The 56,724-nt window shown below is 65.2% G+C and carries 52 protein-coding genes (1 of these 52 only partly in view); 24 read left to right on the top strand and 28 right to left on the bottom strand.

Translation table 11 applies throughout. The features are described from left to right. The 3 genes from ACWIVK_RS06705 to ACWIVK_RS06695 form a co-directional block, all read right to left on the bottom strand. Window positions 1-1,331, bottom strand: partial view of an AAA family ATPase gene (locus ACWIVK_RS06705; RefSeq protein WP_448575857.1) — the 5' portion only. The gene continues 568 nt to the left of window position 1, outside the view; 1,331 of the gene's 1,899 nt are visible here — the first part of the coding sequence; it begins with the start codon at window positions 1,329-1,331; its stop codon lies beyond the left edge, outside the window. 12 nt (window positions 1,332-1,343) lie between these two features. Continuing rightward, complete coding sequence (locus tag ACWIVK_RS06700; protein ID WP_448575855.1) at window positions 1,344-1,964, bottom strand: hypothetical protein; 621 nt, start codon at window positions 1,962-1,964, stop codon at window positions 1,344-1,346. A gap of 341 nt (window positions 1,965-2,305) precedes the next feature. Beyond that, window positions 2,306-3,715 carry an NAD(P)/FAD-dependent oxidoreductase gene (locus ACWIVK_RS06695; protein WP_448575853.1) on the bottom strand — a complete coding sequence of 470 codons (1,410 nt, stop codon included), beginning with the start codon at window positions 3,713-3,715 and terminating at the stop codon, window positions 2,306-2,308. A gap of 1,412 nt (window positions 3,716-5,127) precedes the next feature. Here ACWIVK_RS06695 and ACWIVK_RS06690 point away from each other — a divergent pair. Then, window positions 5,128-5,673 carry a hypothetical protein gene (locus tag ACWIVK_RS06690; RefSeq protein WP_448575851.1) on the top strand — a complete coding sequence of 182 codons (546 nt, stop codon included), beginning with the start codon at window positions 5,128-5,130 and terminating at the stop codon, window positions 5,671-5,673. Between the two features lie 30 nt (window positions 5,674-5,703). Here ACWIVK_RS06690 and ACWIVK_RS06685 read toward each other — a convergent pair whose 3' ends face one another. Beyond that, complete coding sequence (locus ACWIVK_RS06685) at window positions 5,704-6,921, bottom strand: aminotransferase-like domain-containing protein (RefSeq protein WP_448575849.1); 1,218 nt, start codon at window positions 6,919-6,921, stop codon at window positions 5,704-5,706. A 110-nt stretch (window positions 6,922-7,031) separates the two neighbouring features. Between ACWIVK_RS06685 and ACWIVK_RS06680 the strand changes: the two genes are divergently transcribed. Further along, complete coding sequence (locus tag ACWIVK_RS06680; protein ID WP_448575848.1) at window positions 7,032-7,919, top strand: hypothetical protein; 888 nt, start codon at window positions 7,032-7,034, stop codon at window positions 7,917-7,919. Here ACWIVK_RS06680 and ACWIVK_RS06675 read toward each other — a convergent pair. Beyond that, entirely contained in the window at window positions 7,863-9,122 is a 1,260-nt protein-coding gene (locus ACWIVK_RS06675; RefSeq protein ID WP_448575846.1) for an MFS transporter, read from the bottom strand. The genes ACWIVK_RS06680 and ACWIVK_RS06675 overlap by 57 nt on opposite strands. A gap of 527 nt (window positions 9,123-9,649) precedes the next feature. On the opposite strand from ACWIVK_RS06675, the gene ACWIVK_RS06670 reads away from it, so the two are divergent. Beyond that, a complete protein-coding gene (locus ACWIVK_RS06670) occupies window positions 9,650-10,510 on the top strand; it encodes a polysaccharide deacetylase family protein (protein ID WP_448575844.1) in 861 nt (286 codons plus the stop codon). 4 nt (window positions 10,511-10,514) lie between these two features. Here ACWIVK_RS06670 and cofH read toward each other — a convergent pair whose 3' ends face one another. Next, window positions 10,515-11,840, bottom strand: coding sequence for a 5-amino-6-(D-ribitylamino)uracil--L-tyrosine 4-hydroxyphenyl transferase CofH (gene cofH / locus ACWIVK_RS06665; RefSeq protein WP_448575842.1), 1,326 nt, complete (start codon window positions 11,838-11,840; stop codon window positions 10,515-10,517). Continuing rightward, window positions 11,840-13,051, bottom strand: coding sequence for a 7,8-didemethyl-8-hydroxy-5-deazariboflavin synthase CofG (cofG, locus tag ACWIVK_RS06660; RefSeq protein WP_448575840.1), 1,212 nt, complete (start codon window positions 13,049-13,051; stop codon window positions 11,840-11,842). The genes cofH and cofG overlap by 1 nt, the downstream gene beginning before the upstream one ends. Window positions 13,052-13,317: 266 nt before the next feature. Here cofG and ACWIVK_RS06655 point away from each other — a divergent pair, with 266 nt between their 5' ends. After that, window positions 13,318-14,661, top strand: a complete 1,344-nt coding sequence (locus ACWIVK_RS06655; RefSeq protein ID WP_448575839.1) for a DUF2851 family protein — start codon at window positions 13,318-13,320, stop codon at window positions 14,659-14,661. Window positions 14,662-15,652: 991 nt separating this feature from the next. Next, entirely contained in the window at window positions 15,653-16,168 is a 516-nt protein-coding gene (locus ACWIVK_RS06650; RefSeq protein ID WP_448575838.1) for a hypothetical protein, read from the top strand. Here the strand turns inward: ACWIVK_RS06650 and ACWIVK_RS06645 are convergent. Continuing rightward, entirely contained in the window at window positions 16,160-16,915 is a 756-nt protein-coding gene (locus ACWIVK_RS06645) for a M55 family metallopeptidase (protein ID WP_448575837.1), read from the bottom strand. The two genes, ACWIVK_RS06650 and ACWIVK_RS06645, sit on opposite strands and share 9 nt — an antisense overlap. Window positions 16,916-17,083: 168 nt before the next feature. After that, window positions 17,084-18,334, bottom strand: a complete 1,251-nt coding sequence (locus tag ACWIVK_RS06640) for an ABC transporter substrate-binding protein (protein WP_448575836.1) — start codon at window positions 18,332-18,334, stop codon at window positions 17,084-17,086. A gap of 861 nt (window positions 18,335-19,195) precedes the next feature. On the opposite strand from ACWIVK_RS06640, the gene pepF reads away from it, so the two are divergent. Further along, complete coding sequence (gene pepF / locus ACWIVK_RS06635) at window positions 19,196-21,019, top strand: oligoendopeptidase F (RefSeq protein ID WP_448575835.1); 1,824 nt, start codon at window positions 19,196-19,198, stop codon at window positions 21,017-21,019. Window positions 21,020-21,100: 81 nt separating this feature from the next. On the opposite strand, the gene ubiE is transcribed toward pepF, so the two are convergent. Together ubiE and ACWIVK_RS06625 are read right to left on the bottom strand one after the other, a co-directional pair. Next, window positions 21,101-21,874 (bottom strand): bifunctional demethylmenaquinone methyltransferase/2-methoxy-6-polyprenyl-1,4-benzoquinol methylase UbiE, encoded by a 774-nt coding sequence (ubiE, locus tag ACWIVK_RS06630; RefSeq protein ID WP_448575834.1) that lies wholly within the window; start codon window positions 21,872-21,874, stop codon window positions 21,101-21,103. Between the two features lie 25 nt (window positions 21,875-21,899). Further along, entirely contained in the window at window positions 21,900-22,490 is a 591-nt protein-coding gene (locus ACWIVK_RS06625) for a YbhB/YbcL family Raf kinase inhibitor-like protein (protein ID WP_448575832.1), read from the bottom strand. A gap of 211 nt (window positions 22,491-22,701) precedes the next feature. Between ACWIVK_RS06625 and ACWIVK_RS06620 the strand changes: the two genes are divergently transcribed. Beyond that, window positions 22,702-23,340, top strand: a complete 639-nt coding sequence (locus tag ACWIVK_RS06620; RefSeq protein WP_448575899.1) for a pyridoxamine 5'-phosphate oxidase family protein — start codon at window positions 22,702-22,704, stop codon at window positions 23,338-23,340. A gap of 25 nt (window positions 23,341-23,365) precedes the next feature. Here ACWIVK_RS06620 and ACWIVK_RS06615 read toward each other — a convergent pair whose 3' ends face one another. Next, window positions 23,366-23,770, bottom strand: coding sequence for a DUF2203 family protein (locus ACWIVK_RS06615; RefSeq protein WP_448575831.1), 405 nt, complete (start codon window positions 23,768-23,770; stop codon window positions 23,366-23,368). A gap of 182 nt (window positions 23,771-23,952) precedes the next feature. On the opposite strand from ACWIVK_RS06615, the gene ACWIVK_RS06610 reads away from it, so the two are divergent. Both ACWIVK_RS06610 and gmd read left to right on the top strand, forming a co-directional pair. Continuing rightward, window positions 23,953-24,873, top strand: a complete 921-nt coding sequence (locus ACWIVK_RS06610) for a DMT family transporter (RefSeq protein ID WP_448575830.1) — start codon at window positions 23,953-23,955, stop codon at window positions 24,871-24,873. 86 nt (window positions 24,874-24,959) lie between these two features. Continuing rightward, window positions 24,960-25,976 carry a GDP-mannose 4,6-dehydratase gene (gene gmd, locus ACWIVK_RS06605; RefSeq protein WP_448575829.1) on the top strand — a complete coding sequence of 339 codons (1,017 nt, stop codon included), beginning with the start codon at window positions 24,960-24,962 and terminating at the stop codon, window positions 25,974-25,976. A gap of 866 nt (window positions 25,977-26,842) precedes the next feature. On the opposite strand, the gene ACWIVK_RS06600 is transcribed toward gmd, so the two are convergent. From ACWIVK_RS06600 to ACWIVK_RS06590, 3 genes are all read right to left on the bottom strand, one after another. Next, a complete protein-coding gene (locus ACWIVK_RS06600; protein ID WP_448575827.1) occupies window positions 26,843-28,315 on the bottom strand; it encodes an aldehyde dehydrogenase family protein in 1,473 nt (490 codons plus the stop codon). Further along, on the bottom strand, window positions 28,312-29,775 hold the full coding sequence (locus ACWIVK_RS06595; protein ID WP_448575826.1) for an AI-2E family transporter: 1,464 nt from the start codon (window positions 29,773-29,775) through the stop codon (window positions 28,312-28,314). The genes ACWIVK_RS06600 and ACWIVK_RS06595 overlap by 4 nt, the downstream gene beginning before the upstream one ends. Window positions 29,776-29,923: 148 nt before the next feature. After that, window positions 29,924-31,261 carry an MFS transporter gene (locus tag ACWIVK_RS06590; RefSeq protein ID WP_448575825.1) on the bottom strand — a complete coding sequence of 446 codons (1,338 nt, stop codon included), beginning with the start codon at window positions 31,259-31,261 and terminating at the stop codon, window positions 29,924-29,926. A gap of 255 nt (window positions 31,262-31,516) precedes the next feature. On the opposite strand from ACWIVK_RS06590, the gene pdxH reads away from it, so the two are divergent. The 4 genes from pdxH to ACWIVK_RS06570 all read left to right on the top strand — a co-directional run bounded on the left by pdxH (window position 31,517) and on the right by ACWIVK_RS06570 (window position 35,557). Continuing rightward, window positions 31,517-32,164 carry a pyridoxamine 5'-phosphate oxidase gene (gene pdxH, locus ACWIVK_RS06585; RefSeq protein ID WP_448575824.1) on the top strand — a complete coding sequence of 216 codons (648 nt, stop codon included), beginning with the start codon at window positions 31,517-31,519 and terminating at the stop codon, window positions 32,162-32,164. A gap of 9 nt (window positions 32,165-32,173) precedes the next feature. Continuing rightward, the gene (locus ACWIVK_RS06580) at window positions 32,174-32,593 is read left to right on the top strand and encodes an HIT family protein (protein ID WP_448575823.1); all 420 of its coding nucleotides are present in this window, start codon (window positions 32,174-32,176) and stop codon (window positions 32,591-32,593) included. A 392-nt stretch (window positions 32,594-32,985) separates the two neighbouring features. Next, the gene (locus ACWIVK_RS06575) at window positions 32,986-33,555 is read left to right on the top strand and encodes a cysteine hydrolase family protein (protein ID WP_448575821.1); all 570 of its coding nucleotides are present in this window, start codon (window positions 32,986-32,988) and stop codon (window positions 33,553-33,555) included. A gap of 640 nt (window positions 33,556-34,195) precedes the next feature. Further along, entirely contained in the window at window positions 34,196-35,557 is a 1,362-nt protein-coding gene (locus ACWIVK_RS06570; protein WP_448575820.1) for a serine hydrolase domain-containing protein, read from the top strand. 123 nt (window positions 35,558-35,680) lie between these two features. Here ACWIVK_RS06570 and ACWIVK_RS06565 read toward each other — a convergent pair whose 3' ends face one another. The 6 genes from ACWIVK_RS06565 to ACWIVK_RS06540 form a co-directional block, all read right to left on the bottom strand. Further along, complete coding sequence (locus ACWIVK_RS06565; RefSeq protein WP_448575818.1) at window positions 35,681-36,460, bottom strand: SDR family NAD(P)-dependent oxidoreductase; 780 nt, start codon at window positions 36,458-36,460, stop codon at window positions 35,681-35,683. 425 nt (window positions 36,461-36,885) lie between these two features. Then, window positions 36,886-37,761, bottom strand: coding sequence for an NAD(P)-dependent oxidoreductase (locus ACWIVK_RS06560; RefSeq protein ID WP_448575817.1), 876 nt, complete (start codon window positions 37,759-37,761; stop codon window positions 36,886-36,888). A gap of 153 nt (window positions 37,762-37,914) precedes the next feature. Next, entirely contained in the window at window positions 37,915-38,547 is a 633-nt protein-coding gene (locus tag ACWIVK_RS06555; RefSeq protein ID WP_448575816.1) for a nitroreductase family protein, read from the bottom strand. Window positions 38,548-38,892: 345 nt separating this feature from the next. Further along, window positions 38,893-40,410 (bottom strand): YifB family Mg chelatase-like AAA ATPase, encoded by a 1,518-nt coding sequence (locus ACWIVK_RS06550; protein WP_448575814.1) that lies wholly within the window; start codon window positions 40,408-40,410, stop codon window positions 38,893-38,895. 39 nt (window positions 40,411-40,449) lie between these two features. Beyond that, entirely contained in the window at window positions 40,450-40,824 is a 375-nt protein-coding gene (locus ACWIVK_RS06545) for a nucleotidyltransferase domain-containing protein (RefSeq protein ID WP_448575813.1), read from the bottom strand. Next, a complete protein-coding gene (locus tag ACWIVK_RS06540) occupies window positions 40,790-41,191 on the bottom strand; it encodes a HEPN domain-containing protein (RefSeq protein ID WP_448575811.1) in 402 nt (133 codons plus the stop codon). Before ACWIVK_RS06540 ends, ACWIVK_RS06545 begins: the two co-directional genes overlap by 35 nt. A 396-nt stretch (window positions 41,192-41,587) precedes the next feature. Here ACWIVK_RS06540 and ACWIVK_RS06535 point away from each other — a divergent pair, with 396 nt between their 5' ends. The 6 genes from ACWIVK_RS06535 to ACWIVK_RS06510 all read left to right on the top strand — a co-directional run bounded on the left by ACWIVK_RS06535 (window position 41,588) and on the right by ACWIVK_RS06510 (window position 48,401). After that, on the top strand, window positions 41,588-42,037 hold the full coding sequence (locus ACWIVK_RS06535) for an Hsp20/alpha crystallin family protein (RefSeq protein WP_448575810.1): 450 nt from the start codon (window positions 41,588-41,590) through the stop codon (window positions 42,035-42,037). A 31-nt stretch (window positions 42,038-42,068) separates the two neighbouring features. Next, window positions 42,069-42,740, top strand: a complete 672-nt coding sequence (locus ACWIVK_RS06530; protein WP_448575808.1) for a BON domain-containing protein — start codon at window positions 42,069-42,071, stop codon at window positions 42,738-42,740. A 649-nt stretch (window positions 42,741-43,389) separates the two neighbouring features. Then, window positions 43,390-44,730 (top strand): BMP family ABC transporter substrate-binding protein, encoded by a 1,341-nt coding sequence (locus ACWIVK_RS06525; protein WP_448575806.1) that lies wholly within the window; start codon window positions 43,390-43,392, stop codon window positions 44,728-44,730. A 110-nt stretch (window positions 44,731-44,840) separates the two neighbouring features. Further along, complete coding sequence (locus tag ACWIVK_RS06520) at window positions 44,841-46,376, top strand: ABC transporter ATP-binding protein (protein WP_448575805.1); 1,536 nt, start codon at window positions 44,841-44,843, stop codon at window positions 46,374-46,376. Then, window positions 46,373-47,545 carry an ABC transporter permease gene (locus ACWIVK_RS06515; protein WP_448575804.1) on the top strand — a complete coding sequence of 391 codons (1,173 nt, stop codon included), beginning with the start codon at window positions 46,373-46,375 and terminating at the stop codon, window positions 47,543-47,545. The genes ACWIVK_RS06520 and ACWIVK_RS06515 overlap by 4 nt, the downstream gene beginning before the upstream one ends. Next, window positions 47,523-48,401 (top strand): ABC transporter permease, encoded by an 879-nt coding sequence (locus ACWIVK_RS06510; RefSeq protein ID WP_448575803.1) that lies wholly within the window; start codon window positions 47,523-47,525, stop codon window positions 48,399-48,401. Before ACWIVK_RS06515 ends, ACWIVK_RS06510 begins: the two co-directional genes overlap by 23 nt. A 121-nt stretch (window positions 48,402-48,522) precedes the next feature. Here ACWIVK_RS06510 and ACWIVK_RS06505 read toward each other — a convergent pair whose 3' ends face one another. From ACWIVK_RS06505 to ACWIVK_RS06475, 7 genes are read right to left on the bottom strand one after another with little or no spacing between them, the layout of a single operon-like run. Beyond that, on the bottom strand, window positions 48,523-49,203 hold the full coding sequence (locus ACWIVK_RS06505) for a flagellar biosynthetic protein FliO (RefSeq protein ID WP_448575801.1): 681 nt from the start codon (window positions 49,201-49,203) through the stop codon (window positions 48,523-48,525). Continuing rightward, the gene (gene fliN / locus ACWIVK_RS06500; protein ID WP_448575800.1) at window positions 49,200-49,586 is read right to left on the bottom strand and encodes a flagellar motor switch protein FliN; all 387 of its coding nucleotides are present in this window, start codon (window positions 49,584-49,586) and stop codon (window positions 49,200-49,202) included. The genes ACWIVK_RS06505 and fliN overlap by 4 nt, the downstream gene beginning before the upstream one ends. After that, window positions 49,562-50,566: a flagellar motor switch protein FliM gene (locus tag ACWIVK_RS06495; RefSeq protein ID WP_448575798.1), complete on the bottom strand. Its 1,005-nt coding sequence runs from the start codon at window positions 50,564-50,566 to the stop codon at window positions 49,562-49,564. Before ACWIVK_RS06495 ends, fliN begins: the two co-directional genes overlap by 25 nt. Window positions 50,567-50,576: 10 nt before the next feature. Then, on the bottom strand, window positions 50,577-51,119 hold the full coding sequence (locus tag ACWIVK_RS06490; RefSeq protein ID WP_448575797.1) for a flagellar basal body-associated FliL family protein: 543 nt from the start codon (window positions 51,117-51,119) through the stop codon (window positions 50,577-50,579). Between the two features lie 15 nt (window positions 51,120-51,134). Beyond that, window positions 51,135-51,848 (bottom strand): flagellar motor protein MotB, encoded by a 714-nt coding sequence (locus tag ACWIVK_RS06485; protein ID WP_448575795.1) that lies wholly within the window; start codon window positions 51,846-51,848, stop codon window positions 51,135-51,137. A 6-nt stretch (window positions 51,849-51,854) separates the two neighbouring features. Further along, window positions 51,855-52,658, bottom strand: coding sequence for a flagellar motor protein (locus ACWIVK_RS06480; RefSeq protein WP_448575793.1), 804 nt, complete (start codon window positions 52,656-52,658; stop codon window positions 51,855-51,857). Between the two features lie 21 nt (window positions 52,659-52,679). After that, the gene (locus tag ACWIVK_RS06475) at window positions 52,680-52,910 is read right to left on the bottom strand and encodes a flagellar FlbD family protein (RefSeq protein ID WP_448575791.1); all 231 of its coding nucleotides are present in this window, start codon (window positions 52,908-52,910) and stop codon (window positions 52,680-52,682) included. Window positions 52,911-53,249: 339 nt separating this feature from the next. Here ACWIVK_RS06475 and fliP point away from each other — a divergent pair, with 339 nt between their 5' ends. From fliP to ACWIVK_RS06450, 5 genes are all read left to right on the top strand, one after another. Continuing rightward, the gene (fliP, locus tag ACWIVK_RS06470) at window positions 53,250-53,969 is read left to right on the top strand and encodes a flagellar type III secretion system pore protein FliP (protein WP_448575898.1); all 720 of its coding nucleotides are present in this window, start codon (window positions 53,250-53,252) and stop codon (window positions 53,967-53,969) included. Window positions 53,970-53,979: 10 nt separating this feature from the next. Next, entirely contained in the window at window positions 53,980-54,249 is a 270-nt protein-coding gene (gene fliQ, locus ACWIVK_RS06465; protein WP_012642525.1) for a flagellar biosynthesis protein FliQ, read from the top strand. A 9-nt stretch (window positions 54,250-54,258) separates the two neighbouring features. Then, window positions 54,259-55,041 carry a flagellar biosynthetic protein FliR gene (gene fliR / locus ACWIVK_RS06460; protein WP_448575789.1) on the top strand — a complete coding sequence of 261 codons (783 nt, stop codon included), beginning with the start codon at window positions 54,259-54,261 and terminating at the stop codon, window positions 55,039-55,041. A 3-nt stretch (window positions 55,042-55,044) separates the two neighbouring features. Then, window positions 55,045-56,136, top strand: coding sequence for a flagellar biosynthesis protein FlhB (gene flhB / locus ACWIVK_RS06455; RefSeq protein WP_448575788.1), 1,092 nt, complete (start codon window positions 55,045-55,047; stop codon window positions 56,134-56,136). Window positions 56,137-56,155: 19 nt separating this feature from the next. Continuing rightward, on the top strand, window positions 56,156-56,724 hold a 569-nt coding region (locus tag ACWIVK_RS06450; protein ID WP_448575787.1), incomplete at its 3' end, for an FHIPEP family type III secretion protein.

Below are 56,724 nucleotides of genomic sequence, written 5' to 3'. Positions count from 1 at the left end.
GTAGGCTTCGTCGCCGAGAAACCCAGAGCCTCACCGCGCCGGATGATCGAGACCTTGACCACTCGCTCCTTCGGCTGCAGCAGGAATTGCGCGAGCGCATGTCCCGCCTCGTGGTACGCGATGCGACGCCGCTCCTCGAGCGACATCGTCCGGATCGGCTGCCGCAACCCCAGCTCGTGCGTCTCCCGCGCTGCCGTGAAGTCCTCGTACGTGATGTAGTTGCGCCCCTCGAAGTGAGCATGGATCACTGCTTCGTTGATCACGTAGCGAATCGCGGCCGGTGTATAGCCGATCGTGTCGTGCACCATGTAATCGATCGGGATATTCGGATCGTGCTTGACCTTGCTGAGATAATATTCGATGATCTCGCGCCGACCTTCGGCACTGGGCAGATCGACGACGATCTTTCGATCGAAGCGCCCCGGTCGCAACAACGCAGGGTCGAGTGCATCGGGCAAATTGGTCGCCGCGATCGTCAGCACCGGCGGAAGTTCGGCCTTCCCTCGTCGCAAACCCAGCAAGCGGAGGAGGCGCCCGATCAGCGTGACTTCCTGCGGCGGTGGATCGAGCTGCAGGAGCAGCTCGTTCAGCATCGCGTTGCCGCCCCACCCGAAGAGCGGCCCCAAGAAGCCTTGTCCAGCATAGCGCCCACCGCGCGCTTGGCCGATCGCGTCGATTTCGTCGATGAAGAGAATGCAGGCACCGTACTTCTTGGCCAGCTTGCGCGCCTTGCGATAGAGCATCATGATCCGCAGATTGCTCACGCCGAAGAACATGTTCTGGAATGAGGGAGCACTCGCGTAGCCGAACGGCACGTTCGCTTCCGTCGAGATGCACTGAGCGAGATACGACTTTCCCGTACCGGGAGGACCCACCAGCAAGAGCCCGCGGATCGCCTCGCCCCCCATCTCTTTGAACTCTTTGATCCCCTTGAGCAAGGTCACGATCCGGCGCGCACTCTCCAGCACCTCGGGATTTCCCTTGTAGTCGGCAAAGCTCACGCCGGTCTCGCCCGGCTTGATCCAATAAGTCCGGCCTCGTCCGAGGAACCAGAAGATCGCGGCGAACTGAACGATCACGAAGACGATCGCGAAGGCGATCTGCAGCAGTGCGAAGAGAACCGTCAGGACGACCGGTCCCCAGGTTGCCCGCGCTGGCCAAGCCCAGGTATAGAAGGCATAACCGAGAGCAGCCAGCGTGAGCATGCCGCGAAAGTGGGAGCGGACGAGCTCAGCGATCCCAACGATCACGTCATCGATCTGCTGTTCGAGCTCGTCCCAGTACCGACGTCGCTCACGCGGCTTGGGAATGGTCTGCGTTTGTCCTGTCATGAGCTACCACCCTCACTGGAGTTGCGGCGTGTCGACAGTGAAGATGAGACCATCGGCGCTGACCCAAAAGATCTGGTAGACCATACCGCGCCGGTCGTTCGCATTCCGCACTTCGGTCACGTAAAAATAGTAAGCTTGCCCATCGGGTAACTTGTAGCCTCCCACGTACGTGCTCTCACCGAAGCGGAATCCCTGCTGTTGCAGGAGTTGCACCGATTGCCGAAAAGTCGCCAGACTCTCGCCGCTGGCCAAGCGGCGCGCTTTCGATTCCGGACTCAGGGTCTGCCACATCCGCTCGGCGTCGAAGTTGCGCTGTGCCTCGAGATAGGCTCGCACACTGGCCGGTGGCGCGATGAGCGGCGCGGCTTGCACCGGCGGTTCTCCCGACTGACTTCTCGACTCGGGTACCAGCGCGCGATAGGCATAGTACCCTCCTAACGCGATGAGCAGGGTAACGAGAAGATGACGCCAAGCGAGCCGGATCACCCGGATCGTCACCCAGAGCGACTTGCGGAGAATAACCCGCACCAATTGTGCCAGCGCGAGCAGTGGCCAGAAGAGGACACGGAACCGGCGTCCACGCGCGGGGCCAGGAAGCTGTGGAACGGTCGGAACCGGAGCCGTCGCTGCCATCGCTGGAATCGTTTCCTCGTCACTCGAGCAGAACAGCGCCTGTCGAGAGTGTAGCACCAGCGGCTGAACGCGGACAGCACGAAAGAAGAGTCACATACAGGAACCCGACTCAGGGGAAACGAGCCAGATGCACATCGCGAACTTCCCCACTCACTGAGAGGCACGCGGGGATCGCCGTGCGTCAGCGAGCACCGAGCGAGGTACGACCGAGTTCGCTCACCGGTGTACCCACCCCGACGATGCGATGGGCAGGCCTCTCTTCCGACCAGCCGCATCGCATACCGGATCGAGCGCGGGCTTCCGCGCCTCCGGAAAGCGGGAAACAGCACTTGCCATCCGCCTCAGTGGGCTGCCAGTCGCTCGACCAAGCTGCGCCCAGTCGGTGCCTTGCCGGTCGCCTCCGCGATCCGGTCCAGTCGCTCATAGCCGACCTGCACGAAGCGTACGCCGAGCCAGCGCAGCGGTTCCGGTTCCCACTCCTTCAGGCGGTGGCTGGTCATCGGCAACCGCGTCAGCTCGCTCTCCTGCCCGGTGATGAGGTCGGCCAGGATGCGGCCAGCCAAGTTCGCAGTCGCCACCCCTTGTCCGGTGTAGCCACAAGCCAGTGCGATACCGCTGCGCGGATCGTAGCGCATGGTCGGCATCCAATCGCGCGGCACCCCGAGCGGTCCACCCCACGCATGGGTGAAGCGAACACCGTGGAGGCGGAGCGCTGGGAACCACTCGTAGCACATCTGTCGCAACATCTCGTGGGTCGGACCATGCCGATCGTAGGCATCGGCGATGCGCGAGCCGAAACGATAGGGTGCGCCGCGCCCACCGAACAGGATGCGGCCGTCCGCTGTCCGCTGCAGGTAATCGACGGTGAGCCGCTGCGATGACAGCAGTTCGCGGTTCTCCCAGCCGATTTCCTGCCACACCTCGTCCGGAACGGGCTCGGTGAGCACGATCAGCGAGTAGATCGGAATCAGCGCGCGATGCAAGGGAGCAAGCTGCGAGAGATACGCTTCGCCAGCCAAGACGAGCACGCGCGCCCTGACTTCCCCTCGCGGTGTGCGGAAGTAGGGAGAACTCCCTCCTCGGAAATCGACGACCGGCGTCTCCTCGAAGATCACGGCACCACGCCGCTCCACCGCGCGGGCCAAGCCACGCACCAGTCGACCCGGGTGGATGACCGCTCCATGCGCCGAGTACAACCCAGCCATCACATCGGTTGCCCGGACACGCTGACGAACCGCCTCAGCTGACAGCCACTCAGCATAATCGGTGATACCGAGACGCTCCAGCGTGCGTGCCGTTTCCTCCAGCGCTGGCACTTGATGCGCCCCGCGTGCCAGCCGGAGGACGCCACCCCGGTGCCAATGCGCGTCGATTCCTTCGGCCTCGAGGACACGCTCGACTTCGTCGACCGTCGCACGCATGGCGTAGTGAATCGCACGCGCCGTCTCCGCACCATAGCGCCCAGCCAACTCGCCGAGGGAAACAGGAAAGCCCGGATAAAGCCATCCCCCGTTACGTCCTGAGGCGCCGAAGCCGGCGATCCGCTGCTCCAGGATAGCGACGTTCAAGCTCGGCTCACGCTGGAGCAGGTAATACGCCGTCCACAAGCCTGTAAAGCCAGCACCGAGAATGGCGACATCGGCTTCGTAGGTCCCCTCGAGAGCGGGCCGCGGCGACAAGTCGTCACCGCAGGTTTCCAACCAGAAGCTGTACTGACTATAGACGCGTCCCGCTTCGAGTGTCGCAGCCATCGTTCGTCCTCCCCTACCGTGAGCAGTATGACCCAGCACGAAGCGTGGTACAAACTCGAGACTGCCATCAGCTGCACTACCAGCCGGTCACGCACGGAAACCTCGAGACGAGTCTCAGCCTGCCCCGTGAGGAGTGGTCCACTCGGCCACCATCAGCACCCCGCCGTATCCAGCTGGTGCAACCTCCGGCGCCACCGCTTTCCAGTAACTCATTCCGGCATGACGGATGCAACGACGCTGGGTGCACGAGATCCAGGAGCTGGAGACCTTGGCGCGCCACTCCCGCGCACGCCATCCGAACCGCTTCCCCACACTCCCTGTCGCGAGCAGTGCCGGCTCCACTGGTGTCCGGCCGCGCGAGGCTGTCTCCCCATCGCACCGCCGCCGTCATCCGATCGCTTCCCTCATTACTGCTTGCACCGCTTACGTACGCTCCACATCCTATCGAGTCCAGCAGTCCGCCGACAGGAGCCGACCTCGCGCCATGCCGCCCTGCCCCTAGGCTACTCGCTGCGCTGATGCGACAGCACGGATACTGCTCTGAGCCAAGTCACGGCAGAAACGCCCTACTCGCCAGTAGCGGGAAAGACTGCGGTACCACACTCGAGCTGAGCCCGCGGCCCGAGCACAGACCCCCACGAGCCTCCCGTGCCGAAAACGGCTCTCGTCACTCCGTCCTCTCCGCGGGTCGCTCGATTGTCGTTGGCGGTTCGACTGCTTCCCTGCCACGAGCCCCAGGCAGACGACCGCTCACGTGGGAACGCTTGCCACCCGACTCGGCTCTCCCGCCCCCGTTTCGTCCTGCCCAACTAGGCCAGGAGCACTACGTCCTCGAGCCCCCGGTTACCCCTCCACAGTGCGGACGCCTGGATGGCAGCAGCACTGGAACCCGGACGCCTGTGAGGCAACAGGTCAAGAAGCAGAGGTCAGGCGAGCAGGCCCTCCACGTCCGCGGATCGCACCATCTGGTCCAACATTCACCGAACTGGTCTCCGGTGCCTGCAAGGACAATGCCGCAGCAGGTGCGCAGCGAGCAAAGACGCGCCCCTCGCCCAACCGGGTGAGTTTCCAGGGTATTGAGAAGACCTCGTTCGCCTGCTCCTGCAGAAACAGCGTCGCAGCGCGAGGCTGACACCCGCGCACGAGGGCAGCGGGCGCGACCGCATCCGCGAGCTCGTCGGCGACGAACTGATCGGCGAATCGCACCGCGGTGCCGATGAGCGACCTCCGCTGAGAGGCAGGTCCATTTCTTCGGACAGGTTCGTTCTCCACCCCGGCCAGGACGCACCGCGTTTCTCGTTCTCCTCACCGAGACTCGTGCGGTGATTCCGCTCCCCAGTAGGCAGGTGGCAATCGCTTCTAGTTGTCCCGTACACTCGCCATGCGCGTCGGCAGAGCGCAGGAGGCTGACGATGACGACTGACGAGTCCGGAACGATCGATCGAGCGTTTCTCCAAGCAGTACGCAAAGCGGCGGGCTTCCGCGCCTCGCCACGCCAGATCATGCCCGTCGTTCGCGCGCTCGCTGCCCGGCAGCGGCCAGTCACACCGGAAGTGGTGGCACGCCTGCTCGACGAAATCGAACAGGGCGAACGATCAGCCCGCCAGCGACGCAACGCTGAACTCTGGCGAGAACTGGGGACCTATCTGGCACTGGAAGGGAAACCAGCCCACCCTGAAGCACAGCGCGCTCTGCTCGGCCGAATCCGCCGCATCCTCGGCGAGCGTCATTCCGACCGAGTTCTCTTGGAGATCGCAGTCGCACTCGGAGCTACTGGGCACCCGGTCGAGGCCCGCACGGTTGCGGACGCGGTACGGTGGTTGGAGAGCAAGCTCGGACCCACGCTCACCGCCGAGACGATCGAGCCGTACCTCGCGCAGGCCGTCGCCGCAGTCTCCACGGCGCCTTCGACCGCCGGGCAATCGCATCGACGATCTCCCCGCCGCCGAGCCTCCTGATACCCCACCGCAGATTGCCGTGCTGAAGCACTAGCGGGCAGCCGCGAGCTCCCCAGCCAGCGCCTCGCGCACGACAGCGGCCATCCGGGCGATCCCCTCGTCGATCTGCTCGAGCGTCACTGCACTGAACGAGAGTCGCAGGTGCTGATCCCCGCTCCCGTCACCATAGAAGGCCGGCCCGGGAATGAAATCGACCCGTCGCTCGCGACAGGCCGAAAGGAGCGCGGTCGCGCTCAAGCCTTCCGGTAGAGTGAGCCAGATGAAGAAACCGCCGTTCGGCCGCGTCCAGCGTACCCCTTCCGGCATCTCCCGCTCCAGGGCTGCCAGCATGCGCTCGCACTTTTGTTTGTACAGCCGACGCAACTCGGCAACGTGCGCGTGGTAGCGTCCGGTGCGGAGGTACCAGTCAGCCAGCGCGGCCGTGAAGCTGTTCCGGAGTGCATCGATCCGCGCTCGGGCGAGTGTCGCCACGATCGGCGCCGGACCGACCACGTACCCCAAGCGGAGTCCAGCCGCGATCGTCTTGGAGAGCGTCCCGCAGTACAACACATTCCCTGGTTCGGCCAGGCTGTATATTGTCGGTGGGTACTCTCCGCGGAAGCGAAGCTCGTAATAGGCGTCGTCTTCGATGATCAGCAAACCCCGCTCGTCGGCCAGGCGAGCCAAAGCCTGGCGGCGCTCGAGCGAGGTTTCCACACCAGCCGGATTCTGGAAAGTCGGCAGCGTGTAGAGAAACTTGGGACGCCGCCCCTCGCGCTCCAGTCGATCGAGTGCAGCAGCGACACCTTCCGGATCGATACCGTGTTCATCGATCGGAATGCCGACCAATTCCGCCCCGGCCAGCTTGAACATGCTGGTGGCCCCCATCCACGCCGGGGCATCGATCAGCACCACGTCGCCGGGATCGAGCAGCGCGTCGCAAATGATACCCAGGCCGTTGCTGGAGCCGAGCGTGACGAGGATCTGGTCCGGCGCGACCTGCATGCCCTGATCGCGAGCGAGCTTCTCGGCGAGTGCCTCGTTCAGCTCGTCCGGGCGGATCAGGTTCTGATAGCCGAGCGCGTCCCGGCGCTGGTTCTCGGCCAGAAACTCCGCTGCGAGGGCCATGTCCTCGAGCGGAAGCGTCTCCCAGTCGGGATCGCCGTATACGAACGAGATCATCCCTTCCGGGGGTACCCGCGGTGGTCGCTCGGCTGCCGCAGCGATCCGCCCTCTCCTCGACCACCTCGCCTGCCAGCGCTCGTCCATCGCAACGGCTCCTTCCTTGCACGTGGTATGCTGCGCGGCAGTGCGCCGCTGTCTCAGTATAGTGGAGCGCGGCGGCAGTTCGCGAGACGGTGAGAAGCGAGGAGGAGTCGATGAGCGTGGTGGCCGATCCCGAACTGGTGATGACCATGCACCGGGCGATCGCACACTATCGTGACCTGCACCCCCGCGCCATTCCGGTCGATCACCCTGATCTTCCGGAACTCGCCACGCCCGATCGGCTGGCCTATGCCGTTGCCTGGATTCTGGCCGCTGCGATCGTTGGTAGTCGCTACCGTGCCTCGGCTATCGACGTCTTACCGGTCTACCATCCGGAACACGGTTGGGACCGCTTCCTCGTCACGCGCCGCGTGAGCTGCAAGCTCTGCGCTGATGAACCAGCAGACAGCCAAGGGACGTTGTGGCTCGGCAAGGAGGGCTCACCCATCTATACCGTCGGCCGCAGCCTCGAACTCGCGCTCGGCTCGCTCTGCCGCGAAGACCCAGCCGATGCGATCCGGCGCCTGCTGTTCGCTGTGCCCGCCCCACGACTCCGGCAAGGAGACCACTCTTCCTGTCCGCACGTCTGGGCCGAACGGTATCCCACCATCTACCGGGTCACTGCCGGGCTGATTGCGGACTATCCCGGCCTGATCGCTGCACGCGAGATCTTCGTCGATGAGCAACCGATCGACGGAACCTATCATCCGCTGTATACGGCCAGTGGAGCCCGCCTCTCCGGCTGGACCTATGACTATGTCCAGTATCTGGCCGGAGAACGGATCGTCTTCCTCCGGATCGACGGGCGACTCGTCACCTTCGAGGTCGAGCCAGGCATCTGGCGGACCGAGGAAGTTCCTGCTCGAGATGACTCGGAACTGCGCAGCTATCTCGAGGAACGCTTGGGACTCGGGACACCCGGACAACCGATCGTGACGCTTCCCTCAGGGGAGGCGGAGGAGCGCCGGGACACGCCAAGCGACGAGCAGGGCGAGGAGTGAACTGGCGACCGCACCGGCGAGCACCGCGGCCGGCACACCGATGGCGTCACCGAGTGCTCCCATCGGGAGCGCACCGAGGGGCATGAAACCCCAGGTGATCATATAGAGCCCCATCACGCGTCCCCGCACCTCGTCATCGATGGCGAGGTGCAGGAGGGCGTTGTTGAGCGCCATGTAACTCGCCCCGAGAAAGCCACCAGCGAAGAGGCAGGCGAGCACGAGCGGCAACCAGCGCGTCATGGTGAAGGTCGCGATGACGCCACCGTAGATCACGATGACTGCCACCATCAGGAGGCCACGGTAGCGGGCTCGCTGCAGCCCCGCGACGAAGAGCGAACCGGTCAAGGCGCCCGCTCCACCGACGGTGTAGAGCAGACCGAGCCCGCTCGGCCCGAGGTGAAAGACATCGCGCGCGAAGACAGGCAGCAATTGCAGATAGGGAAACACCAGAAGGGTGGGCACGCTGGCCAACAGCAAAAGGGCGAGGACGACCGGCGCCCGGCGAACGTAGCTCAGTCCCTCCAGCAGTGTCCGCAGGAAGGAACCGCTGACCGGGCGCGCCGGAGGCGTCACCGGGAGACGCGCCGTATTGAGTAAGGCGAGCACGAGACAACCGGCCTGGACGAGGAGCGTGCCCCCGACCCCGAGCATCGCCACCAGTGGACCAGCGAGCGACGGCCCGACGATGCGCGTCGTATTCATTCCCGCCGAGAGCAGTGCTACGGCGTTGGGGATGCTGGCACGGGGGACATAGCAGGGAAGCGCAGCCTGACGCGTCGCGTTGTTGGCTGCCAAGAGAGCGCCGTTGAGGACGGTCGCGATCAGGAGCGCGAGTGGGGTGGCCTGGCCGGTCAGAACGAGAAAGGCCAGTACGGAACTGACCGTGAGGGCTCCGGTTTGGCAGGCGAGGAGGATCAGTCGGCGATCGAGACGTTCAGCCAGCGTACCAGCTGGTGCAGCGACGAGCAGGAACGGGAGACCACCAGCGAAACCGAGCAGCCCCACCCACAATGCCGAGTCGGTGAGCTCGAGCATGAGCCATCCGCTCGCGACTTGCAGCATCCACTGTGCGATCTGGGTGAGGAGACTCGATGTCCAGAGTAGCCGATAGTCACGGTAACGGAGGAGCGAGTCGAGCAGACGAGCCGCACCATCGACCACCCGGCGCGGTTCGATCGTCGTGGAGGCTCCCCGGTCAGCCATCCGACCCCCTGCCGAACCATACTCCCGAGGCTGAACGACAGCAAGCTGTCCATGCTGCTCCCCGTACCCGCGTCGGGCGAGCGACTCCTCCCGAAACGCGGCCGCGATGGTGCGGGGCGAGAGGCGACTTACCTGGAGCATGTCGGTACTCGAGGATTCGCCGCGCGGTTCGACAGCCGTACACCCAACAGGTTCCCCTCCAAGGAGAACGAGCAGCAAAGGAGAGAGAGGCACGGTGCGTTCGCCAGCGGCCGTGCCACGGTGGAGCGCTGCCTCAGCTGCTCAGCGAGGGCAGAGAGCTGCCTTGACGAGCGAGTGATGGACGGTTCGCGGCCAGTCCGATCGTCCGCGGGAGCAGGCAATGCTCGTCGTTCTCATCGTGGTAGTGGGCAGCAGGGCGAAGAAGCGTGTGGACGACGAGCATCCTACTCGTCCGGGGTCACCGGTCAGTGTCCACCCTGGTGGACTATGCGCCGGTCTCGACAGGGAGTACCATAGCCACATCGCAGGCTGAGGAGGGAGGGGCGATGGGACGCTGGAAAGATGGCGCACAGTGTGCGGTGATGTTGACCTTCGATCTCGACGCGGAGACATTGTGGCTGGCTGGCTCGCTCGAGCGTCGCGAGCGGATCGGGTTACTCTCGCAAGGGACCTACGGTGCACGCGTCGGTGTTCCGCTGATTCTGCACACCTTACGCCGCTACGAACTCAAGGCGACCTTCTTCGTCCCCGGCTGGGTGGCCGAGCATCACCCAGATGTCGTTGCTGCGATCGTGGATCAAGGGCACGAGATCGGTCACCATGGCTATCTTCACGAGTCGGTCACGGAGCTTTCCAGCGAAGAAGAGCGAGCGGTACTGGAACGAGGAATCGAAGCGCTCCGCCGGGTCACTGGGATCGTCCCGCGCGGTTACCGCTCGCCCTCCTGGGAACTCACGACCCGCACGCTCCAACTTCTCGAGGAATACGGTTTCCGATACTCATCGAACCTGATGAGTCATTTCCTACCCTGGCAGCACCCAGACACACGACTGATCGAGTTACCGGTGCAGTGGCTCCTGGACGATGCCCCGTTCTTCTTGTTCCGCCCCGGACCGGGCTCGCGTCCTATCCAGCCGGCCCAGGTTGCCTTCCAGGCGTGGGCAGAAGAGTTCCAGGGCATCCATCGCTTCGGCGGGCTGTTCAATCTCACCATGCATCCCCAGCTGATCGGACGTCCTGGGCGGATCCTGATGCTCGAGCGCTTGCTCGAGCACCTCCTGTCCTATCCACGCGTCTGGTTCGCCACGGGGCAAGAGGTCGCCGAGTACTGGGCAGCTCACGTCGCGGCCAACCCGGAGGAGTGGCGACAAGGATTGGTGTACGACCCGCTCCGTCACCGCTCCTAGCCGATTACCGCTTTTCGGCTCCCGCTTCCGCACGGGCGGGAATGGAATCGAGCACGATCCGGTAGTGCTTGCGGAAGGCAAAGCGCTCGTCCTGGATGAGTTGGAAATAGGAGCCGAACCGCTCCGGATGCTCCGCTGCGGCATCCAACGGGTGCGGCGGATCCTCCTCGGTCAGCGGTGTGCGGAGTTCGTACAGCGTCGTTCGTTCGGCAGGGATCCGACCTGCCTCGCGGATCCAGCGACGCAGCTCCCGAGGAGGCACCAACTGGCCATAGGTGGCCCCGGCTGCCGTGGAAATACTCTCGTTGATCAGTGTCCCGCCGAGATCGTTCGCACCAGCGTTCAGACACCACTGGGCCAGCTTGGGCCCTTCTTTGACCCACGACACCTGGATGTTCCGGATGTACGGGTGAAGCATGATCCGAGCGATGGCATGCATCTTGACCACGTCCTCGCCGGTCGCGCCGGGTCGAAGATCGGGAAGCAGACGCTTGCGATACATCGGCGCTTCGCTGTGGACCAGGCTGAGCGGCACGAACTCGGTGAACCCGCCGGTCTCCTTTTGGATGCTTCGGATGAGAGCCAGGTGAGCAGCCCGCTGGCGATCGGTTTCCACGTGTCCGTACATGATCGTCGCGGTAGTCGGGATGCCGAGGCGATGTGCCGTGGTGATCACCTCCACCCACTGCGCGGTCGTGATGCGTCCCGGCGAAATCCGTTGGCGCACAGTATCGTCGAGGATCTCGGCCGACGTACCAGGCAGGGAACCGACACCGGCTGCCTTGAGCCGGAGGAGATACTCCTCGATAGAGGTCCGGGCGCGCACGGCGCCATAGACGACTTCCTCCGGGGAGAAACCGTGAATGTGGATCTCGGGCAGCTCGGCCTTGATCGCTCGACAGATGGTAGGGTAGAGATCGGGATCCATCTTGGGCGGTAGTCCGGCCTGGATGCAGACCTCGGTGGCACCGAGTTCCCAGGCTTCACGCGCTCGCCGAACGATCTCCTCGAGTGGCAGGAAGTAGCCCTGTTCTTCCCGATGGCCGCGGGAAAAAGCGCAGAAACCGCAGCGTTTGATACAGACATTGGTGAAATTGATGTTCCGGTTGACGACATAGGTGACGACGTCGCCGACTGCACGTCGTCGGAGCTCGTCGGCCACCAGCGTGACGAGAAACAGATCCCGGCCGTGCGTCGCGAAGAGTCGCTCTCCCTCCTCGACCGTCAGCTCATGTCCGGACAGCGCGCGATCGAGGATGCGAGCCACCTCGGGCGAGGCGAGTGCGAGCTGGCGTTCCAGGAGTTCACGCAAAGCAAGGGTCTCGTGCATCACCACAACTCCTTTTCCCGGGGAACCAGTCCACCTGGGTCGACGAGCGCCGCGACCCGGCTGCGGACCGCGGGATCGAGGAATTCCTGACCGCGCCGGATGAATTCCGGATAGACGGCCAGGCGCTCGCGCAACTGGAACCCGCTGGCCTCGGTACGGGCCTTGAGTTCGCGCAGATGCGGCCAAGCGCGCTCCGGATTGATGTAGTCGCGCGTCACCGGTGAGATACCACCCCAGTCGTCGAGCCCAGCCAGCAGATAGGCCTCGTAGCCATCGGGCATCAGGTTGGGCGGCGCCTGTACTGCCGTCGTGGTTCCGAGGACCAAGCGCGCGACCGCGAGTGTCCGCAGCATGTCCAGCAAAGTCGGTTCCGGCCAATCCCGCATCCGGATGTCCGGCTTGCGACGGAAGTTCTGCACGATCACTTCCTGAATGTGGCCATAACGATCCTGCAGCTTCCGGATCGCGTAGAGGGCCTCGACGCGTTCCTCCAGTGTCTCGCCGATCCCGATGAGGATACCGGTCGTGAAGGGAACCCGGAGGCGACCGGCTGCTTCCAGTGTGGCCAACCGCACCGCCGGTACCTTATCCGGACACCCGCGGTGCGGGCCTCCCCGCTCCAGGAGGCGCTCGCTCGTCGACTCGAGCATCAGCCCCATACTGGCCGTTACCGGGCGGAGCAGCGCGAGATCCTCCTCGCTCATCACACCGGGGTTCGCATGGGGCAGCAGGCCCGTCTGCTCGAGAACCAGCGCACACATGTCACGGAGATACTCGACCGTCCGGGAATAGCCGCGCGCGGCCAGCCACTGTCGATAGGAGGCATAGCGGAGTTCCGGCTTGTCACCCAGGCTGAAGAGCGCCTCTTTGCATCCGGCCGCTCGGCCAGCCTCAGCGACAGCGAGGACTTCTTCCGGCGTCATCGTGTGGGCACGCGGATCGCTCGGTCGGCGCACGAACGTACAATAGGCACACTGATCACGACATAAATTCGTGAGCGGAAGGAAAACCTTGCGTGAGTAGGTAATCGTCCGACCGGATCGGCGCTCACGCACCAGCGAGGCTGCTTCGAGAAGGAGCAGCAACAACGGTGCTTCGGCTGCGATGAGGCGACGAGCCGCAGCTGGATCCAGGCACCCAGTATCGACCGCGTCGGCGATGGCGCGCTCGATAGCCGGATCGACCGCGTTCGCCGACCGGAAGCAGATCACCACGCGTCTCGCCCCCTCTCTGCGCGCCCGCAGGCGCTGACAGTATGGCGCAGCCTTCCCCTGGATGCCAGTCCTCCCGGCGCACTCGCACTGCTTTCAGACGACTTTGCCCATGCCGAAGCTCGATCGATCAGCCCGACCGACCCGATAGACCAGCCAGCTCGACCCGATCACGACGGTACCACACGTTCCCTCGGAGTCGCTCTCGAGCCTAGCGCCAAAAGCGAACATCCGGTATGCTGCAGGCATCATCCGGAGGGGACGGCATGCAGCTCGACGAACTCCTCCTGGCCGAAATCTGGCAGGCCCAGTGGCTGAGTGGGGTCCTCACGACGACCGAGAATCGAACGGTCACGGCAATCTATCGCGGGATCTGGACGCATCGCCGCGGTCCGGATTTCGCCGGCGCGCTGCTCGACATCGGGGGAAAGTTGCACCAGGGTGATATCGAGCTCCATCTGCATGCCTCCGACTGGTATACCCACGGCCACCAGGACGACCCCGCATACGAGACGGTCGTCCTCCACGTCGTCTGGGAGGATGACCTGGGCGAACCGGTCCGCCGTCGCGATGGCCAGCGCGTGCCCACGCTGGTCTTGCGCGACAGTCTAGCTGGTCCACTCGAGCACTTTCCCCGGCAGCAGGTTCGCCCGCTCGGCGCGCTCGGTTTCGCGTACTGTGCACCGCACCTCGCGGTCGGCGCACCGGACCAACTCCATCGGCTTTTCGAGGAAGCGGGCGATCGGCGACTGCGGGAAAAGGTCGCTCGTGTGCAGGCGCGCTTGGCTGGTGAGCCCCCGGCCCAAACGCTCTACTGGATGCTCGCCGATGCACTCGGCTACCACCGCAACCGGGAAGGGATGCGCCTCGTCGCCGAAGCGGTCCCGCTCGCCGAACTCGAAGCACGCCTGCTCCGTCTCTCGCCTGAGGATCGTTTCCCGACCGCTGCGGGGCTGCTCCTCGGTACGGCAGGCTTCCTGCCTGTCTCGGACCACGAGCGCCACCTCAGCGGGCTTCGCTCCGACGACTGGTGCCGGATCGAACGAGCCTGGCAGGCGACGAGTCCGGTCGCTCTCCGCTCCACCTGGCGACTCGACGGCGTTCGGCCGGCCAATCATCCGCTTCGGCGCCTCCTCAGCCTGGCCGGGCTGGTCGCGGCGAGTGCCGAAGGGATCCTCGGCACCTGCCTCACTCGTGTCCAGAGCGAGCGGGCACGAGGTCACCTGCTGGAGTGGCTGACCGGCGGCCCGGTACCGCTCGGACGCGATCGGGCGCACGAGATCATCGTGAACGTGGTGGTTCCCTTCACGCTGGCCTACGCGGAGTGGACAGAAGATGTGGCGCTGGCGGAGCGGGCTGCCCAGCTGTGGGCTGAGCTTCCGGCAGGCCGCGGCAACGCTCTGGTCGCGGCAACGTTGGAGCAAATTTGCGGGACGAGTCCTCTCCGGCTCCGGAGTGCGCGAGCCGAACAAGGGGTCCTGCACCTCCACTGGTGGGGTTGTCGTCAGCGTCGCTGCTACGAATGTCCCATCGCGCAGCTGGTCACCGGGACCGCCGCGAGCGAGCCGGCTCTGCCTGGTACGCCAGAAGGCCGAGCAGGACCCTCCTGATTCCCCATCCGAGGCCCCTGTCGCACGAGACGCCGCTCCACGCGCGAGCGCGCTGGCGCGAGCGCTCGGGGAGGTCGCGTCTCGATCCGGAGGGCGGTTCGCACTCGACCAGGACTCGGTTCCTCGACGAGGGGATGGGGCAGTGTTATAATTCCGACTAAGTGGGTCGGGATTGTGCGTCCGCTCGAGCGGGAGTTCGCCTGTGTTGCCGAACGCGCTACCGATCGACGCGCCTTGGTGGTCGCTCCGGGGCGAGGCGTTCAGCGCAATGGAGCGGTGCTCGTTCGCTGGTTGGGAATGCTTCCGCAGCTTTGCGGCACGGGCCGACTCTCCGGCACCGGGCAGCGAGGGAAAGGGAGAATGGGGGTCCGCGGACGGCGAGCGATCCGACTCGATCGACCTGGAGGTGGCAGGTGCGGGCTTCCGCCATGCAGCCGAACTCGCTCACTGGTTGCCGCGCTCGGTCGGGGAGAGCGCGATGGTGCTCGGGCGATGCGACACTCTCCTCGACTGCGACCTGCTCGGGGAAGGCCGTCGCTCGGGCGGGAACGCGCCGACGGCGCATGCTTGCGCCGTCGGCAGCGCCGAGGTCGCCGCACGACGAACGCTGCGGGAGGACACTGCGGCGATCACCATCGACGCCGAGTGGGTCATGTCGGGAAGGTACGTCGTCGCGGCGCGCTCTCCGCTGACCTTCCGCGACGGAACGAGCGGTGCCAGGCAAGGTGTCCCGTCGACGAGGGCAGCGTCCCCGAACACAACGGCAGGCAGTCTCCGCACGGTGCGCAGACGGGAGCAGTCTGGTCGGCCCACGCCGCGGGGGAGCCGGCCAACCGCCCAGACTGGCCACCGAATATCAGAGGCGTCATGAGCGACGACACTGCACAGCGGGTTCGCCTACTCGACCCGCTGCGTTTCGATGGAAGAGGCAGTCACGACCGAAGGAAGCGACCGGAACACCGCGACGGCCAATCGTGCGAGGAGTGGGGCGATGAACGATCTGGTTCCGATCGTCGTCCAAGGGATCAGCTGGTCGCAGCAGCATGGGCAGCCGCTCGTCCTCTTGCGCGGGCTGGGCACCGACTCCTGGTTCGCGGTATCGGCCGATGTCGAGGAGGCGCGGGCCTTCTCCTCCTGCGCCTGCACCGTCGAGCGAACCCAGCGGCGCCTCGCGCGCCTGGCAAGCCAACTCCTGCGCGCGACAGGAGGGGAGGTCGAGCAGATCGTGCTCCGAGTGGACGAGGAGCAGATCCTGCGCGCCCACCTCGTCGTCCGGAGCAGTACAGGTATGACGACGCTCGAGACCATGGGGCTCGACGCGCTCGTCCTCGCCACTGAATTGGGGATCGTGCCGGTCATGCGCTGGCAAGAACTCGCCGCCTTGGCCAACGGACGGCAGCGCGCAGCGAGCGCGAGCAACGAGACAATGCCCGAACTCCCCCCGGCGATCCAGCGACTGCTGGCCGAACTCGAGGAGCGTGGGTTCGGGACGGACGACTCAGGATGACGCGAGGCGAGCGAGCGTCGGGATACCACCCGCCCGCTCCACGAGGTCATCCAGTCGGTGGAACAGTTCGTTCATGGACGAGACGACCAGACGCTCCCGACTGCCACTGGGAACACTGACGGTCACCTCGACCGGCGAGGAGGGCCGGTAGACCCACCACCAGGAGCGGCGGGCCAGGACACGCTGCAGCGCCTCGCCGAGGGCAGCCCGGGCACGATCCGGTGGAAGACACTCAGCGCGATCCGGAGATCGAGCCAGTTTCACAGCGATGGCTGTCGTCTGATCGGTCCAGAGTTCCGCTTCCGCAGTCAGCGCGCGGTCGCCGGAGACGAGCAGGAGCGGAATACCCTGCTCACCGAGCCACCGACTGGCGAGCGCGAGTTCCCCAGCTGGTCGACCATCCCACCCGATCGACAGCCCGGGAAGAAGGGTGCAGGGGGCGAAAGCACGAGGAGCGTCGCCGCGGGCGTGAAAACCCAACAGGACCGCCAAGCGCGGCTGTCGGTCGAGCGGGAGCAGCATCGGCTCGATGTCACTGGTGACCAAGTCGGGTGGGATGGTGCGTCCGTGCCAATCGAGAAGGCGAATCCGAGCGATCCCGAAGGCGCGAGCGGCCTGGCTCACCGCGCGCACGTCCTCGGCGTACTGCTGCAGGGCACGCGCGTACTCCGGATGAGCTGGATCGCACCAGGCGCGCTCGGTGATACCGGACATCCCCTCCAGGTCAGCGACGATGACGAGTTCCATTCGACCTCCGCAGGGCTCACTGACCGATCGAGGGCAAGCATACCGGGGAGACCGGCCAGAGGCGATCGACGAAACGACGGCGAGCCGACGCGATGAGTCGACCAAAACAGAGCGGTCCCGGGCGAAAGCACCCGGGACCGCCGGTAGCGCGAATCCGGGACGGCCCGGTCAGAAGGAGAGATCGTCGATGTTCGGATACTCGTCGAGCACCACGTTGCCGAGCGTCCCATCGGGCAACTTTTCGACGCGGCGCACGAGCACCGTGGTGATCACGCCCTGGGCTTCGGGGTGGAAGCGAACTTCGTTCATCGGCCCCTGGAATCGGACATTGCGGATCGCTTGCAGGAAGGCATCTTTGTCGCTGGTATCCCCGTTCACGGTCTCCAGAGCATGGGCGAGGATCATGACAGTGATGTAGCCCCAGTACTCCAGGTGGCCTGGGAGACGGTTGAACTTCTGCTGGAACTTAGCGACAAACTCTTTGTTCTGCGGCCGATCATAACGTGCTGCATAGTTGATCGCACTGACGATGCCGAGAGCTGCTTCGCCGACCTCCGGGAGATAGGGATCATCGCCGACTTCGGCGCCGCCGAGCAGGGGATATCGATCCTTGAGGCCGAACTCCTGGTACTGGGTCATGAAGCGGATGGCATCGGCCCCAATGAACCAGGCCCAGACGGCATCGGCGTTGGCAGCATCCTGAAGGATGCGCTGGAGATAGGGACCGAAGTCGGTCGTGTCGAGTGGCGGGAAGACCTCAGCAGCAAGCTGACCGCCCGACTTCTTGAAGTAATCGCCGAAGATTTGTGCGACCGTTCGGCCAGTCGTGTAGTCGGGGGCCATGAGGGCGATATTCCGATAACCACCCTTCTCATAAGCCCACTTCGCTTGGATGAACTCGTACTGCCCCTGGCAGAAGGAGGAGCGGAAGATGTAGGGACTGCGGACCTTGGGGTCCCGGGTCAGGGGTGGCCAGCCGGCGATCGACACGATGGTGACTTGCTTCTGCTCGTGTAGGTAGTCTCGCACCGCAGTCAGTTCCGGGGTGATAGTAAAGCCGGTGATGACGTCGACTTTGTCGCTCTCGACGAGTCGCCGGACGTGCGTCTTCGCCTGATCCGGATTCCCAGCCGAATCGGCTGGCAACAGTTGCAATTGACGACCAGCAGCGGTGTTGCCCAACTCGTCGAGTGCGAGCTGCATCCCCTCGATGTGGCGCCGTCCGGACGATGCCAGGTTCCCCGTTTGAGCCACCACCACACCGATCTTGAAGGGGGTTGCCGGCCGCGCGATGGTCGGCGTGACAGCGGCCTGAGGAGTCGGTGAAGCTGCAGCTGCTGGAGTCTGAACCGGTGCACTGGCTGGTGTCGGGATGGTGCTGTCGTGGGTGTCGGTGTCGGGCTTGCACCACCGCCACAAGCCGCGAGAAGACTGCTGGCGAGCGCGGATACCGAAAACTCGAGAAAACGCCGGCGATTCATCCTGTCTCCTCCTGTCTCCTCCTCCTACTGGCACGACAACCAACGGACAGCGCGACACGACAGTCGTCCCTCGCAGCCGTTCACTCGAGGCACTCGCGACCGCTCTCGTCACTCGCACCGCTCGTGCGCCCGAGATTCTCGCCGGTGGCTCATAAGCCCCTCGCGCGAGGGTGAACCGACTACAACTTTATCCATGCACCGTATAGGTGTCAAGATTTCCTCTCGTGCAACCATGGCTCTCGTGCTTCCTTTCCCAGACAAGACCAGCGCTCGCCTGGGCCTTTCATCAGTTCAGTCGCTTCTCGACTGCTTGGATCTACACAGCACTGAGGCATGACCTGGCTCATCGGGTACGACCGGCAGGAGCAGAAACAGGCGAATTCAGGTGGCAGACTCGCACGATCGCTCGCTTGTCGACCGACAGCGTCGTGCCCGAGACACGATGAACGCCTTCGCGTCCACGTCGAGTACCGAAACAGACCGACTGGACAGCCTGGACAGCGGCTTCCCACATTGCGACCAGGACCGCTCGATCTGCCCAGTCGTTCGCCGAGACCCTCCCGGCTCAGCTTTCCAGGCGACTCGCTCACGGGACGCATCAGTGCAGCCACCGGTAGCGAGGGCGCGGCAGATTCGGCTCGTCTCGCCCAATCTGCCGGCGATGTCGAGATGTCGCGGCCAGTCGTTGCCCTGGAACCAACCCTCACGAACAGGTAACGCAGACTGCTCGGGAGCGATCACTGGAACGCAGGAACGAGTAGGATGTGAGCGAAACGACATGAGCAGAGGAAAGGAATTCATGACCGTGGTCTTGACACGCGATGCGGTACCGATCGAAGAGACCTGGAACCTCGCTGATCTCTTCGCCAGTCCGGAGGAATGGGAAAGAGAGCGCGAGGCAGTGCTCGCGGAACTCGCCAAGCTGGAATCCTTGCGTGGAACCCTGCAGCAGGGACCGCGGCAGGTCCTCGAGGTCCTGACCCTGGCCGACGAACTCGACCAGCGGGTGAACAAGCTTTTCGCCTATGCCCTGCTCGCGCGGGATCAGGACACGCGCGACACGGCCGCGGCCGAGCGATACGAGCGAGCTGTCCACCTCGGCACGGTGGCGAGCCGCGCCTCGGCGTGGATCGCACCGGAACTCCTGACCAGCTATGACGACGCGGCCCTCTTGGGTCTGCTCGAACAGGAACCGGGTCTCGCTCCGTTCCGACGACTCCTGGAACGGCTGGTGCGAGAGCGCCCGCATGTGCGCTCCGCGGAGGTCGAGCAGCTTCTCGCCGAGACGATGCCGCTCGCACAGGCACCAGCGACGGCCTTCACCTTGCTCGACAATGCCGACATCCGGTACGGCACGGTGACGGACATCGACGGGACAACGGTCGAGCTCACGAAAGGCCGCTATCAACTCTTGCTCGAGCGGCGCGAGCGGCGGGTGCGCCAGGAGGCCTACCAGGTCTTCCACGCCCCCTACATCGCCCACCGGCACACGCTCGCTGCGCTCCTGAGCGCCGCGAACCAGCGCGATACGTTCTATGCACGAGCCCGACACTACGAGTCGGCCCTCGCAGCAGCCCTCCACCCGGACAACATCCCGCTCGAGGTCTACACGACACTCATCGACCTCGTCCGCCAGCACCGCCATCTCCTGCAGCGGTATCTAGCGGTGCGCAAGCGGGTGCTCGGCCTGGAGCGTCTCCGAACCTACGATTTGTACGTACCGCTGGTGGAGCGAGCAGATCACCGGTACACGTATGCCGAAGCGCGCGAGCTCGTCCTGGCAGCGCTCCGTCCGCTCGGGTCAGAGTACATCGAGCCCTTGCAACAGGGGCTCGCGAGCCGGTGGGTCGATGTCCACGAGACGGTCGGCAAGCGGTCCGGTGGTTACAGCCTGGGGGTGTACGGTGTCCACCCGTACATCTTGCTGAACTGGAACGGCACGCTGCGCGAGGTGTTCACGCTGGCGCACGAGGTGGGGCATGCCATGCATTCCTACTTCAGCTCGCGGGCGCAACCCCATCCGACCGCTGAGTACACGATCTTCGTCGCCGAAGTCGCGTCGACCTTCAACGAGCGCCTGCTCACTTATGCACTCCTGGAACGAGCGACCGATGCGCGGGATCGGGCCGCGCTCGTCAACGATGCTTTGGATACCTTCCGCATCGCGCTTTTCCGGCAAACGCTCTTCGCCGAGTTCGAGCTCCTGACGCACCAGGCTGTGGAGCGAGGAGAAGGGTTGAGCGCGGACGGGCTGTGCGAGCTGTACGGTCGCCTGATCAGCGAGTATTACGGGCCGGACTTGGGAGTGGACGACGAGGTCCGGCACGAGTGGAGCCGGGTACCGCACTTCTATCGTGCGTTCTACGTGTACCAGTATGCGACCGGGTTGGTAGCAGCGACGGCGCTCGCACGGAGTGTCCTGGGCGGAGACGAGGACGCGCGGCAGCGCTACCTGCGATTCCTGGCCGCAGGATCGTCGAAGGATTCGCTCGACCTGCTGCGCGATGCGGGAGTCGATCTGACGAAGCCGGAGCCGTATCTGGCTGCTTTCGCGACGATGGAGCAGGATCTCGTCACCCTCGAGGAGGCACTGACGCAACTCGGGATACTGCAGTCAGCCTGAGGGAGGCAGTGCGACCCGTCAGGGAGGAAGAAGGTTCGCCGACCGTTTGTGCTGGCAACGCACGCCGGCTCGCCGGGTCGTTCAGTGGCGCGCGGCCTCCGTCAACCCAGGTACAGCTCGCACCGCATCACCCGCGGGCTGTCCACCCTCGGCGCGCACCGCGATATGGAGCGCGACGGTACCGGCCATGAGTTTGCGGACCTGCACGGAAGCGAAACCGGCCGCTCGTAGGAGCGCCGTAAGCTCGCTAGCTGTAGGGAAGGCAGCTGTCGAGCGGGGGAGATAGCTGTACGCTGCCCGGTCACCACTGACCAGGCCACCGAGCCAGGGGACAAAGCAGTCGAAATAGAGTCGAAGCAGGGAAGCGAGCGGTCCTTGGAAAGGCGTCGTCTCCAGAATCACAAGGACGCCGCCGGGGCGCACGACGCGGGCGAGTTCGTGGATCGCTGCCTCGTAATCCGGAAAATTGCGCAATCCGAAGCCGATCGTACAGGCATCGATCGAGGCATCGCGGAACGGGAGGCGCATCGCGTCCCCGCAGAGGAGCGTGACCCGATCGAGACCAGACGCGGAGCGCTTGCGCGCGGCGTGCCGAAGCATCGTCCGGCTGAAGTCGAGCGCGACGACGCGCGCAGCACCTTGAGCAGCGAGCTCGAAGGCGAGGTCCCCGGTACCCGTCGCGACATCGAGCACGACTGCTGGCTGGTGGGCGAGGGCGGCACGGGCAGCTGCTCGGCGCCAGGTCACGTCGCGGCCGAACGTCATGAGCCGGTTCATGACGTCGTAGCGCGGGGCGATCCGGTCGAACATACGCCGGACTTCCGCTGGCGGTTGCAGTGCACCACGGCGGGGCATCGCGTCTCCCTTTCCATCGACAATACTAACGCACCGGCTCACGACCGTAGGTGCCGACCAGTTCACCGATAGCCAGGATATGCCCCTCGAGAGCACGCAGAATCTCGTTCCGCTGTGCTCCAGGTGGGAGGCCAGTCGGGCGATCGAGCGCGTACAGGCGGAACACGTACCGGTGCGGTCGACCAGGCGGGGGACACGGTCCGCGGTAACCGACCGTCCCGAAGTCATTCCGGCCTTGCCGCGCACCGCTTTGGAGTGTCTCGTCGGGCGGTACGGCCGGCGGGAGGGAGCGAGTCGCCGCGGGGAGAACGTAGAGGAGCCAGTGAGTGAAGGTTCCACCGGGAGCATCGGGATCCTCGACGACCAGGACGAACGCGGCCGTCCCAGGAGGCGGTTCCGACCAGCTGAGCGGTGGGGAACGATCAGGGCCGTCGCAGGTGTACTCGGTCGGCAGGGCACCGCTTGTGGTAAAGGCCGGGCTGGTCAGCTGGATGCGGACGGCTGCGGGTGGAACGGTCGGACTAGTGCCTGCGGTCGCGCAACCGAGACTCCCTACGACCACCGCGAGAGCGAGGTCGGTGAGGCTCCAACGGAAGGCCAGAAGCCGGGTCCACATTCGTGCGATGCAGAAGCGAGGTCGCATGGTTTAGCCAACGAACGCCCGTATCGACCGTTCTGAGCCTACCGCAGGAAGGCCCGCGGAGGAAGATCGTCCGAGCACGGTCGTCAGCCTGGCACCAGCTTCATTCGGAACCGGTAGCCGGGAACCTTGCCGCAGGTCGGGGCACGAACCCCCCGACAGCACGGATTCCCCAACGCAGCACCAGATCAGCGAGCGCACCGGCGCATATACTCCATCGGTCGGACGAACTCGGGGAGGAACGACGGAGGCACATGCACTGTCACGCCGCGTCGTCCGGCGGCATCCGGAACGCGCCGTACCGGACGAAGCAGCAGCCATCCTCGCTGCTGGAATGGTTGCGCATGTCGGCTTCTGCGAAGACGGCCAACCGTTCGTCATCCCGATGTCGTATCACTATGACCCGCAGCGACCGAACCGGTTGTACCTCCATGGCGCGCGGGAGAGCCGGCTGATACAGGTGCTGGCGAGTGGTGCCCCAGTCAGTGTCACCGTGACAGTCGTCGATGGACTGGTCTACTCACGAACTGCCTTCCACCATTCGATGAACTACCGTAGTGTCGTTCGTTTCGGCCGGGCTCACGTCATCGAGGACGAAGCCGAGCAACGGACGATCTTCGAGGCGATGACGGAACGGTACTTTCCCGGGCGCCGTGCTGGGGTCGATTATCAGCCTGCGACGGCTCAGCAACTGGCGGCGACGCTGCTCGTCGAGATCGTGATCGGGGAGTGGAGCGCGAAGGCCCGTCGTGGTGGACCGCGTGGCCCATACGATACCGATCCGACGGCGCCAGGCACGGCCGGCATCGTACCCTTAAAGGAGTGACGTGCACGGACGACGTGGCACGCCCTCATTCCTCCAGCGGCTGGCGCCCGCGAAACCCGGCATCCAGGTCGTGCCAGTACGAGACGGTCGGCTCGTCGACCCTCCAACACAAGTAGACTTCGCGGCCGTCGCGGAGGCTCGGAAAGTCGACGATACCCATATCGAGATCCTTGACCTCGACCCCGAGCTGGTGAATGACCCGCACCTTCTCGCGGATCGAGCGGGTCAGCTCGGCGACTCGCCGCTCGATGCGTTCCAGCTGGGCACCATGACCGTTCAAGAAGGCGAGTGGTGCCAGTCGGCGGAGTTCGGCGAGTAATCGATCGAGTTCGCGTTTTTCCGCCTGGAGCGCGACGAGCAAGCCCCGCAAGCGTGGGACGAGTGCGCGTGCCTCTTCGACCGTGAAGTAACGGCGTTCTTTCTGCTCCATCGCTCGACCGCAGCCTCTCGCGACCGTTTTCCTAGGAGATAGACAGCAACCTGAGCGTGCTGCGCTGGTCACGGGCGATCGTTCGAGCTGGGCTCGCCTCCGGCGCTCGCTACCGGCCGAAGAGTCGCCGTCCGGCCGGAGGGAGTTTACCATCGAGGGGGCGCGGGGGACTGGAGGGTGCCATGCGAGGGCCAGCGATCGCCGACCAGCGCACAGCGAGCCAGCACACGATCGGCGGGCACCTGCTGCTGGCAACGACGGCTGTGCTGTGGGGATCATCGTATATCGGAACACGCGCGATCGTCGGAGACGTCCCACCGCTTCTCCTGGGATTTTTGCGTGCGCTGTCGGCGACTGTCGTCTTGGGAGTCCTGGCGAAGCTGGCTGGCGAATCACTGCGGGCACGGCTGAGCGCCTGGATCAGGCTCGCAGGGCTGGGCGTGCTGGGGGTCGCCTACTTCTACATCGGTCTGAACCTGGCGTTGCAGTGGACGACAGCGACCGCTGCCTCGTTCCTGAGCCTGCCGTATCCCGCCTTGACGGCAGTGGGTGGGTGGCTGTTCCTGCAGGAGCGCCTGGGAACGCGACAGATCGCCGGGATCGGGTTGGCGGCAGTGGGAGCCACCTGGATGACCGTGGCGTCGGCGCAGGACAGCATCGGTGGTGCATGGATCGGAAACCTGCTCGCGCTGTCCATCACGGTTGCCTGGACCGCCTATACGCTCCTGGGGCGCCGCCTCCTGCTGAACTGGACGCCCTTGGCAGCGACCTTTCACATGATGGCGGCTGGCACGCTCGTCCTCGCTCTGGCGGCTGGGCTCGAGTACCTGGGCGGGGGACGAGCACGCTGGACAATGGAGTCCACCCTGATCACGCTGTATCTGGGTGTGGTGTGCACCGGACTCGGTTACGCGTTCTGGAATGCTGGACTCCGTCGTGTTCGTGCCGCGACCGCCAGTGTCTATCTGTATCTCCAACCGGTAACCGTGGTGGTTTTGGGCATCTCGCTGCTGAGCGAACGGCCGTCGCTCGTGACACTCGTGGCGGGAACCTTGGTCATCGCGGGGACGGCACTGACCGCCGGGGGTGAGAGGGCGCGCTGACGGATCCGGTACACTGGCCAACGAGCGCTCCGGTCGTCAGGAGCGCGGTGCGCAGCGAGCGAGCAGCAGGGGGACCGAGACGAGCGATGCCGAAGCAGAAGACAGCGCTGATCACAGGAATCACTGGACAAGACGGCTCGTACCTGGCGGAGTTCCTGCTCGAACGGGGTTATCGGGTAGTCGGCATGCAGCGCCGGTCGAGCACCGAGACGTTGTGGCGGATCGCGCACCTCTTGGACAAAATCGAACTCGTGCAGGGAGACCTCCTCGACCAGCTCTCGCTGATCGAAATCGTGCAGGCGTACCAGCCGGACGAGATCTACAATCTGGCGGCGCAGTCGTTCGTGCCGACCTCGTGGCAGCAACCGGTCCTGACGGGTGAGTTCACGGCACTGGGGGTAACGCGGCTCCTGGAGGCGGTGCGGCTGGTCAAGCCGGACGCCAAGTTCTACCAGGCGAGCTCGTCGGAAATGTTCGGGAAAGCGGTCGAGGTTCCGCAGAACGAACGCACACCCTTCTATCCGCGCTCTCCCTACGGCGTGAGCAAGGTCTACGGGCATTACATCACGATCAACTATCGGGAGAGTTACGGATTGTTCGCGGTATCGGGAATCTTGTTCAACCATGAGAGTCCGCGCCGGGGTTTGGAATTCGTGACGCGCAAAGTGACGCACGGCGTGGCCAAGATCAAGCTGGGCTTGGCCAGGGAGCTGCGGCTGGGCAACCTGGATGCCCGGCGAGATTGGGGTTACGCGCCCGACTACGTGCAGGCGATGTGGCTGATGTTACAGCAGGACCAGCCGGACGACTTCGTCGTCGGTACAGGGAGGACCTACTCAGTGAGGCAGCTGTGCGAGATCGCTTTCGACTGCGTGGGACTGAACTGGGAAGACTACGTGGTCGTCGATCCGGCACTCTTCCGGCCAGCGGACGTGGATCTCCTGGTCGCGGACGCGACGAAGGCGCGCACGGTACTCGGTTGGCGACCGACTGTCAGCTTCGAGGAGATGATCGAGCTGATGGTGGATGCGGACCTGCGGTTGCTCAAGGGCGAGAACGTGCCTCCGGGGATGGTGGCGCCAGTCCTGCGGCAGAGGATTTGAGAGACGAATCAGCTCTCAGTACCTCCGTTCACCAGTCGACGGGTAGTTTCGAAGACAGCTCTGGACCGAAAACCCTCCGGGCGGGAGTGAGAGACTCGTGTCTTGAGCCAAGCCGACTCGAGGGGCCGAAGCCAGTGCACTTTCCAAGACTGACGTGGCATCCACGTCTCGGTCCCGAGGGACCGACAATGGCGATCGCTTTACTTGTCGTATCGCGAAAGTGCGTGGGTGAGACTGCTAATGGACAAAGTCAACGAGTCACGGCACAGAGCACCAGCCACGGTCTTCCGGCAGAGCACCTCGGCAGCGCCACTCGGAGAGCTTTGACCAGAACCGGGCCGAGCGATCGTTTTGACCGGGGATTCCGGTCGACCGGGACCGACGAGGAGCTCAGTGGTCGGACCGCCGTGCGGAATGCGTGGACCGATGTCTCCGTACACTTCGACTTCAGCCTCAGCGCGTTCAGGAACAGCAAGTGCCCTTCACACGAGCGCACAGGATATCGTGACGCTCTCCGGTCCATGAATCCGGACGACCGTACGATCACCCGCCCATCAGGCCACGCTTTTCCGATTCACGTTCAGCGTGTCCCTCTCAGAAAGACGCGAGGTGCCCAGCTGCCACCCGTTTTTTGTCGACGCCGAGCGGGGCTCTCGACTCGGCAGGGGCACATCCCGTCGCGGAGCGCCAGCGAAGCAGATCGACCGTGCAGTACGATGGTGAGAGCGATAGTCCCGCAACCGTGCGAGGGCGAGGCCGGGTGGAGTACCCAGTCCCGGCCTCGATCCGAGCGAACGATTGGCCCGCCCGAGGCCGGCAGGCGCGCGGCGAGCTGCGCGAGGTGAAGAGACACCGGGGTGCGCAGTTCAAGCCGGTGGTAGGTCGAAATAGACCGTCTTGACCTGCGTGAAGAACTCGAGGGCAGCCCGACCTTGCTCGCGCGACCAGGAACTAGACGCCTTCATACCGCCGAAGGGGACGTGCGGCTCGGCACCAGCTGTCTCGGAATTGATATGGACCACGCCAGCTTGGATACGGCGTGCGAAGGCGAAGGCACGGCGGATATCGCGGGTGACGATCGAGGCTGAGAGGCCATAGGGTACCCCATTCGCGATCTCGATCGCCTCGTCCAAGTTGCGGGCGCGGATGATGCCGACCACTGGGCCGAAGATCTCTTCCTGCGCGATCCGCATGCCGGGCTCGACATCGGTGAAGACGGTGGGAGCGACGAAGAAGCCATAGCGCAGGTCTCCGTCGGCCAATTCATGACCACCGGTGAGGACCCGCGCTCCCTCCTTCTCGCCGATCTCGATGTAACCCAGCACGCGCTGCCGCTGCTCCTCCGAGACGAGCGGGCCCATATAGACGCTCGGGTCGATGCCGGGGCCGACCTTGAGACTCCGAGCGCGCTCGACCAGTCGGGTGGTGAACTCGCCGAGAAGCGGCTCGAGGACGATGACGCGCGAGGTGGCGGTGCACTTCTGGCCGGTCGAACGGAAGGCACCGGAGGTGGTCAGTTCGACCGCGAAGTCGAGATCGGCATCCTCAGCGACGATGACCGGATTCTTGCCGCCGAGCTCGAGCTGCACCTTGGCTCCGCGCTCGCTGGCGATGTGGTAGAGGTGCCGCCCGACGGCGTTGGAACCAGTGAAGCTCACGGCCACGACTTTGGGATGGCGCGCGATCGCTTCGCCGACGACCGGGCCGGGGCCATGGACGAGGTTGAGGACACCGGGTGGCAGACCAGCCTCGACGAACACTTCCGTGATGAGATGGGCAGTGAGCGGGGTGAGTTCGGCCGGCTTGAAGACGGCAGTGTTCCCGAACGCAAGGCAAGGTGCCAGCTTCCAAAGCGGGATAGCCACCGGGAAGTTCCACGGGGTGATGATCCCGACGACACCGAGCGGGACGCGCTCGGTGTAGAGGAACGTCTCCGGGTTGGTCGCGGAGTAGACTTCTCCGAGCGGACGGAGCGGCTCTCCCGCGAAATAGCGTAGAATGGCCACGCCGCGCAAGACTTCGCCCACTCCCTCGCCGATCGTCTTGCCTTCCTCGCGGGTCAGTGCCTCGCCGATCTCCCGAGCACGCGCTTCCAGAATGTTGGCGGCTTTGTGGAGGATGGCCGCTCGCTGCGGACCAGAGAGGCTGCTCCAGGCCGGGAAGGCAGCCGCGGCTGCTTCGACCGCTCGATCGACGTCTTCGGTCGTCGAGCGAGGGAATTCGCCGAGCACGGTACGGCTATCGGCCGGATCGATATCGGGTCGGTATTCGCCGCTGGCTGGCTCGACCCATTCGCCACCGATGTAGTTCCGATAGCGCCGGACTGTTCTCGTCGTCATGGCACACCCTCCTTCGGTTCCGCAGCGTTTTCTCGGACCGGCCCGACCGGCGAGGTCACCGGCATGGGCCGCTCACGCGCAGCCGATCGAGAGATGTCGAAGGAGAAGAGCAGTTCGGCATCCGCGCCCCAACCGTCCGGCAAGCGCGAAACGACCCGCAGTCCGACAGCTGTGGCCAAGCTGGAGGCGACCGGATCAGGGGTGACGACGAGTACCTCGACATCGTGGTCGAGGGCGAAGCGGCTCGCTGCCTGCAGGAGCGGAAGATCGTCCCAGACCACGACACCGGGCGGCACGAGCAGAACGACATCGCGTCGAGCCGGAGCAGTCGCGATCCAGTCGGGCAGAGCAGGCAGGAGCGAGCGGTCGCGCAGCACGAGGATTTGGCGTGGTGGCGGGTGGCGTAGTTCCTCCAGCACGGTGAGCAGGACGATCTTGAGCGCAGCGAGCACTGGGACAGCGAGGAGGAGGCCGAGGATACCCGCGACGCTGGCACCGGCCAGGACCCCGAAGAGGACAACGACCGGGTGCAGCCGGACGAAATGGCCGACGAGTTGGGGGATGACGAAATGATCCTCGAGCAGGCGCAGAACTAGGTAGACGAGCGCGACGACGACCGCGAGCTGGAGGGAGGACCAGCCGAAGGGCGCGGTCCCCTGTGTCAAGGCCACGCTCACGGCGATGGCACCAGCAGTCCACGGACCGATGAAGGGGATGAGCTCGAGCAGCCCGGTGCCAATGGCCAAAGCGAGTCGGTACTTGACCTCCAAGACGGTGAGCGCAATGTAGGTGGCCGTCGCCATGATCGCGAAGAGGACGAGCTGAGCACGGATATAGGCCCGGAAGGTCGCGTCGACTTGACCGAGGATCCGGCTCACTGTCCTTTGGTGCCGGCGAGGCGCGAGTGTTCGCAGGCGCGCGACCAATGCGCGGCCCTGCAAGAGTCCGTAAAAGCTGACGAGGAAGAAGACCAACGACTTGATGAGCGCTTCCACCGTCGCGAGGACCAGCGGAACCGCTTCTCGACTGAACCGCTCGGCGAGCGACTGGGCAGCAGAGGCCAAGCGATCCAAGAGCGCCCGCGTGTCGATGGCGAGTTCGCCGAAACGGAGTTCGGGTGCACGAGCGAGCCGCTGTTCGATCGTCTCGACGACACGGGGAATCGTCGTGGCCAGAGCCTGCGCTTGCTGGACGAGCGAGGGAGCGACCAAGAGTCCACCGAGAATCAGCAGGCCGATGAGGACGAGGTAGAGCAGGAAGACAACGGCGATGCGAGGGAGATGGAGGCGTCGCTCGAGCCAATCGACGAGCGGGTGAACCAGATACGCGAAGACGGCGGCGACGATGAAGGGGGTAAGGATATGGGCGAGGTGGAGCAGGGCCCAGCCGAGAACGAGCGCGACGAGCGCGGTGACGAGAAGGAGTTCACGGGACTGCCGGACGCGATCGAGCACGTGCATGCTGTTCGGACTCGCCCCGTTCCAGCCCTCTGCCTTGCCAGCGGAGGGAGGATCGCACGTTCCACAGGCCCATTCTACCGCAGCAGGACACGTCCAGCATGGCGAGAGAGGACCGCTCGTCGCGGGGCACCCCCAGCGGCAGCGGTGCTCACACCGGCACGCGACGAGAGGCTGGCAAGAGGCCACTGGTCAGCAGCGCGAGCAAGGAGAGCGCGAGCGCGATCGCGAAGACCGCGGAGTAGCCGAAGCGATCGACGACCAGGCCACCGAGCATCGGCACGAGGGCAACGACGCCGAGAATCGTATTGGTGACGCCGACGAGTGTCGGGCGCTCATCGGGACGCGCCAGTTCGAGTACCGCCGTGAAGTTGGCCAACATCTGCGCTGAGAGCGTCACGCCATAAGCGACGAAGACGACGGCGAAGGCGACGAGGACGACCCGCTGGGGATCCTGGAGGCGCGGTACGAGGCGCTCCCAGTCGAGGATCGGTCGAATCCCCAGCGCGACGAGCGGCATGAGGAGGCGCACCAAGGTCGCTAGCTGGAGGAGTTGACGGTTGCCCCAGCGCTGGACAACCCAACCCCAGAGCGGGTTGGCGAGGATCCGGGCGAGTGCGGAAAGGGCGAGATAGAAGCCGACCGTTTCGGCGGGAAGGCCGAGCGCACGCTGCGCGTAGACGACGAAGAATGGGTCGGCGACCGTGGACAGGGCGAGAAGGGAACGAAAGATGAGAAAACGACGAACTGGCCGGCGCGCGAGGAGGCGCGGCAGTTCAGCCAACCAGGAGGCGAAGGAACGCAGCCGGGGCGGAACGGGACGCTCGACGATCCAGAGCGTGGTGTAGGCCGCGAGAGAAAGCGCCGCGAACGAGGCAGTAAAGAGGACAGCAAAACCCGCCTCGCCGAACACCAGTGCCCGTTGGACAGCGAACCCGGCGGCGAGCGAGAGCACCGCACCCCACAGATTGCGCTGGCTGAAGAAGAAGCCGCGTCGATCAGGCGGTACAGCGCGAGCGGTGAGTTCCACCAAGGGAACGAAGGCGAAACCGGCAGCGAGGTTGTAGACCGCATAGCAGACGAAGAACACGGTGAGCAGCGTCGGGCCCGACCTGATACCACCAGCGAGCACGACCGCGGCCAGGATGCCGATGGCCAGGGCACGCACGATTCCTCCCCAGGTCGCCCAGGGGAGCTGGCGGCGACGACCTTCGACGAACGCGGCGGCGACCGCCTGCGGTAGGAACCAGAGGCTGACGCTCATCGCTGGAACGAGTCCCACGAGGAGGCCGCTCTCGGTCAACTGGGAGACGAAGACGGTGAGGACCAAAACGGGGTGGATGAGCGCATCGCCGAGCAAGAGCAAGCCGCCATTGGCCACGCCGAAGAAGAAGCTCTGCTGGAGACGCCGCCGCTCGGAGAGCCGCGGACGGGAGACCGTCGGCTCGAGAGCGGAAATGGGCCGTCCACCCGGGTCTTGGCCGCTCATGGTCCGGAAGAAGGTCTCCTTTCACGCACCGATCCCGCGCCCATCCTATCGCACGTTCGCCCACTGGGCGAGTGCGAGGAAAGAGGGTGCGGCCAGCCGAGCTACGGCGGTCGTCCTGCGGTCGCGCAGGGAGAATCGGCCGGGCACCAGGAGGCGGCTCCCCTCGCGGCTCTGGCTGTCTCTCGCGAGCAGGAACCCGATCAACAGAGCGGGAAGTCGGTATGCTGTAAGGCGAGTGATGAGGAGGCCAGAGCTGTGCGTACGATGCCCGATCTGCTGCAACGGTGGGAATACTCGAACCGCCCACTCCGGCGCCGAGACCTGGCGGACGATCCCTTGGAGCAGTTCCTGCGCTGGTACCAGGAGGCGCAGGGGAGCGGCCTTCGCTACCCGAACGCGATGGCGGTCGCGACCGCGACCAGGGATGGTCATCCCTCCGTACGGATGGTCCTCTTACGAGGAGTCGACGAGCGGGGGTTCGTCTTCTACACCAATTTGGAGAGCCGGAAAGGTCGCGAGCTGGCCCAAAACCCCCGGGCCGCCTTGCTCTTTTACTGGGAACCGTTGGAGCGGCAAGTGCGGATCGAGGGTCGGGTCGAGCTGGTCACGAGCGCGGAAGCGGACGCCTATTTCGCGACGCGCCCGGTGGGGAGCCAGATCAGTGCCTGGGCATCGCGGCAAAGCGAGCCGATCGAATCGCGGGAAGAACTGGAGCGACGGCATGCGGAGTTCGCCGAGCGTTTCGGCTCGGGGCCTGTTCCCCGACCAGCCTACTGGGGCGGCTATCGCGTGGTGCCGGACGCGTACGAGTTCTGGCAGGGACGCCCGGACCGGTTGCACGACCGGTTCCGCTACGAACGTGGGGCCGACGGCAACTGGGTGATCACCCGGTTGCAGCCGTGAGGTGAGGGCATGGAAGGCTGCTCGTTCTGCCGGATCGTGGCTGGAGAACTGGCGGCGGCACGGGTGTATGAGGACGAACGAGTCATGGCGTTCCTCGATCACCGGCCACTGTTTTACGGGCACACGTTGGTGATTCCTCGAGAGCACGTGCCGACGCTCGCCGAGCTTCCTGGCGATCTGCTCGAACCGCTCTTCGGGCTCGTCCAACGGCTAGCACGCGCGATACCTCTGGCGCTGGAAGCGGAGGGGACGTTCATCGGGATCAACAATCGGGTCAGCCAGAGTGTCCCGCACCTGCACATCCATGTCGTCCCTCGCCGTCGCGGGGACGGGCTGCGTGGATTCTTTTGGCCGCGCCGACGGTACCCGAGCGAGTCGGCGATGGAGGAGACCGCTGCTCGTCTCCGTACCACCTTGCAGCACGTCTGAGGCGCAAGGCTGTGCCTAGTCGGGTCAGGGAGCGCGTGACCGACCGCTGAACACTGCCTTATCCGGCACCGCAACGGTGACTCTTCTGCGCATTCGGCTGGCAGGGAAACGTGCTCGGGTACTCAGGAACAGTCACGCTCGCCGGCGGAGGCACGGACCGCAGCATTCGATCGGCGATGACCGGGTCGTTGCAGGGGGCACGACCGGGAGCGCTCGCTGCTTCTCGGAGACGCGCCTGGTCCAGTCGAACGATCATCGTGCGCTCTGCTGGCCAGCGCGCTGCTCAGTCGGTATCGTGCCCATCGATGCGTGGCAGGCAAGATCTTGACAGAACAGCAGCGAGCAGGGCATCAAGAACACAGGAGAGTCGTCCGATCAGGAGGGAGGACACGATGAAGGCAGCCGTGCTCGTGATCGATATGCTGAACGACTTCGTCACCGGCAAGCTGGGCAACGAGCGGGTCCGGAGCGTGATCGAGCCGATCCGGCGTTTGCTCGAGCGGGCACGAGCTTCTGGCGTTCCGGTCGTCTACATCGGTGACGCGCACCTGCCGAGCGACCCCGAAATGGCCGTCTGGGGTCCACATGCGATGAAAGGGACGAAGGAAGCGGAAACGATCCCCGAGTTGGCTCCGCAGCCCGGCGACACCGTGTTGGAAAAGCGCACCTACAGCGCATTTTACGAGACTGGGCTCGACCTCTTGCTGCGCTCGCTCGGTGTGGACGCGGTCGTCATCACCGGATTGCACACGAACATCTGCTGCCGCCACACGGCAGCTGATGCCTTCACGCACGGCTACAAGATCGTCGTACCGGAGGACTGCGTCAACGCCTTCACGGAAGAAGAGCATCGCGAGGGTATCGCCTACCTGCGGCGAGTCTACGGTGCACGCATCACGACGAGCGAGGAACTGGCACGCGAGTGGGAGCGGGAGCCCCAGACGGCTGCCACCACGGCCTGACCCGCGGGAGGCATCCGCAGGCCCAGCGCCGAGGCATTCCCTCATCCGAGCCGATGCCCGCAGACCGGTCGATGAGGATGAAGTCCACCGTTGCACTCGCACCGGCGCCCCCGCGGTAGTCCGCGGTGGTGACGCAGCGAGCGATCTCCGCTGGTCGGCCTGCTGCTCGCCGGGAATCGATGCCTCGTGCTTCGCTCACCGCTCTCCGGGGCAGGTGATCCAGCCAGGACGCTCGCAGCGCGGGATCGAGGGGCCACCGATCGCTCGCGGCAGCGCGCAGGTTCCGGCCGGCGGGTGGCAGAAGCACTGTGCGCACGCTCGATCGCCGAGAAGATCGTCTCTCCTCCTGCGCGAAGCCCACGCCTGCTCTCGACAGTGGTTACAGCCTGCTCACCTCCGTTTTGGAGGCAGCCAGTGCCCGAACCATCCGATGGGCTCGCGAGCAACTATTCGCGGGGCCATCGGGCGACTGCCCCGGTCGGTGCTGCACAGGCTGCTCGACTACGGGCACGGCCGAGCGTCGCTGATCGATCGCTCTCGACCGGTCCGAGTGCAGCGCTGTGTCAGGAGCGAGGGGCCTTGCCAGAAGCACGGCCGAGCGCGAAGCTGACCGGGGAAGCGAGCGAGGGAGGAACAGCCGATGGGAGCGACGAGCGATCTTCGGGAGGTGATCGAGCGCGCCTGCGCCAGCACGGGAGTTCCTGGCATGGTGATCGGGATCCTGACAGCGGACGGGCGCGAGGTGGTGACACACGGGATCGCCAGCCTGGAAACCGGTTGTCCTGTGCGACGCGACACGCTGTTCCAGATCGGCTCGATCAGCAAGGTCTACCTCGCGACGCTGGCGATGCGCCTGGTCGAAGAGGGGAAACTGGCGCTCGATACCCCGGTAGCGCGCATGCTGCCGGACCTGGAACTCGCTGATCGGGAAGCGCAGCACGCGATCACGCTGAGGCATCTGCTCACCCACACGAGCGGGATCGAAGGGGATCGCTTCGACGACTACGGGTACGGCGACGATGCCCTGGCACGCTACGTGGCTGGGCTGGCGAGCGCCCGGCAGATCCATCCGCCGGGTCAGTACTGGAGCTATTGCAACAGTGGTTTCTCGCTCGCCGGGCGCTTGATCGAGGTGGCGACCGGTCGCTCGTTCGAGACGGCGATGCGCGAGTTCATCTTCGAACCGCTCGGTCTGGAACGCAGCTGCTTCCTCGTGCAGGACGTCCTGGGGTACCCGTTCGCGGTGGGGCACCGGACGGACGAGCGGGGGCACGTTCGTGTGGTCCGCGACTTCGCGCTGCCACGCAGCGTCCATCCGGCTGGCGGCATTTGGGCGACGATCGATGACCTGCTCGACTTCGCAGCCTTCCACCTCGGTTTGCGTCAGGTGGCAGCGCCGCCGATCTCCTCGGAAAGCATCACCATGATGCAGGCACCGCAGGTGGCAGCAGCGAACTGGGCCGACTGGTACGGTCTGGGCTGGGCCATCTGGTCGATCGGCTCCGTGCGGGCTGTCGGGCACGGGGGTTCGACGAACGGATATCAAGCCCACCTCGTGCTGTTGCCCGAGCAGCGGGTCGCGATCGCCAGCCTGACCAATCATGAGCAGGGGAGTGCGGCTTACCTCGACGTGGAAACCTGGCTCTTGGCAGAACGGTTCGGCATCCGGCCACCGGCACCCCGCCTGTGCACGTTGCCCGAGCGAGTGCTCCAACGGTATGCGGGCACCTACACGTATCCGTTGGCCCGTTTGACGGTCCGAGCAGTGACGGGTGGTCTGTGGCTGGAGGCGGTCCAAACGCGCGGGCTGAGCCGCGAGGCGCGTGAACGCCCGCTCCCGCCACTCTTTCTCCGGCCGATCGGCGAGCGCGTCTTCGCGACCGGACCGGTACGGGCTGTTCCCAACCGCGTGGACTTCGTCTTCGACGGCGAGAGCGAGCACCCTCGCTGGATCCGGGCCTTCGGTCGTTTGGCCGAACGAGACGCGCTCGTGGAGCACTGACGCACCGCGCGCTCCCGACGAGCGATGCGGGGAACGAGCGGTGGAGCCTCACGCGTCAGGCGCACCGACTCGGGCAAGGCAGTGCGATCGGGACGCTTGTCGACGCGGCGGGCAATCTTTCTCTCACCAAGCCGTCCAGCCACCATCTACCGGCAGGGTGACACCGGTGATCATGGCCGCAGCGTCGGATGCGAGGAAAACGACCGCCGCAGCCACTTCCTCAGGCAGGCCGAGCCGACCGAGCGGGATGCGCCGCAGCACTTCCTCGCGGAAGCCAGGAATCCGCTCGAAGTAGGGACGCGTGAGCGGCGTTTCGACGAAAGTCGGCGCGACGGCGTTGACCGTCACGTTGTACGGTGCCCACTCGATGGCGAGGACTTTGGTGAGCTGGGTGACCGCTCCCTTGCTGGCGCAGTAGGCCGCGCGGTCGGCCATGCCGACCAACCCCATGGTGGAGCCCAGATTGACGATGCGCCCGTACCGCTGGGCCACCATGTAGCGACCGACAGCTTGGCAGGCGAAGAAAAGCCCCTTGGCATTGGTATCGAGGATCGTGTCCCAGTTCTCCTCGGTCACCTCGAGCGCTGGCTGCGGGATGTTGAGACCGGCGCTGTTGACCAGGATATCGATCCGGCCGAAGACACTGTGCACGCGTTCGGCCATCGCGCGGATCTGGCCGACGTCGCGCACGTCGACCGCGATGGGGAAGGCGCGACGGCCACGCTCTTCGATCGCTCGGCAGACCTCCTGCAGGCGATCGAGCGAGCGGCTCGCCACCGCGACATCGGCACCCGCTTCGGCGAGCGCGACCGCACAGGTGTAACCGAGGCCGGACGACGCCCCGGTGACGAGCGCGACCTTGCCGTCGAGCCGGCACTCGAGCAGAACGCGTTCGCTCTTCATTCTCTGCCTCCCGATCATCCCTCGACCGAGCGACAGTGTGACCGAGGAGGCGACGAGCGTGCAAGACACCTGGTAGCGGGCGACCAGCCGAGCGCGGGAAGCGAAATTGTTGCGTTTTTGTAACGTGCCTCTCTTGCACCGGAGCGGTGAATGCGTATCCTGATCTACGAGGCCCCGACGATTCGAGGCCGGGAATCCGAAACTCGCGAGAGGAGTAGGAAACCCGATCCGAGGATCGTCGGGGCCCTCGTCTCGTTCGACCGCCCCGACGACACGAGCCAGCGGAGAGACACTCTCCGGGCGAGAGCAGCTCACCGGCGAGCCGGTTACCAGCGCGTGTGGCCAGTGACCGCTCACCGGTGCTGCGGGCACGAGCAGCTCGACCTGGCTGGAGAAGCTCCGCGTCCGCCCGCGCGCTCCCCGGGTCAATGCAACCCAGCGTGCGCTTCCACGACGCGCAGGAGCGAGGCGAAGTCGAGTTCCGCCTGGCCGCGCGCCATCGCCTCCAGCGCATGCTGACGGACGAGGTCGGCGATCGGCAACGGGGTGTGCGTCGCCTCGGCCAACTCCAGCGCCAAGCGGATGTCCTTGAGCCCGAGCATCAGGCGAAAGCCGGGTGGTTGGAAGCGCTGCTCGAGCAACGCGCGACCGTAGCGATCGACGAGCGGCGAGGAGAAGACGGCGCTGGCGACCTCGAAGAAGCGCTCGCGGGACACGCCCGCCTTGTCGGCTAGCACGAAGGCCTCGCTCAGGAGCTCGACGAGCGAAAGGATGAGGAAATTGCCGGCGATCTTGACGGCATGCGCCTGCTCCGGCCGTTCGCCGATGACGAACTGCTGGGAACCGAGCGCGGCGAAGGCTGGCTGCAGGCGCGCGATCGCCCCGGGCTGGCCGGCGATCACCAGCCGGAGCGCGCCCTGCGCGGCAGCATCGGGGCGACCGAAGACGGGGGCAGCGACATAGTGCTGCCCACGCGTGCGGTGTCGCTCGGCCAGCTCAGCCGAATAGCGGACGCTGAGCGTGCTGGATGCGACATGGATGCCGTCGCGCGGGAGTCCGGCCAGGATGCCGTGCGGTCCGGCGACGACTGCCTCGGTGGCGGCATCGTCGGCCAGCATGGTGAAGACGACACCCACTTCCGCAGCCTCGAAGGGGGTGGCAGCACGCTCGGCACCACGTGCGACCAACTCGTCCGCGCGCTCCGACGTACGGTTCCAGACGACGACACGGTGGCCTGCCCGCAACAATGACTCGACCATGCCGCGCCCCATGTTGCCCAGCCCGACGAAACCGATGTCCATCGCACGACCTCCTCGCCGGATCGACTCGCTCACCTGGTGGTAGCGTACCCGGCCGGGCACCGGTCGGCGAGAGCAGATGGGGAACACGGGTGGAAATCGGGAGAAACGGTATGCAGCGCAGACCGGGTCGCGCGTCGCTTCTCGCTGTCGTCGTCAGTCGTCTCGCGCGGGCTGGTGCGCCGGCGCCGCGAGGAGGCGATCGCGGGCGGCAGTGGCCCGCTCGGCATCGATCCACTCGGTGCACGCGCTCGCCGGACGTCGTGCAGGTGGGGCCGGCAGAGCAGCCGGGTAGCCGACATAGACGAAACCCAGCAGAACGGCGCGCTCCGAGAGACCGAGGAACTCCTTCACTGCCGGATCCTCGATCGCCCGGCCGGTCCGCCAGATGGCACCGAGTCCGAGGGCATGGGCAGCCAGCAGCATGTTCTGGATCGCTGCCGCACCGGCTGCCAACTCGTCCAGCAGGGGGCGAGCGGGATCGGGCTCGACGGCGACCCCGATGAGCACCGGTGCACGGAGGGGCTTCTGGCGGATCGCCTCCCGCTTGGCTGGGGTGAGAGCTGGATCGCGGGCCAGTACCTCACCCAGGGCGACCCGAGCTTCACCGGTGAGGACGAAGAAGCGCCAGGGTTGCGTAAGGTGGTGATTGGGTGCCCAGACAGCCGCCTCGAGCAGCTGTTCGATCAGCTGGCGCGGCACCGGATCGGGCCGCACCTGCTTGACGCTGCGTCGAGTGCGGATCGCCGCGAGGACCGCTTCAGCAACCTGGATCGTCGTCTCGGACACGCACACCTCCTCGTCAGCTCGAGCCAGCGGACGATCATCCAGAACGAGGGTAGTCGATCGCCGCATCGCTGGCCAGCAGTGCCGCCCGGGAGACCCTACCAACACGGTCGGGGGATCAACGAGTGCTTCCCTGGCGGGATCCCTCGTGCCATCCATCGGAAAGGATCAGCCGCTCTGCCATCGTGCGGCGGTCGTGGGGTGCATGGAAACCAAGAGCAGGCTGGCGAGCCATAGAAAGTGGAGCGGTCGCTCCTCGCCGGATTCGCACACCTCGCTCAACGGGTCGACGCCAACCGCGCTGACGAGCTGGTGCGAGCCAGGAGCCAACGTCCTGCGACCAGGCGATCAGCCGACCTCCTGCGGCCGGTACTGGAGCGCCTCGGCGACGTGAACAGCGGCGATCCGCTCCGCGCCAGCCAGGTCAGCGATCGTCCGCGCCAGCTTGAGGACGCGGTGATAGCCGCGCGCCGAGAGCCCCAGCCGCTCGACCGCCGTGCGGAGCAAGCGCTCGCCTGCCTCGTCCAACCGGCAATAGCGGCGGATCTCGGCCGGTGTCATCTCGCTGTTGAGTCGCCGTGGATCGCCGAAGCGGCGTTGTTGCACGGCGCGGGCAGCTTCGACGCGAGCCCGGACCGCCGCGGAAGGCTCGCCGGTCCGGTGGTCGGCTAGCTTGTCGAACTCGACGCGCGGGACAGACAGGTGAATATCGATGCGGTCGAGCAGGGGACCAGAGATCCGCTTCTGGTAGCGCGCGACCTCGTGCGGGCTGCACCGGCAGGCGCGAACCGGGTCACCGTGGTAGCCGCAGGGGCAGGGATTCATGGCGGCGACGAGCAAGAACGAGGCCGGGAAAGTGACGGCGCCGCTGGCGCGCGAGATGGTGACGAGGCGGTCCTCGAGCGGCTGGCGGAGCACCTCGAGGACCCGCGGACTGAACTCGGGCAACTCGTCGAGGAAGAGGACCCCACGATGCGCCAACGTCACCTCGCCGGGCCGGGGCCAGGCACCACCACCGATCATGCCAGCGAAGCTGATGGTATGGTGCGGCGCGCGGAACGGTCGGTGCCGGATGAGCGGTGATCCGCTGGGGAGCAGTCCGGCGACCGAGTAGATCCGGGTGACCTCGAGCGCCTCCTCGCGGGTGAGCGGCGGCAGGATGGTCGGCAAGGCACGAGCCAAGAGCGTCTTGCCGGCACCGGGTGGACCGACAGCGATCACGTTATGCCCGCCAGCGGCCGCCAGTTCGAGGCCGCGCTTGACGTGCTCTTGCCCTTTGATCTCGGCGAAATCGATCCCGCTCACCGGCTCGTCACCCAGCTCGATCGGCGTCGGCGGGAGCGGGGCGATCAGTGCCTGGCCATCGAGATGGGCGACGAGCTCGCTCAAGCTGTGGACGGGGATCACTTCGATCCCCTCGACCAGCGCGGCCTCGGCTGCGTCCTCGGCGGGGACGATGGCACGACGCAGCCCGTGCTCGCGGGCAACACCGACCATCGGCAAGATGCCAGCGGTATGGCGCACCGTCCCGTCGAGCGAGAGCTCGCCCAGTACGACTGTATCGGTGAGATCGGCACTGACCTGGCCGCTCGCCAGCAAGATACCGAGCGCGATGGGAAGGTCGTACGCTGGCCCCTCCTTGCGGATGTCGGCCGGAGCGAGATTGACGGTGATGCGACCGCTCAGCGGAAAGCGTGCTCCGCTGTTGCGGATCGCCGCGCGGACGCGCTCGCGCGCCTCCTGGACAGCGGCGTCCGGTAGGCCGACGATGGTCAAGCCGGGATTGCCCGGCCCGATGTCGACTTCGACTTCGACCAGCACTCCTTCCAGACCGACGACTGCCGAACTGTGGACGCACGCGAGCACGCGAACTCCTCTCGTTCCGGACACGGGCCGACACGACGCTCATTCTACTGGCTGGTCGGCCACTGGAGAAGGACGGTCAGACGGGGGTGGATAGACGACGATGGCCTGGCGCGTCATGGTCGCGAGGGTGGGAGCGAGCTGCGCCGCCTCGGACTCGGTGTAGACGTGTGGTTCGACGCGCGGCAGACCGGCGGCAGTGAGCATGCGCCAGGCGATCGCGAAGGCGTCGGCGCGCGGCGGGTCAGCGTAGATGACGAGGACGTCGACATCGCTGGCCGCAGTGGCGCGACCCTGAGCCCAGGATCCGAAGAGGGCGAGCCGGCGCAGTGGCAACTCCTGTACCAGCGCGCGGGCAGCCTGATCGAGCTGGGCCACGAGCTCAGGGAGCGCCAGGTTGGGCCACGAGACGCGCACAGAAGTCGAGGATTCGTTCGGCATGGGCGAGGGCCCTTTCCGCTTCCACTCGCGTGTAGAGGATGCGGGGAGCGCCTGCTGGATGCGCATCGGGACAGCGAGCCGCGATGTATCCCTTGTCGCGTTCGAGCGCGGTAGCGATGAGCTCGTCGGGAACCGGCAAGCGCTCGGCCAGCGCCCGGAGCAGCCCGGCTACCGCATGGCCCCAGGCTTCGGCCCCGAGTCGTTGGAGCGCAGCCTTGGCCGCTTTCTCGTCTGCTTGCTGGGCTGCGAAGACTGTCCAGTCGAAGAAACCGCCAGCAAAAGCGTAGCGGGCCAGCACGAGATCGCCCTCGGCCTGCTCCAGCCAGTCGCGACTCCGTTCCACGCGCATCCTCCAGCGTTGAGGATAGCAGAGTGGTCGACCGATCCGACACGCCGCACCCGGACAGCGTTGCCGTGGCCGCGGACACGAGCGTGGAGTGGGAAACGTGACCGAGCGACGCAGCGGGTTGGGACGACGCTTGGCTCGGCGAGTCCGCATGTGATACAAAGGGATCGATATCACAGCGCGAGCGGGGAAATCGCGGGAATGCGTCGCTGACTGTCCGCACGCGGCACTGGAGGTGCTGCCGAGGCGCGCAGACGGGGGGCAGGGGCCGTTACAAATCCGTTACGAATCGTGTCCGAGCCCTTGACATGAGTCGTATCATTGCGCTATACATGAACGAGGAAACGACGAGGCGATCGAATGACTCGTCGGGTACGGAAAGGAGGGACGGCGATGTTGGAGCGGTGGAATCCCGTTGCGGAGGCGGAGCGGATGCTGACCGAGATGAACCGGTTGATGTCGGAAGTCTTCGAGCGACCGCTCGTGCGGGCACGACTGGTTGCCTGGCGGCCAGCGACCGATGTCTACGAGACCGGTGACGCGCTGGTCATCCGCTTGGCGGTACCCGGAGCGAGGCCGGAGGACCTGGAGGTCACGGTCGAGCAGAACGTAGTGACGATCCGCGGGCAGTACGGTTATCGGTTGAGCGAGGAGGAAGCGAAGCAAGCGACCTGGTACCGGCGGGAGATCGCGAGCGGCGAGTTCGCTGAGAGCATCACGCTGCCGGTGCCGGTCGACATCGAGGGCGCCAAGGCGACGGTCGAGAACGGGATCATCACGCTGACCTTCCCGAAGGCTGAGGAAGCGCGCGTCAAGCGGATCCCGATCCAGGTGGCGCGGTGAGTTCCGGGGCAGCGGAAGGGAGGGAGGAACGATGGCACGGGTGCGGACCGACGAGGAAATCCATCAGGACGTCCTGGACGAGCTCGATTGGGACCCAGAGGTCGATGCCAAGGACGTCGGCGTGACCGTCCATGACGGCGTAGTCACGCTGACCGGAACGGTCGACAGCTTCTTGAAGAAGTGGGCTGCCGAGCGTGCCGCCCTGCGGGTCGAGGGAGTGCGGGCAGTCGTCAACCATATCGAAGTGGTGCCGCGTGGTCTGGGCGTGCGGACGGACGAGGACATCGCCCGGGCGGTGGCGACCGCGCTGGAAGAGAACCCGGCGATTCCGCACGAGCGGATCAAGATCCGGGTCGAGGAAGGCCGGGTAACGCTGGAGGGCGAGGTCGACTGGCACTACCAGCGACGCGAGGCAGAGGAGACGGCGCGGCGCATCACCGGCGTGAAGTCGGTGATCAACCTGATCACGGTGCGGCAGCCGACGGTCGCGCCGGAGGACATCAAGCGGCAGATCGAGCAAGCCTTCGTCCGCCATGCCGAGATCGATGCCGAGAACGTCCAAGTGCGCGTCGAAGAGGGTGGACACGTGATCCTCTCCGGGACAGTGCGCTCCTGGGCCGAGCGCAAGGAGGCCGAGGAAGCAGCCTGGCGCGCACCGGGCGTCACCAAAGTGACCAACTTGATCCGCGTCCAAGTACCGTGAAGCCGGTCCAGCGAAGACGCGAGCCCCGGGGTCAGCCCCGGGGCTCGTCCTTTCCGAGCAAGACAGTGCGATCGCGCGCACGCCGTCGGCTCTCCGGTTCGTGAGGCGAGTCGCAGCAGACTTCGGGGGACGTCGCCTGCTCGGACAGTTCCGGCCAGTTTCTCCGACAGCCGGCGGGAATCGGCCGAGAGGGGTTCCGACACGAGGACGAAAGCGCTCGCGCGACCTTACTCGAGCACCGGAACGGTCACGCACGAGGCGCGCTGCTCGATCGCGTCCACAGGCAATCAGGCAGTCTGGACCAGACCGACTCTTGACGAGCGGGCTGCTCACGCGTACGCTACTGATGTGGCTTCCGGGAACGGTCGGGCTGAACGGCGAAGGCGAAGCGAACCGGCAAGCCACTGAAAACTGAGATGACGATGTCGCGCGACGCACAGGCTGCGGAGCGTGTGGTATTTTCTTTTTTGGTTACGCGTATTGCGGCGAGACGCAGAGCTCGAGCGGCATGACGGAAAGGGGGCGAGAAGCGAGCGGGCCGGGTAGAGTGAGCATGCTCGTCGAGATCGAGTTCGCGCGAGGGCGCAATCGGGAGACACCGGGAGAGGTAGACGATCGAGAACAGTGTTGCGAAAGAGGAGGAGATCCGATGGCTGACGAGGCTCGGATGTTCGGGCGGACACTTTCACGACGCGCTGTTTTGCGGGGTGTGGCAGCCGGGCTGGCGGTGCCAGCAGTGAGCGCGCTCCTCGCCGCCTGCGGCGGTGGTCAGGCCACGCCGACGCCAGCTCCCGCTCCGGCACAGACACCGGCTGCAGCGCAGACGCCCGAAGCAGCGCAAACACCGGCAGCCAAGCCGGTCACGTTGGCGATCCTGCACTTCAGCGTGATCGAAGGAACTACCTGGTCTGGGGCCCATGACCGAGCAGGGAAGCGACTGGCTGAGAAGTATCCGAACCTGAAATATATTTACCGCGAGCAGGTGGGTCCTGACCAGACGGTTCCCTTCGCCGAGGAGATGATCGCCAAGGAGAATGCCGACATCATCGTCGGCAATGCCGAGTTCATCGGGATGCCGCTGCTGGATATCGTCGACAAGTACCCCGACAAGATCTTCGTCGCGGTGACGACCAGCGACCTGACCACGCGGCCCAACTTCATCCGCATCTTCCCGCGGCAGTACCAGTCGCTCTACCTCGAGGGACTGATCGCAGCCGCACTGACCAAGACGGGGAACGTCGGGATCGTCTCCGCCTATCCGAACCTCCAGGTGCTGCGGCGGCAAGCCGGCTTCGTGCTCGGCGTGCAAGAAGCTGCCGAGAAGCTGAACAAGGACGTCAAGGTTCACATCAAATACGTCGGCGACTGGTACCTGCCGGCCGAAGAGCGAGCCGTCGCCGAAACGTTGGCCACGCAGTACAACTGCGACGTGCTCACCCAGCAGACCGACTCGGGCTCGACGCTGGATGTGTGCAAGGCACGCGGGCTCTGGTTCGTCGGCAAGGACATGGACACCGTCTGCTTCTACAAGTGGGCGACCACCGACACGGTGGCTATTTCCTTCGATACCCGGTGGGAGGTCGTTTACGATAAAATCATCCAGGCCTTCCTGAAGGGAGAGAAGCCACCGGAAATCATCTTCCCGGGGATGGAGTCGTCGATCACGCTGGCCGACGGGACCGAGGTCACGACGACCGACATCATGAACGACTGCAAGGTCGGTATCGATGCGATCAGCCCGAAGGCTCGGGAATTGCTGCCGAAGGAGATCATCGATCTCGTCGCGGAGCGGCGCGAGGGAATGCGCAAGGGAACGTTCGACCCCTTCACGGAGCACGCACTGGTGAGCAACGGGACGGGGCTGGAAGTCGAGGGACTCCCCATTCCGCCGAAGGGGACGGTCGTCAAGAAGGCGGGAGAGAAGCCGACGGACGAGTTCCTGCTGCAGAAGATCAACTTCGATCTGGACGGCGTCAACATCCTGCCTTGAGAGCGAGAGACGGAAGGATGCGTGGACGGGCGAGAGTCGGATGGCGCGTGTGCGCTGGGGCGACCCTCGCCCGTCACCTGTGCATACGGTCCTGAAGCATGGGAGCGACGATGGGTGGAGACGGAGCTGGGCGCATCGTGTTGGAAGCGCGCGGGATCACCAAGCGCTTCGGGACGGTGGTCGCCAACGATCACATCGACCTCACCATCCGGGCTGGCGAACTCCACGCCATTCTCGGCGAGAACGGCGCCGGCAAGACGACGCTCATGCGGATCCTCTTCGGGGAACTCCAGCCGGACGAGGGAGAAATCTACCTGAACGGGCAGCGTGTCCACTTCCGCAGCCCGCGCGATGCGCTCCGCCACGGCATCGGAATGGTCCACCAGGAACGGAAGCTGATCCCGGCGCACACCGCGTTGGAAAACATCGTGCTGGGTCACCCCAAGACGCGACCGATCCTGAACCTGAAAGAGGCCGAGCGTGACGTGCAGGCCCTCTGCGAGCGCTACGGTTTCCGCATCCCGCTGCATGCCAAGGTCTGGCAGCTTTCGGAGGGTGAGAAACAGATCGTCGAGATCCTGAAAGAACTCTATCAGGGTGCTCGCATTTTGATCTTGGACGAGCCGACCTCCGTGCTCTCTCCACCGGAGATCGTCAAGCTACTGGAATCGCTCACCAAGATGGCCAAGGAAGACCTGGCCGTCATCCCCTTCATCACGCACAAGCTCCCAGTCGTGCTGGAGTACTGTGACCGGGTCACCATTTTGCGCCGCGGCCGCGTCGTGGCGGAGATGGAGACGCGCCACGCGACCGAGCAAACGCTGGCTTCGGCGATGGTGGGGCGCGAGGTCATGCTCCAGCTGGAGCGGGTCGACGTACCTCTCGGTGAGCCGGTCGTGCAGGTGCAGGATCTGTGGGTACGCGACGACCGTGGCCTCTTCGCCGTGCAGGGGCTCTCCTTCGAAATCCGTGCGGGCGAGATCTTCGGCCTCGCCGGCGTGGCGGGAAACGGCCAAGAGCCGCTGGCGGAAGCGTTAGCTGGCTTACGGCCCGTCGAGCGAGGCTCGATCATGCTGGGTGGGCGAGACATCACGCGAGCGTCGGTGCTCGAGCGCTGGCGGAACGGACTGGGTTACATTCCCACCGAGCGGCGCGACGTCGGATCGATCCCCAACTTCTCGTTAGTGGACAACGTGCTGCTCAATTACCACTTCGAGCCAGAGTTCTCGCAGTGGGGCGTGCTCGCGACTGGTCGAGCTCGCGCTCTGACAGAGCAGATTCTCCGGGAATACAGCGTGGTCGCAGCTGGACCGGATGCGCCGGCTCGCTCCCTCTCTGGTGGAAACCTGCAGAAGGTGATCCTGGGGCGAGTTCTCTCGCGCCGACCGCGTTTTCTCATCGCGTGCCTGCCGACACACGGGCTGGATGTGGGAGCCGCCGAGTTCGTCCAGCAACGCCTGCTGGACGCCAAGCGGGAAGGAATGGCGATCCTGTTGATCTCGGAAGACTTGGACGAGATCCTGGCGCTCAGCGACCGGATCGCGGCCATCTACGAGGGACAGTTCACCGGCATCGTGCCAGCGCGCGAGGCCACCAAGGAACTCGTCGGTGAGCTGATGGCTGGACTGCGACGGGAGCGCGTATGAGGGCAGTCATCGGAAACTACGCGATACGGATCGAGCGACGCGCTGACCTGCGCTGGTGGCACACGGTCGTGGCCTCGATTCTCGCGATCCTCGTCTCCCTCTTCCTGGTCGGCTTTGCCTTCCTTCGGGTGGGAGCTGACCCGCTCGAGGTCTATCGGGAGATCATCGCCTACGCGTTCGTGAGTTCCTTCGGTTTGCCACAGACGATCAACCGGGCGACGTTCGTCCTGCTGGCCGCCTTCGCATTGATCGTGCCGCTGCGGGCCGGTCTCTGGAACATCGGGATGCCCGGGCAGTTGTATGCCGCGACGCTCGCCGCCTTTGGGGTCGCCTACGCCTTCGGTGCCAAAGCATCGGTGAACGTCCAGCTCAACGGTGCGATCGTCATCCCGCTGATGGTCGTCGCGGGTCTGATCGCGAGCGCGCTGTACGGAGCGATCGCGGGATTCCTGCGCGGACGTCTCCAAGTGAACGAGATCGTCACGACGATGATGCTCAACTGGGCCATGCTCTGGATCGTCGCCCACATGATCCGCGAAGGTGGCCCCTTCATGGGTCGAACAGCGGAAGGCGAGGGGTTCACGTTGCCCACTGCGATCCGCATTCCCCAGATATTGGGGCTGCCGTTGACCGTCTATGCGGCGGTGCTCCTCGCGCTCGTTTTGACCTGGTTCCTGGCCAAGACGACGTTGGGCTATCGCATCAGGACGTTCGGGGAAAGCCCCCGGGCAGCCGAGCACGGGGGGATCGACGCGACTCGGATCAGCACCCTCGTCTTCGCCTTGGGCGGGATGTTCGCTGGGCTCGCGGGTCTCCATTACTTTACTGGTGTGCGGGGGGTCTACAAGATTCCCAAGAATTACGGCGAGTTCGCCGATTTCAGCTTCTACGGCTTGATCACTGGATTGATCGCGCGCAATAACCCGATCGCGGCCATTCCGGTGGCGATCCTGTTCGGCGGCGTTTCGGGCGGAGCGCGTTTCATGCAGGGGAAGCTCCGCTTGGCCTTCGGGATCGATTACGCGCTGCTCGGCGTTTTGATGATCATGATGGTCGCCTTCCAGGCGTTGGCGCAGTATTCGGTGCGGATCGAGCGGGCGGTGACCGCGCCAGCTCGGCAGGTGGGGCTGGAGAGGGGCGAGAGCCGTGTCGAGTCTCCTCGTCATTAGTCTCGCAGCAGCGGCTGTCTTCGCCATCGCGGCGCTCGGGGAACTACTCGAGCAGCGGGCAGGAATCCTGAACGTGGGCCTCGAGGGAGTGATGCTTCTCAGTGGGACCTTCGGCTTCATCGTTGCCAAAACGAGCGGGAGCTACCTCCAAGGGTTCACGATCGCCATCCTGACTGGTGCGCTGGTCGGGCTCCTGCACGGCTTCTTTTCCATCACCCTGGGGAGCAACCAAGTCGTCAATGGAATGGCGATCTGGATTCTCGGCTTCGGGCTCACGACCTACATCGGGTATCCCTACACCGGGCCGCTGGGGCTGAAACCGTTCCCGACGCTCGGCGGGCTTCCCACGTTCTTCGTCGTGGCGCTGGTGCTGGCGGTCGCCATCTGGTTCCTCCTCTTCAAGACGCACCTCGGGCTCAAGCTCCGCTCGGTCGGCGAAAACCCCTCCGTCGCGGAGGCCTCGGGCATCTCCGTTACGGGGATGCGCTATTTGGCAGCCGTTCTGGCCGGTATGCTGGTCGGGCTGGGGGGTGCCGTCTACTCGCTCGTCTACAATCCGGTGTGGAGCTACAACTATTTGCAGGGTTGGGGATTCATCGCGCTGGCGTTGGTCTTCTTCTCGCTCTGGAACCCGTTCCTGGTCGTCGTCGGCGCGATTTTCTTCGGGATTCTCTGGCAGCTTTCGCTCTATCCGGAACTCCTGTTCCCGAATATCTTCTCGCGCTACATCTGGCGAGCGATGCCGTTCCTCATCACGATCATCGTCTTCATCCTGCTCTCCACTCGCTGGTTCCGGCTGCGTTGGGGCGCGACCAAGCCGGAGGCGCTGGGGATCGCGTACGAGCGTCAGGGCTGACCAGAGCGGCCTCGGCGGGAGCGGGGCGGGCGCCTGAATCGCCCGCCCCGTCGCGTCGCAGCGACGAGTTCCGAGGGAGTCGGGCCAACCAGTGGCCAGTACGTCCTCTGCCTCTTGCCCATCACTGCTTTGCCGAGTCAGCTGACTCGGGGACGAAGCCGAAGCGCTGGACCGGCTCCAGTCCGGGGGATACGGACCTCGTCTCCTCGGGTGTCGATTCCAGGACGCGCCACGACCGCGGTAGCCGAGACTGCAGGAGATCGCGGAAAGGCGGAACCACGGCTTGGGCGAGCGGCGAAGTCGCGCGCTGTTCGCGCAGGAGCGCGATCTCGTCCGGTCGCAGCTCCCCGAGGAGCGAGAGGCCGGCCTGACCAGCCCCGACCAGGAGATAGCGCTCACCTACCCGGACGATATGGATCACCCCGCTCCCCGCTAGCGACAGCGTCTCCACCAGTTCCAAGAGCTGGGACTGCGAGACGCTCGCGGCGACCCGGCGGTTGAGCGAGCGGAGGATGCGGATCGTGGCATAGGCAGCGACGACGACGATCACGGTCGGGACGAGCATCGCTGCGAAGAGATCCCAGAGCGAGGAGCCGGGTGAGACATCAGTTGGCTGCTGGGCCAGCTCCGCATACCCGCGAGCGAGGAACTCGCCGGCAGGAGCAGTAGGGGCCGGTGGGGCCGGGCTCGGTGAACGGCTGACTGACCAACTCATACCGGCGAGGAGAGCGAGTACGAAGACGAACGCGAGGACGGCCCACTGGCGAGGGAGACGGGAGGGACGAGGCAGACGGGGCGTCACGTGCCGCCACCCTCCGCCAGCCGCTTCTCGGGCGAGACGATCTCGGTGATGCGGACGGCGAACTTTTCGTCGACGACCACGACCTCGCCGCGGGCGATCAGCGTCTTGTTGATGGTCAGCTCGACCGGCTCACCCGCGAGGCGATCGAGTTCCACGACCGAACCGGGGCGCAGACCGAGGATGTGCTTGATGCGCATGCGGGCCGAACCGAGTTCGGCAGTCAGCTCGACTTCGACGTCGCGCAAGAAATCGATGCTCTGGCGACCGTTGCCGATCGGCTGGTCGCGCAGGTCGACGAAGCGAGCTTCCTGGACCGGAGTTTCTGGGGGTCGAACAGAGCTCGGCTCCTGGCCGCGGTTCAGGGTGTCGTCACGGTCGGCCATAGGGCAGTGCCTCCTTCCTGATCGAGCTCCTCGTCGCGTGGCCATTCTTCGGTGAGCGTCCCAGCGATGCGAATCGCGAGAGAGCGCCCGCGCTGACCGGGGAACGCATAAAAACACGGTTCGTTCTCGACGAAGACGGCGAGGGGAAACGAGACGTCCTGGTCGAGTACGAGGACGTCGCCAGGCTCCAGCGCCAGCAGTTCCTGCACGGTAAGGCGAGCGCGACCGAGTTCCACCCGTACCTGGAGCAGGACTTCCTCCAGTTGCGCAGTGAGATCGGCGATCACCTGAGGAGAGGTCGCGCGCCGGGGATTGGCGAAGAGGACCCGCGCATTGAGACGGGGCAAGACCGGCTCGAGGGTCGAGGCGGGCAGGACGACCGTGAAGGTTCCTTCGCTCTCGAACAAGCGTACCTGGTGCTGGACGAGCAGAACGATCTCGCTCGGCATCAGTCCCTGGATCTGCTGACCGGAGAGGACGACCTCGCACGGCTGAGGATGGAGACGGATGACCTGTTCCCAGGCGCCAGCCAACTCACCGAAGAGGCCGTTCCCGAGTTCCCGGAGGAGCAGCAGCTCGATCTCGGTGATCGTCGTCGCCGTGAACGGTGGGCGCTCTTCGCCAACGCCGCCGAGCATGCGGTCGACGAGACGCGAAGCGGTCGCGAAATCGATTTCGAAAATGATGCGGCCGACCAGCGGCTCGAGCTCGGCCAGGCAGAGGACGACCTGCGAAGGCAGGCGATCCAGGTAATCGCCGAGCGTCGTCTGCTCGATCTGCCCCAGTTCGCAGTGAACTGCCGAGCGGACTTGAGCAGAGAGATAGTTGGAGGCGAAACGGTCGAAGGCCTCGTGAATGCTCTGGATCGAGCGGATATGGTCTTTGGAGAACTTATCCGGACGACGGAAATCGTAGGGGATCGGCTTACCACGCTCGCGGCGAGCGGCTCGTGTCGTCGGTCGGGTGCGACTGAGCGACATGCGAGCCTCCTCACTGGATCACGAACTGCGTGAGATAGACCTCGGTGACTTTGTAGTCACCGAAAGCAGGCTGGAGCTTCTCGCGGAGTTCGGCCTTGAGGTGTTCTTTGCCGTCCGGTGTCGCGAGTTCGTCGACCGTCTTGGACGTGAGCACCATGGTCAGCGTGTCCTGGATCTTGGGCCAGGAGTGTTCGAGTTCAGCACGCAGCGGATCGGTTTTCCCCCCGCCACCATGCCCACCGCCCCCGCCTGCGGCGGTGAGACGCTCGTAGGTTTTCTGGTCGACAGCGACTTCGACGACGATTTCCGTCTTGAGATAGCGATAGCCACCGGGATCCGCCAGATTGACGATCCGCTCGCCGAGCGAGACGGTGAGGTGATGCTCGGCCGGTGCCGCCGACTTTCCTCCGTCCCCGGACTGGTTGATGGTGATGTTCAGGACGAAGGGTGCTGCCCCAGCACCACCGAGGAGAAAGAAACCGGCACCAGCGACCACCAGAACAAGCGGAATCACGAGCAGCAGAAGTCGTTTCTTGAGTAACCGCTTGATCATCCCCGTCTCCCTCGATCACGGGCCGCCGAGTGTCGGCTGGACGATCACGATATCGACTCGCCGGTTCTTGCGTCGCCCTTCCACCGTTTCGTTGGAGGCCCGAGGCCGAAACTCTCCATAGCCAGCGGCACTGAGGCGTTGGGGCGGCAAGCCAGCCACATCGGTGAGATACCGCACCGTGTTGACGGCACGCATAGCCGAAAGCTCCCAATTGTCGGGGTACGAGCCGGGTGGAGGTGGGGTACTGTCCGTATGCCCCTCGACGCGGATCGGGTTGGGCAAAGGCTCGATGATGGCCGCGATCCCGTCCAACACGCGCTGGGCCTCGGGACGGAGCTCAGCTTGACCGGGTGGAAAAAGGATCGCATCGGAGAGATGGATGACGATCCCCTCGCTCGTCAGCTCGACCTCAGCACCCTGCCGGTCGAGACCGAGCCGAGTGAAGAGGGAAGCCACTTGCGCGCGCACACTCAGGTAGGCATTGAAACGGGGATCCCGCTCGAGAGGCGTGACCACCGACTGGCCAGGCGGCGGAGCGGTGAGCACATCCAGATTGAAGGCAGCCCGCAAGGAACTCGCCACCTGGCGAAACTTGGCCAAGTCGGCCTGCGAAATCGAGTACATGACAACGAAGAAGACCAGTAGCAGCGTGATGAGATCGGCATAGGTGATGAGCCAGCGTTCCAAGTTCTCGTGCTCGCCTTCATGATGCCGCTGGCGTCGTGCCATGGCCGATCACTCCCCACCCGGCGCCATCGCCCGAGCACCGGCGGGAGCGGCCTTCGGCTCGCTCGCGCGCGCCTGCGGTGGAAGGTGCACGAGGAGCTTTTCGCGGAGCATGCGCGGGTTCTCGCCGGCCTGGATGCCCAGGATCCCCTCGATGATGAGCTGCCGTTCGGCAACTTCCTCCTTACTGCGGAGCTTGAGCTTGTTATGGATCGGCAACCAAAGGACATTTGCTGATGCCACGCCGTAGAGCGTGGCCAGGAAGGCGACAGCGATGGCTGGACCGAGTGAACTCGGGTCATCCAATGAACTCAGGACATGGACCAGCCCCATGACTGTTCCGATGATCCCCATGGTGGGTGCGAAACCGCCCATCGTCTGGAAGATGCTGTACCCGCGGGCGTGACGCTGCTCCATCGCTTCGACATCAGCCCAGAGGATCTGCTCCGTCAGCTCAGCATCGGTGCCATCGACGACCAGCATGATCCCCTTCTTCAGGAAAGGATCTTCGATCGGGTGGTTCTCGAGGGCGAGAAGGCCATCGCGGCGGGCGATCTCGGCCAGCTTGACGATCTCTTCGACGAGGACAGCGCGACGGTCAGGCGGGGTCTTGATCGCCTTCATGATGAGCTTGGGCAGGCCGAGCATGTCATTGAGTCCATAACTCGTAAGCGTCGCACCGAACGTCCCGCCAAAGACGATCATGAAGGCCGTGATCCCGAGGAGGGAGGTCAGGTGCCCTCCCTCCATGACGAAAGCGACGAGCAGCGCTGCGAACCCGAGCACGATCCCCAGTATGGTGGCGAGATCCATCCTGGCTGCTCCTCCTGTCCCTCAATCGTCGTGCTCACCGCGAGAGAGTAGGCCACGCACCGCGTCCGGTTGCCCGCCGAGTCCTCGCCGATAGGCCAGCACGCGGTCGATGACCTCATCGACCGGCTCGCGGACCATGAGACGACGCCGGGTCACGAGAACGATGACCGTCTCGGGCACAGCCTCGACGGTTTCGATGAGTTCGGCATTGACGACGACCCGGCTTCCGTCCAGCCGCGTGACCGTGATCATGGCCTGTCCCTACTCGGCACCACGCTCGCGCGGTGCCGCACTGAGCATTTCGGCAGCAGGAGCTCGCGTGCTCGCCAGCCAAAAAGTCCTAGACACCCTGTTCCTGGGCACTATCCGAACACCGACCCACGCACCCTAGGAGAAAAGGACGAGCGTCCCGCTACAAAACCCGACAGGCTCCGGATGGAGATGGTCCGGCGGATGAACTAGGGTGGGCGCGTAGAAACGGCTCACACGGGATGCGTGGGGCGAGGCATGCGGGACGAGGCGCACTTGCGAGCGAGCGAGCCGAAGCGACCACTGCGGTGGAGCGCGCTCGCCGCTGGCGTGCTGGGAGCGATGGCGAGCAGCGCCTGCGCCTTCCAGGCAACGATGGGCTCCACCCAAATCCAGGTGCAGAGTCAAGGAGGAAGCGGCACCAGCAATCCGGTCGCGGCAGGACTGGAACTGGTCTTCTTGCTGACGCTGGTCAGTCTCCTGCCGACGATCCTGATCGTGATGACCTCGTTCACGCGGATCGTGATCGTGCTCTCCTTCGTCCGCTCGGCGATCGGCGTCCCACAGCTTCCGCCGAACCAGGTCCTGATCGGGCTGGCACTCTTCCTGACCGTGTTCGTCATGGCCCCGACTTGGCAAGCGGTCAACCGCGATGCGCTCCAGCCGTACCTCCGGGGCGAGATCGACCAGCGGACCGCGCTCGAGCGCGGGCTGCAGCCGCTGCGCACCTTCATGTTCCGACAGACGCGGGAGCGCGACATCGCGCTGTTCATGAGCCTCGGCAATTTGCCGCGCCCGCGGACACCGGAGGACGTCCCGACCTGGGTTCTGGTCCCGGCCTTCATCCTGAGCGAGCTGAAGACAGCCTTTACGATGGGATTCGTCCTCTTCATCCCCTTCCTGGTCATCGATCTGATCGTGTCCAGCACGCTGATGGCGATGGGGATGATCATGGTCCCGCCGGTCGTCATCTCGTTACCGTTCAAGCTGTTGCTCTTCGTCATGGTGGACGGTTGGGACCTTTTGGTCCGCTCCCTGGTCGTCAGCTTCGGCACTGGTTAGGAGACGGCGGATGAACGAGGCGCTGTTGCTCGAGCTGGCCCGGGCCGCGATCACGACGACACTGTTGGTTTCGGCCCCCATCCTGCTCACCATCCTGGTCGTCGGGCTTCTGGTGAGCGTGCTCCAGGCGGTCACGCAGGTGAACGAGCAAACGCTCGTCTTCATCCCGAAGATCGTCATTACCTTCCTGATCCTGCTCTTCGCGGGATCGTGGATGGGTCGCCAGCTGGCGACCCTGGCGACCGAGCTGTTCCTTCTCTTGCCGGCGTTGCGTCGCTGAGGATCGTACATGGAGGTCACTACACCGCTCATCCCGAGCTCCATCGCCCTGTTCGTCCTGGTGGTCACCCGGGTCGGGCTCGTGCTCTCGCTGCTTCCAGGGTTCGGAAGCCAAGCAGTGCCCCTGCCCACTCGCGTCGCGCTGGCCGTCGTCCTGGCGCTGGCACTGGTCCCCTTCGTCCCGACCGATGCGAGCGGGCTCAGCGATCCGACCGTCTTCGCAGTCGCCCTGGCACGCGAGTTGGTGACGGGTCTGGCGCTGGGATTGGCGGTGGCCGCCGTGTTCGCTGCGGTGGAGATGGCGGCCTCGCTCATCGGCTACCAACTCGGCTTCGGATTGGCGGCGACGTTCAACCCAGCCTTCGGAACTAGTGGCACAGCCCTGAATACGCTCTACTTGGCGTTGGCAGCACTGGTTCTGTTCGGCACGAATGGGCACCACCAGCTGGTCGCAGCACTCGCCCGTAGTCTGATCCTGCTGCCCCCGGGAATGGCTGCTCCGGACGCCGATACCCCGCGCGCGGTCATCGCCCTGACCGGAGCCATGTTCAGCGATGCGCTCCGGATCGGGCTCCCGATCGCTGGCTCGCTCCTGGTCGCGGATATCGGGCTGGGGCTGCTCAACCGCATGGTACCCCAGATGAGCGTCTTCTTCGTCGGGCTTCCGGCCAAGATCCTGCTCGGTTTTCTCGTCCTGTTGCTCTCTCTCCCCTTTCTCCTGCAGATCCTGGTGCACGTCACGAGCGATGGTCTCCTGAACGTCCTGACGCGCGTGATCTGGGCCGCGAGGTGAGGGATGGCGAGCGAGCGCACCGAGCGCGCCACACCACGCCGACGCCAAGAGGCCCGCAAGCGTGGGCAAGTCCCGCGCAGTGCGGACCTGACGTCGGCGCTGGTCGTCTTGTTTGGGGCCTTCTTCCTGCCCTGGTACGCCGGTGCAGCGGGGCAGACACTCTGGGACTATCTCGAACGCGCTTTCAGTGGTCCCTTGCCGCGCGATCTCACTGGACCGGACATCGTCGCGCTGGCTTGGGCGAGCGGGGCGACGATTCTGAAGCTCGCGCTCCCCATCCTCGGACTCTTCGCCTCGGTCGGTGTGGCCAGCACGCTGGTGCAAGCGGGCTTCGTCTTCGCACCAGCAGTGCTCAAACCGGACTGGCGACGGATCGATCCGATCGCCGGCTTCCAGCGGCTGTTCTCCCGACGAGGCCTCTTCGAGACCGGCAAGGCGCTGCTCAAGATCGCCATCGTGCTCGCGGTGACGTATCCGCTCATCCAACGGGATCTGCCGCGCTACGCCGATCTGACCGGCGCGGAACCGGCGGCCATCGCGCAGGTGATCGGGCAGAGCATGCGCGACTTGGCGCTGCGGATCGGAGCAGCCTATCTGGCGCTGGCGATCCTGGACTACGCGTTCCAGCGCTGGGACCTGGAGCAGCGCTTGCGGATGACCCGCCACGAACTCAAGGAGGAGCTCCGACAAACGGAGGGGGATCCCGAGATCAAGGCGCGGATCCGGCGCCTGCAGCGGCAGATGGCGATGCGCCGGATGATGGCTCAAGTTCCCAAAGCGACCGTGGTGGTGACCAACCCGACCCACCTGGCGGTCGCCTTGCGGTACGAGCCAGGGAGCATGCGTGCGCCGGTCGTGGTCGCCAAGGGGGCAGGGGCAGTCGCCGAACGGATCACTGCGATCGCGCGCCAGCACACGATCCCGGTCCTCCGCAACCAGCCACTGGCGCAAGCGCTCTACCGGACAGTCGAAGTGGGGCAGGAGATTCCGGTCACGCTCTACGAAGCGGTAGCCGACATCATCGCCTACGTCTACCGGCTGCGCCGGGCCAACGCGCCGGTCCGCAGCGAGACGCCGCCGACGGGCGTCACGTGACGAGCTGAAGGGAGAAACGATGGCGAGCACGCCGACAGCCAGCGGCAATCGCGCCGAGCCGGTGAGCGGCATCCGGCGACTCGTCCGCTACAGCGACGTTGCCCTGGCCGCGGGCGTCGTGGCGATCGTCGCTTTGATGATCTTGCCGGTTCCCGCCCACATCCTCGATCTCTTGATCACGACCAACATCGCACTGGCCCTGACCATTCTCCTGGTCTCGCTGTACATCAAGGAACCGCTGCAGTTCTCGGCTTTCCCGACGGTTCTCCTCCTCGCCACGCTCTTCCGGCTGGCGCTCAACATCACCTCCACGCGCCTGATCCTGTTGCAGGGGAACGCCGGTGAGGTGATCAACGCGTTCGGCCGTTTCGTGGTGGGCGGCAATTACGTGGTGGGGATCGTCGTCTTCGTGATCCTGGTGGTGATCCAGTTCGTGGTGATCACCAACGGGGCCGGGCGCGTGGCCGAAGTGGCCGCACGCTTCACGTTGGACGCGATGCCGGGCAAGCAGATGTCGATCGATGCCGACCTCAATGCCGGCCTCATCACCGAGGAGGAGGCGCGACGCCGGCGACAGGAGATCGCTCG

The sequence above is a fragment of the Thermomicrobium sp. genome (assembly GCF_053493975.1).
This window is presented reverse-complemented; position numbering and strand designations above follow the sequence as displayed.

What these genes read in the sequence shown, in the direction of transcription:
- ACWIVK_RS06700 (WP_448575855.1), bottom strand. Translation starts at nt 1,964, where the DNA reads ATGGCAGCGACGGCTCCGGTTCCGACCGTTCCACAGCTTCCTGGCCCC.
- ACWIVK_RS06695 (WP_448575853.1), bottom strand. Translation starts at nt 3,715, where the DNA reads ATGGCTGCGACACTCGAAGCGGGACGCGTCTATAGTCAGTACAGCTTC.
- ACWIVK_RS06690 (WP_448575851.1), top strand. Translation starts at nt 5,128, where the DNA reads ATGACGACTGACGAGTCCGGAACGATCGATCGAGCGTTTCTCCAAGCA.
- ACWIVK_RS06685 (WP_448575849.1), bottom strand. Translation starts at nt 6,921, where the DNA reads ATGGACGAGCGCTGGCAGGCGAGGTGGTCGAGGAGAGGGCGGATCGCT.
- ACWIVK_RS06680 (WP_448575848.1), top strand. Translation starts at nt 7,032, where the DNA reads ATGAGCGTGGTGGCCGATCCCGAACTGGTGATGACCATGCACCGGGCG.
- ACWIVK_RS06675 (WP_448575846.1), bottom strand. Translation starts at nt 9,122, where the DNA reads ATGGCTGACCGGGGAGCCTCCACGACGATCGAACCGCGCCGGGTGGTC.
- ACWIVK_RS06670 (WP_448575844.1), top strand. Translation starts at nt 9,650, where the DNA reads ATGGGACGCTGGAAAGATGGCGCACAGTGTGCGGTGATGTTGACCTTC.
- cofH (WP_448575842.1), bottom strand. Translation starts at nt 11,840, where the DNA reads ATGCACGAGACCCTTGCTTTGCGTGAACTCCTGGAACGCCAGCTCGCA.
- ACWIVK_RS06655 (WP_448575839.1), top strand. Translation starts at nt 13,318, where the DNA reads ATGCAGCTCGACGAACTCCTCCTGGCCGAAATCTGGCAGGCCCAGTGG.
- ACWIVK_RS06650 (WP_448575838.1), top strand. Translation starts at nt 15,653, where the DNA reads ATGAACGATCTGGTTCCGATCGTCGTCCAAGGGATCAGCTGGTCGCAG.
- ACWIVK_RS06645 (WP_448575837.1), bottom strand. Translation starts at nt 16,915, where the DNA reads ATGGAACTCGTCATCGTCGCTGACCTGGAGGGGATGTCCGGTATCACC.
- pepF (WP_448575835.1), top strand. Translation starts at nt 19,196, where the DNA reads ATGACCGTGGTCTTGACACGCGATGCGGTACCGATCGAAGAGACCTGG.
- ubiE (WP_448575834.1), bottom strand. Translation starts at nt 21,874, where the DNA reads ATGCCCCGCCGTGGTGCACTGCAACCGCCAGCGGAAGTCCGGCGTATG.
- ACWIVK_RS06625 (WP_448575832.1), bottom strand. Translation starts at nt 22,490, where the DNA reads ATGTGGACCCGGCTTCTGGCCTTCCGTTGGAGCCTCACCGACCTCGCT.
- ACWIVK_RS06615 (WP_448575831.1), bottom strand. Translation starts at nt 23,770, where the DNA reads ATGGAGCAGAAAGAACGCCGTTACTTCACGGTCGAAGAGGCACGCGCA.
- ACWIVK_RS06610 (WP_448575830.1), top strand. Translation starts at nt 23,953, where the DNA reads ATGCGAGGGCCAGCGATCGCCGACCAGCGCACAGCGAGCCAGCACACG.
- gmd (WP_448575829.1), top strand. Translation starts at nt 24,960, where the DNA reads ATGCCGAAGCAGAAGACAGCGCTGATCACAGGAATCACTGGACAAGAC.
- ACWIVK_RS06600 (WP_448575827.1), bottom strand. Translation starts at nt 28,315, where the DNA reads ATGACGACGAGAACAGTCCGGCGCTATCGGAACTACATCGGTGGCGAA.
- ACWIVK_RS06595 (WP_448575826.1), bottom strand. Translation starts at nt 29,775, where the DNA reads ATGCACGTGCTCGATCGCGTCCGGCAGTCCCGTGAACTCCTTCTCGTC.
- ACWIVK_RS06590 (WP_448575825.1), bottom strand. Translation starts at nt 31,261, where the DNA reads ATGAGCGGCCAAGACCCGGGTGGACGGCCCATTTCCGCTCTCGAGCCG.
- ACWIVK_RS06580 (WP_448575823.1), top strand. Translation starts at nt 32,174, where the DNA reads ATGGAAGGCTGCTCGTTCTGCCGGATCGTGGCTGGAGAACTGGCGGCG.
- ACWIVK_RS06575 (WP_448575821.1), top strand. Translation starts at nt 32,986, where the DNA reads ATGAAGGCAGCCGTGCTCGTGATCGATATGCTGAACGACTTCGTCACC.
- ACWIVK_RS06570 (WP_448575820.1), top strand. Translation starts at nt 34,196, where the DNA reads ATGGGAGCGACGAGCGATCTTCGGGAGGTGATCGAGCGCGCCTGCGCC.
- ACWIVK_RS06565 (WP_448575818.1), bottom strand. Translation starts at nt 36,460, where the DNA reads ATGAAGAGCGAACGCGTTCTGCTCGAGTGCCGGCTCGACGGCAAGGTC.
- ACWIVK_RS06560 (WP_448575817.1), bottom strand. Translation starts at nt 37,761, where the DNA reads ATGGACATCGGTTTCGTCGGGCTGGGCAACATGGGGCGCGGCATGGTC.
- ACWIVK_RS06535 (WP_448575810.1), top strand. Translation starts at nt 41,588, where the DNA reads ATGTTGGAGCGGTGGAATCCCGTTGCGGAGGCGGAGCGGATGCTGACC.
- ACWIVK_RS06530 (WP_448575808.1), top strand. Translation starts at nt 42,069, where the DNA reads ATGGCACGGGTGCGGACCGACGAGGAAATCCATCAGGACGTCCTGGAC.
- ACWIVK_RS06525 (WP_448575806.1), top strand. Translation starts at nt 43,390, where the DNA reads ATGGCTGACGAGGCTCGGATGTTCGGGCGGACACTTTCACGACGCGCT.
- ACWIVK_RS06520 (WP_448575805.1), top strand. Translation starts at nt 44,841, where the DNA reads ATGGGTGGAGACGGAGCTGGGCGCATCGTGTTGGAAGCGCGCGGGATC.
- ACWIVK_RS06515 (WP_448575804.1), top strand. Translation starts at nt 46,373, where the DNA reads ATGAGGGCAGTCATCGGAAACTACGCGATACGGATCGAGCGACGCGCT.
- fliN (WP_448575800.1), bottom strand. Translation starts at nt 49,586, where the DNA reads ATGGCCGACCGTGACGACACCCTGAACCGCGGCCAGGAGCCGAGCTCT.
- ACWIVK_RS06495 (WP_448575798.1), bottom strand. Translation starts at nt 50,566, where the DNA reads ATGTCGCTCAGTCGCACCCGACCGACGACACGAGCCGCTCGCCGCGAG.
- ACWIVK_RS06490 (WP_448575797.1), bottom strand. Translation starts at nt 51,119, where the DNA reads ATGATCAAGCGGTTACTCAAGAAACGACTTCTGCTGCTCGTGATTCCG.
- ACWIVK_RS06485 (WP_448575795.1), bottom strand. Translation starts at nt 51,848, where the DNA reads ATGGCACGACGCCAGCGGCATCATGAAGGCGAGCACGAGAACTTGGAA.
- ACWIVK_RS06480 (WP_448575793.1), bottom strand. Translation starts at nt 52,658, where the DNA reads ATGGATCTCGCCACCATACTGGGGATCGTGCTCGGGTTCGCAGCGCTG.
- ACWIVK_RS06475 (WP_448575791.1), bottom strand. Translation starts at nt 52,910, where the DNA reads ATGATCACGGTCACGCGGCTGGACGGAAGCCGGGTCGTCGTCAATGCC.
- fliP (WP_448575898.1), top strand. Translation starts at nt 53,250, where the DNA reads ATGGCGAGCAGCGCCTGCGCCTTCCAGGCAACGATGGGCTCCACCCAA.
- fliQ (WP_012642525.1), top strand. Translation starts at nt 53,980, where the DNA reads ATGAACGAGGCGCTGTTGCTCGAGCTGGCCCGGGCCGCGATCACGACG.
- fliR (WP_448575789.1), top strand. Translation starts at nt 54,259, where the DNA reads ATGGAGGTCACTACACCGCTCATCCCGAGCTCCATCGCCCTGTTCGTC.
- flhB (WP_448575788.1), top strand. Translation starts at nt 55,045, where the DNA reads ATGGCGAGCGAGCGCACCGAGCGCGCCACACCACGCCGACGCCAAGAG.